Origin of the sequence: Bacillus sp. ISL-55, assembly GCF_018613155.1 — a bacterium.
In the GTDB taxonomy this organism is placed as follows: Bacteria; Bacillota; Bacilli; order Bacillales; family Cytobacillaceae; genus Mesobacillus.
Genome location: NZ_JAGGQU010000006.1, coordinates 39,918 through 97,588 on the forward strand (window position 1 = coordinate 39,918; position 57,671 = coordinate 97,588).

At 43.0% G+C, this 57,671-nt stretch carries 53 protein-coding genes and 1 riboswitch (1 of these 54 only partly in view); of the genes, 14 read left to right on the forward strand and 39 right to left on the reverse strand.

Annotated elements, in window-relative coordinates; translation table 11 throughout:
• Positions 1–168 precede the first annotated feature (168 nt).
• Together J7E32_RS03020 and J7E32_RS03025 are read right to left on the reverse strand one after the other, a co-directional pair.
• Complete coding sequence (locus J7E32_RS03020; protein WP_483297595.1) at positions 169–417, reverse strand: DUF3892 domain-containing protein; 249 nt, start codon at positions 415–417, stop codon at positions 169–171.
• 338 nt (positions 418–755) lie between these two features.
• Complete coding sequence (locus J7E32_RS03025) at positions 756–1,655, reverse strand: superoxide dismutase (RefSeq protein ID WP_286182630.1); 900 nt, start codon at positions 1,653–1,655, stop codon at positions 756–758.
• A 331-nt stretch (positions 1,656–1,986) separates the two neighbouring features.
• On the opposite strand from J7E32_RS03025, the gene J7E32_RS03030 reads away from it, so the two are divergent.
• Positions 1,987–3,036 carry a M42 family metallopeptidase gene (locus tag J7E32_RS03030; RefSeq protein ID WP_214903370.1) on the forward strand — a complete coding sequence of 350 codons (1,050 nt, stop codon included), beginning with the start codon at positions 1,987–1,989 and terminating at the stop codon, positions 3,034–3,036.
• A gap of 184 nt (positions 3,037–3,220) precedes the next feature.
• Here J7E32_RS03030 and J7E32_RS03035 read toward each other — a convergent pair whose 3' ends face one another.
• From J7E32_RS03035 to J7E32_RS03120, 18 genes are all read right to left on the reverse strand, one after another.
• Positions 3,221–4,435 carry an acyl-CoA dehydrogenase family protein gene (locus tag J7E32_RS03035; RefSeq protein WP_214903785.1) on the reverse strand — a complete coding sequence of 405 codons (1,215 nt, stop codon included), beginning with the start codon at positions 4,433–4,435 and terminating at the stop codon, positions 3,221–3,223.
• An 88-nt stretch (positions 4,436–4,523) separates the two neighbouring features.
• Positions 4,524–5,738, reverse strand: a complete 1,215-nt coding sequence (locus tag J7E32_RS03040; RefSeq protein WP_214903373.1) for an iron-containing alcohol dehydrogenase — start codon at positions 5,736–5,738, stop codon at positions 4,524–4,526.
• A 224-nt stretch (positions 5,739–5,962) separates the two neighbouring features.
• Positions 5,963–7,492 carry an aldehyde dehydrogenase family protein gene (locus tag J7E32_RS03045; RefSeq protein WP_214903376.1) on the reverse strand — a complete coding sequence of 510 codons (1,530 nt, stop codon included), beginning with the start codon at positions 7,490–7,492 and terminating at the stop codon, positions 5,963–5,965.
• A 248-nt stretch (positions 7,493–7,740) separates the two neighbouring features.
• On the reverse strand, positions 7,741–8,634 hold the full coding sequence (locus tag J7E32_RS03050; RefSeq protein WP_214903379.1) for a R2-like ligand-binding oxidase: 894 nt from the start codon (positions 8,632–8,634) through the stop codon (positions 7,741–7,743).
• 25 nt (positions 8,635–8,659) lie between these two features.
• The gene (locus tag J7E32_RS03055) at positions 8,660–10,177 is read right to left on the reverse strand and encodes a class I adenylate-forming enzyme family protein (protein WP_214903380.1); all 1,518 of its coding nucleotides are present in this window, start codon (positions 10,175–10,177) and stop codon (positions 8,660–8,662) included.
• A gap of 42 nt (positions 10,178–10,219) precedes the next feature.
• The gene (locus J7E32_RS03060) at positions 10,220–11,164 is read right to left on the reverse strand and encodes an MBL fold metallo-hydrolase (RefSeq protein WP_214903382.1); all 945 of its coding nucleotides are present in this window, start codon (positions 11,162–11,164) and stop codon (positions 10,220–10,222) included.
• Between the two features lie 64 nt (positions 11,165–11,228).
• Positions 11,229–12,227 (reverse strand): phosphotriesterase family protein, encoded by a 999-nt coding sequence (locus J7E32_RS03065; protein ID WP_214903384.1) that lies wholly within the window; start codon positions 12,225–12,227, stop codon positions 11,229–11,231.
• A 14-nt stretch (positions 12,228–12,241) separates the two neighbouring features.
• Entirely contained in the window at positions 12,242–13,216 is a 975-nt protein-coding gene (locus J7E32_RS03070) for a quinone oxidoreductase family protein (protein WP_214903386.1), read from the reverse strand.
• 11 nt (positions 13,217–13,227) lie between these two features.
• Positions 13,228–14,019 carry an enoyl-CoA hydratase/isomerase family protein gene (locus J7E32_RS03075; protein ID WP_214903387.1) on the reverse strand — a complete coding sequence of 264 codons (792 nt, stop codon included), beginning with the start codon at positions 14,017–14,019 and terminating at the stop codon, positions 13,228–13,230.
• Between the two features lie 38 nt (positions 14,020–14,057).
• Positions 14,058–14,837, reverse strand: coding sequence for an SDR family NAD(P)-dependent oxidoreductase (locus J7E32_RS03080; RefSeq protein ID WP_214903389.1), 780 nt, complete (start codon positions 14,835–14,837; stop codon positions 14,058–14,060).
• A gap of 39 nt (positions 14,838–14,876) precedes the next feature.
• Positions 14,877–15,278 (reverse strand): acyl-CoA thioesterase, encoded by a 402-nt coding sequence (locus J7E32_RS03085; protein WP_214903391.1) that lies wholly within the window; start codon positions 15,276–15,278, stop codon positions 14,877–14,879.
• A 112-nt stretch (positions 15,279–15,390) separates the two neighbouring features.
• A complete protein-coding gene (locus tag J7E32_RS03090; protein WP_214903394.1) occupies positions 15,391–15,954 on the reverse strand; it encodes a TetR-type transcription factor C-terminal domain-containing protein in 564 nt (187 codons plus the stop codon).
• Positions 15,955–16,033: 79 nt separating this feature from the next.
• Entirely contained in the window at positions 16,034–17,647 is a 1,614-nt protein-coding gene (locus tag J7E32_RS03095; protein ID WP_214903397.1) for a long-chain-fatty-acid--CoA ligase, read from the reverse strand.
• 40 nt (positions 17,648–17,687) lie between these two features.
• Positions 17,688–18,440 (reverse strand): SDR family NAD(P)-dependent oxidoreductase, encoded by a 753-nt coding sequence (locus J7E32_RS03100; protein WP_214903399.1) that lies wholly within the window; start codon positions 18,438–18,440, stop codon positions 17,688–17,690.
• Between the two features lie 451 nt (positions 18,441–18,891).
• Entirely contained in the window at positions 18,892–19,671 is a 780-nt protein-coding gene (locus J7E32_RS03105; protein ID WP_214903402.1) for a class I SAM-dependent methyltransferase, read from the reverse strand.
• A 207-nt stretch (positions 19,672–19,878) separates the two neighbouring features.
• Positions 19,879–20,940, reverse strand: coding sequence for a DUF3900 domain-containing protein (locus J7E32_RS03110; protein WP_214903404.1), 1,062 nt, complete (start codon positions 20,938–20,940; stop codon positions 19,879–19,881).
• Between the two features lie 124 nt (positions 20,941–21,064).
• Complete coding sequence (locus tag J7E32_RS03115) at positions 21,065–24,202, reverse strand: AAA family ATPase (protein ID WP_214903407.1); 3,138 nt, start codon at positions 24,200–24,202, stop codon at positions 21,065–21,067.
• Positions 24,199–25,344, reverse strand: coding sequence for an exonuclease SbcCD subunit D (locus J7E32_RS03120; RefSeq protein WP_214903410.1), 1,146 nt, complete (start codon positions 25,342–25,344; stop codon positions 24,199–24,201). The genes J7E32_RS03115 and J7E32_RS03120 overlap by 4 nt, the downstream gene beginning before the upstream one ends.
• 290 nt (positions 25,345–25,634) lie before the next feature.
• On the opposite strand from J7E32_RS03120, the gene J7E32_RS03125 reads away from it, so the two are divergent.
• Positions 25,635–26,477: an STAS domain-containing protein gene (locus J7E32_RS03125; protein ID WP_214903413.1), complete on the forward strand. Its 843-nt coding sequence runs from the start codon at positions 25,635–25,637 to the stop codon at positions 26,475–26,477.
• A gap of 35 nt (positions 26,478–26,512) precedes the next feature.
• On the opposite strand, the gene J7E32_RS03130 is transcribed toward J7E32_RS03125, so the two are convergent.
• From J7E32_RS03130 to J7E32_RS03140, 3 genes are all read right to left on the reverse strand, one after another.
• Entirely contained in the window at positions 26,513–27,469 is a 957-nt protein-coding gene (locus J7E32_RS03130; protein ID WP_214903416.1) for a glycine-rich domain-containing protein, read from the reverse strand.
• A gap of 131 nt (positions 27,470–27,600) precedes the next feature.
• Positions 27,601–27,801 (reverse strand): cold-shock protein, encoded by a 201-nt coding sequence (locus J7E32_RS03135; RefSeq protein WP_214903419.1) that lies wholly within the window; start codon positions 27,799–27,801, stop codon positions 27,601–27,603.
• Positions 27,802–28,091: 290 nt separating this feature from the next.
• The gene (locus tag J7E32_RS03140; RefSeq protein ID WP_214903422.1) at positions 28,092–29,342 is read right to left on the reverse strand and encodes an ATP-binding protein; all 1,251 of its coding nucleotides are present in this window, start codon (positions 29,340–29,342) and stop codon (positions 28,092–28,094) included.
• 126 nt (positions 29,343–29,468) lie between these two features.
• Between J7E32_RS03140 and J7E32_RS03145 the strand changes: the two genes are divergently transcribed.
• Together J7E32_RS03145 and J7E32_RS03150 are read left to right on the forward strand one after the other, a co-directional pair.
• Entirely contained in the window at positions 29,469–29,639 is a 171-nt protein-coding gene (locus J7E32_RS03145; protein WP_214903425.1) for a hypothetical protein, read from the forward strand.
• Positions 29,629–30,408, forward strand: coding sequence for a hypothetical protein (locus tag J7E32_RS03150; protein ID WP_214903428.1), 780 nt, complete (start codon positions 29,629–29,631; stop codon positions 30,406–30,408). Before J7E32_RS03145 ends, J7E32_RS03150 begins: the two co-directional genes overlap by 11 nt.
• A 131-nt stretch (positions 30,409–30,539) precedes the next feature.
• On the opposite strand, the gene J7E32_RS03155 is transcribed toward J7E32_RS03150, so the two are convergent.
• From J7E32_RS03155 to J7E32_RS03170, 4 genes are all read right to left on the reverse strand, one after another.
• A complete protein-coding gene (locus J7E32_RS03155; RefSeq protein WP_214903431.1) occupies positions 30,540–31,217 on the reverse strand; it encodes a hypothetical protein in 678 nt (225 codons plus the stop codon).
• 111 nt (positions 31,218–31,328) lie between these two features.
• A complete protein-coding gene (locus tag J7E32_RS03160; protein ID WP_214903433.1) occupies positions 31,329–32,288 on the reverse strand; it encodes an ArsA family ATPase in 960 nt (319 codons plus the stop codon).
• Between the two features lie 11 nt (positions 32,289–32,299).
• Positions 32,300–32,563, reverse strand: coding sequence for a cory-CC-star protein (locus J7E32_RS03165; protein ID WP_214903436.1), 264 nt, complete (start codon positions 32,561–32,563; stop codon positions 32,300–32,302).
• 249 nt (positions 32,564–32,812) lie between these two features.
• Positions 32,813–34,555 (reverse strand): carbon starvation CstA family protein, encoded by a 1,743-nt coding sequence (locus tag J7E32_RS03170; RefSeq protein ID WP_214903439.1) that lies wholly within the window; start codon positions 34,553–34,555, stop codon positions 32,813–32,815.
• 233 nt (positions 34,556–34,788) lie between these two features.
• Between J7E32_RS03170 and J7E32_RS03175 the strand changes: the two genes are divergently transcribed.
• The 6 genes from J7E32_RS03175 to J7E32_RS03200 all read left to right on the forward strand — a co-directional run bounded on the left by J7E32_RS03175 (position 34,789) and on the right by J7E32_RS03200 (position 46,169).
• A complete protein-coding gene (locus tag J7E32_RS03175; RefSeq protein WP_214903455.1) occupies positions 34,789–36,420 on the forward strand; it encodes a M4 family metallopeptidase in 1,632 nt (543 codons plus the stop codon).
• A 1,025-nt stretch (positions 36,421–37,445) separates the two neighbouring features.
• Positions 37,446–37,562, forward strand: a riboswitch (SAM riboswitch).
• Positions 37,563–37,737: 175 nt separating this feature from the next.
• Positions 37,738–38,853 carry a methionine biosynthesis PLP-dependent protein gene (locus tag J7E32_RS03180; RefSeq protein WP_214903458.1) on the forward strand — a complete coding sequence of 372 codons (1,116 nt, stop codon included), beginning with the start codon at positions 37,738–37,740 and terminating at the stop codon, positions 38,851–38,853.
• The gene (gene metC, locus J7E32_RS03185; protein ID WP_214903461.1) at positions 38,850–40,031 is read left to right on the forward strand and encodes a cystathionine beta-lyase; all 1,182 of its coding nucleotides are present in this window, start codon (positions 38,850–38,852) and stop codon (positions 40,029–40,031) included. Before J7E32_RS03180 ends, metC begins: the two co-directional genes overlap by 4 nt.
• The gene (locus J7E32_RS03190; protein ID WP_214903464.1) at positions 40,031–41,893 is read left to right on the forward strand and encodes a bifunctional homocysteine S-methyltransferase/methylenetetrahydrofolate reductase; all 1,863 of its coding nucleotides are present in this window, start codon (positions 40,031–40,033) and stop codon (positions 41,891–41,893) included. Before metC ends, J7E32_RS03190 begins: the two co-directional genes overlap by 1 nt.
• On the forward strand, positions 41,874–45,326 hold the full coding sequence (metH, locus tag J7E32_RS03195; RefSeq protein ID WP_214903466.1) for a methionine synthase: 3,453 nt from the start codon (positions 41,874–41,876) through the stop codon (positions 45,324–45,326). Before J7E32_RS03190 ends, metH begins: the two co-directional genes overlap by 20 nt.
• A 624-nt stretch (positions 45,327–45,950) precedes the next feature.
• Positions 45,951–46,169, forward strand: coding sequence for a hypothetical protein (locus tag J7E32_RS03200; RefSeq protein ID WP_214903469.1), 219 nt, complete (start codon positions 45,951–45,953; stop codon positions 46,167–46,169).
• A 20-nt stretch (positions 46,170–46,189) separates the two neighbouring features.
• On the opposite strand, the gene J7E32_RS03205 is transcribed toward J7E32_RS03200, so the two are convergent.
• The 3 genes from J7E32_RS03205 to J7E32_RS03215 all read right to left on the reverse strand — a co-directional run bounded on the left by J7E32_RS03205 (position 46,190) and on the right by J7E32_RS03215 (position 47,858).
• The gene (locus J7E32_RS03205) at positions 46,190–46,540 is read right to left on the reverse strand and encodes a hypothetical protein (RefSeq protein WP_214903472.1); all 351 of its coding nucleotides are present in this window, start codon (positions 46,538–46,540) and stop codon (positions 46,190–46,192) included.
• 35 nt (positions 46,541–46,575) lie between these two features.
• The gene (locus J7E32_RS03210; RefSeq protein WP_214903475.1) at positions 46,576–46,731 is read right to left on the reverse strand and encodes a hypothetical protein; all 156 of its coding nucleotides are present in this window, start codon (positions 46,729–46,731) and stop codon (positions 46,576–46,578) included.
• A 110-nt stretch (positions 46,732–46,841) separates the two neighbouring features.
• Positions 46,842–47,858 carry a VanW family protein gene (locus tag J7E32_RS03215; RefSeq protein WP_214903478.1) on the reverse strand — a complete coding sequence of 339 codons (1,017 nt, stop codon included), beginning with the start codon at positions 47,856–47,858 and terminating at the stop codon, positions 46,842–46,844.
• Between the two features lie 173 nt (positions 47,859–48,031).
• Here J7E32_RS03215 and J7E32_RS03220 point away from each other — a divergent pair, with 173 nt between their 5' ends.
• Positions 48,032–48,463 (forward strand): DUF4395 domain-containing protein, encoded by a 432-nt coding sequence (locus tag J7E32_RS03220; protein WP_214903481.1) that lies wholly within the window; start codon positions 48,032–48,034, stop codon positions 48,461–48,463.
• A 13-nt stretch (positions 48,464–48,476) separates the two neighbouring features.
• Here J7E32_RS03220 and J7E32_RS03225 read toward each other — a convergent pair whose 3' ends face one another.
• Entirely contained in the window at positions 48,477–49,013 is a 537-nt protein-coding gene (locus tag J7E32_RS03225; protein ID WP_286182634.1) for a DUF1572 family protein, read from the reverse strand.
• A gap of 152 nt (positions 49,014–49,165) precedes the next feature.
• A complete protein-coding gene (locus J7E32_RS03230; RefSeq protein WP_214903485.1) occupies positions 49,166–50,533 on the reverse strand; it encodes an MATE family efflux transporter in 1,368 nt (455 codons plus the stop codon).
• 172 nt (positions 50,534–50,705) lie between these two features.
• Between J7E32_RS03230 and J7E32_RS03235 the strand changes: the two genes are divergently transcribed.
• Positions 50,706–51,542 carry a GDSL-type esterase/lipase family protein gene (locus J7E32_RS03235; RefSeq protein ID WP_214903487.1) on the forward strand — a complete coding sequence of 279 codons (837 nt, stop codon included), beginning with the start codon at positions 50,706–50,708 and terminating at the stop codon, positions 51,540–51,542.
• 25 nt (positions 51,543–51,567) lie between these two features.
• Here the strand turns inward: J7E32_RS03235 and J7E32_RS03240 are convergent, their stop codons facing one another.
• The 4 genes from J7E32_RS03240 to J7E32_RS03255 all read right to left on the reverse strand — a co-directional run bounded on the left by J7E32_RS03240 (position 51,568) and on the right by J7E32_RS03255 (position 54,062).
• Positions 51,568–51,717: a hypothetical protein gene (locus J7E32_RS03240; protein ID WP_214903823.1), complete on the reverse strand. Its 150-nt coding sequence runs from the start codon at positions 51,715–51,717 to the stop codon at positions 51,568–51,570.
• 120 nt (positions 51,718–51,837) lie between these two features.
• Positions 51,838–52,113, reverse strand: a complete 276-nt coding sequence (locus J7E32_RS03245; RefSeq protein ID WP_214903489.1) for a hypothetical protein — start codon at positions 52,111–52,113, stop codon at positions 51,838–51,840.
• Positions 52,114–52,122: 9 nt separating this feature from the next.
• Entirely contained in the window at positions 52,123–52,461 is a 339-nt protein-coding gene (locus J7E32_RS03250; protein ID WP_214903491.1) for a nuclear transport factor 2 family protein, read from the reverse strand.
• A 62-nt stretch (positions 52,462–52,523) separates the two neighbouring features.
• The gene (locus J7E32_RS03255; protein WP_214903493.1) at positions 52,524–54,062 is read right to left on the reverse strand and encodes a DHA2 family efflux MFS transporter permease subunit; all 1,539 of its coding nucleotides are present in this window, start codon (positions 54,060–54,062) and stop codon (positions 52,524–52,526) included.
• 182 nt (positions 54,063–54,244) lie between these two features.
• On the opposite strand from J7E32_RS03255, the gene J7E32_RS03260 reads away from it, so the two are divergent.
• Positions 54,245–55,114, forward strand: coding sequence for a TetR/AcrR family transcriptional regulator (locus tag J7E32_RS03260; protein WP_214903495.1), 870 nt, complete (start codon positions 54,245–54,247; stop codon positions 55,112–55,114).
• Positions 55,115–55,425: 311 nt separating this feature from the next.
• On the opposite strand, the gene J7E32_RS03265 is transcribed toward J7E32_RS03260, so the two are convergent.
• Positions 55,426–56,136, reverse strand: a complete 711-nt coding sequence (locus J7E32_RS03265; protein WP_214903497.1) for a DUF2161 domain-containing phosphodiesterase — start codon at positions 56,134–56,136, stop codon at positions 55,426–55,428.
• A 127-nt stretch (positions 56,137–56,263) separates the two neighbouring features.
• Between J7E32_RS03265 and J7E32_RS03270 the strand changes: the two genes are divergently transcribed.
• Entirely contained in the window at positions 56,264–56,569 is a 306-nt protein-coding gene (locus J7E32_RS03270; RefSeq protein WP_214903499.1) for a hypothetical protein, read from the forward strand.
• 32 nt (positions 56,570–56,601) lie between these two features.
• On the opposite strand, the gene J7E32_RS03275 is transcribed toward J7E32_RS03270, so the two are convergent.
• The gene (locus J7E32_RS03275; RefSeq protein ID WP_214903501.1) at positions 56,602–57,054 is read right to left on the reverse strand and encodes an SRPBCC family protein; all 453 of its coding nucleotides are present in this window, start codon (positions 57,052–57,054) and stop codon (positions 56,602–56,604) included.
• Positions 57,055–57,248: 194 nt separating this feature from the next.
• Positions 57,249–57,671, reverse strand: partial view of an MBL fold metallo-hydrolase gene (locus tag J7E32_RS03280; protein ID WP_214903504.1) — the end only. Its footprint extends 450 nt past the window's final position; only the last 423 of its 873 coding nucleotides appear in the window; its start codon lies beyond the right edge, outside the window; the stop codon is at positions 57,249–57,251.

Here is a 57,671-nt window from a genome sequence, read left to right on the forward strand (position 1 = left end):
CGGAGTTGAAGTTTCGGAGTTTCTAGGAGGCGTCACTAGACAAGCGTCTCGAGGGGCTAGGCGCTGTAGCTGGATTAAGAAAACTACATATGTATTCAATGACTAAATCTTTTTATAAAATATTTATAAAATATCTATAAAATAAAAAAAAGCAGGGATTCCTCCCTGCTAGAAATGTGGTAAATTATCAAGATTGTTTTCTTTGATTCCATCAGGTTCGCTTCTGAGGATATCACGGCCATATTTATGGAATACATCCACATGTGCCAGCTTCCCCGCTTTAGCCTCAGAAAGTGCAGAAATATAATCGAGCTCCCTGCCACTTTCTGTTTTAAATGCGATCAGATCGCCATCATCATTTTTCTTGACGGCAACGATTTCCTCTTTACCCGGTTGTGAGCTTGAGTTGGCTTCCAGTCCTGCCTGTCCCTGGCTTTGTTCTTTGTATTCATTGTAGATCTGTTTAAAGTCTTTGCTTTCCAAAAAAACACCTCCCGAACATATGTTTAGTCTTTGCTATAAGGAGGCTTTTATACAAATACTGTTTTCGTAAATTCTGTTGTTAAAATCCAAAAGCCGATTTTAACGTGATATAAAGTCATTTTGCAGGTCGGTATTAAGTGTGCAAGCTCTTTTCTCATAATATGCTTTAATTTTGTGAAGAAACATAGGTCTTTCAATCCTATTTTGTAGTCACTAACAACAAAGTTTGAGAAAAGAGCCTATACAAAAAAAGGGTGACAATAAGTCACTCCTCAAAAAGGCTGCCATGCCAGTGTTCTGGCTTTATTGTATCGCTGCTCGACTTCTTTCCAGTTAACGACATTCCACCAATTATCAACATATTTTGCCCGTTCGTTTTTATACTGCAGATAATAGGCGTGTTCCCAAACATCCAATACGAGTAACGGGACAACATCCCATTGAGATAAATTCTGATGTTTTTCTGCCTGGAGGATTTCCAGTCTGTGGGAACGTGGAGACCAAACAAGGATTGCCCAGCCAACTGCCTCAACATTTTTTGCTGCTTCCGAGAAATGCTTTTTAAATTGATCGAAGCTGCCGAATGAATCGTTGATTGCTTTTGCAAGCTGCCCTTTTGGCGAGCCGCCGCCATTTGGTTTCATGATGTTCCAGAAAATCGTGTGCAGATAATGGCCAGCACCATTGAAAGCAGCTTCTCTCTCCCAATGTTTAATCAACCCGAAATCCCCAGTCTGCCGTGCCTTCTGCATCTCTTTTTCAGCCTTGTTCAATCCATTTACATAGCTTTGGTGGTGCTTGGAATGATGCAGCCTCATGATTTCTTCAGCGATGACAGGCTCAAGTGCATTGTACGCATATGGCAAAGGTGGCAGTTTATGATCTCCGATTGGGACTGGCTGCAGCCTTTGGCCTTGCTGGCGCTCATTTTCTGTTTCAAAATCACTTACAGACTCCGCGAGCTCGTCATATAAGTTTCTTGCTTGAGCATATAGCTCTTCCTCATCCATGGAAGTCTCAGCTCGAGCTTTCAATGTTAAAAGTTTTTCTTCCCACTGCTTTAATGCGGTTTCTTCTGTTGAGTCTCTATGTTGCCCTTTTACAGAAGCCAATTTTGCTTCCATTTGCCTGCACCATTCCACCAATGAATATCTGAACCAATACCCATTCATTATAATCCCTCCCCAAAACTGCATCCATAATCAAAATATGAATAGACTGGATTGGTGATTACAGTATTTTGGATTAAGGCTTACTTTGATGCAGGAAAAAAGTTTATAATATGAATTATGTAAGGCTCTTTTCGCAACTTTGTTGCTTTCTCAACCGAAAGTAAAAACCGGCACCTGGGTTTTTAAGAGTATAAATACAATCCTTATTCAAAAGTCTCCTCGAAAAGAGCCCCGACATATTTATTAGAGCGATTACTAAACATGTTGGAAAAGTAATAATCAACTTGGACACAGTCATAGTTGAAGATTTATTTAAGAGAGGAGTTTTATAATGGCATACCCGAACACAAATGAAACTGTAAGCTTATTGAAGGAATTGGTCAGCATCCCAAGTCCTTCGGGAAATACGAATGAAGTTATTACATATGTAGAAAATTATTTAAAAGAATTACAGGTTGAAACGAAACGGAACCGCAAAGGCGGATTGATTGCAACTCTTCCTGGCAAGGACCAGCAAAACCACAGAATGCTGACAGCCCACGTTGATACTCTTGGAGCGATCGTAAAAGAAATCAAACCAAGCGGGCGTGTAAAGCTTGATTTGATTGGCGGTTTCAAATATAACTCCATAGAAGGCGAGTATTGTGAGATTGAAACTTCAAGCGGCAAAAAGTTCACTGGAACAATACTAATGCATCAAACCTCCGTCCATGTTTATAAGGATGCCGGGAAAGCAGAACGCAACCAGGACAACATGGAAGTGCGTCTTGACGAAAAAGTACATAGCGTGGAAGATGTGAGGGCACTTGGAATTGAAGTAGGAGATTTTATTTCATTCGATCCACGTGTTCAAACAACGCCTTCAGGATACATTAAATCACGTCACCTTGACGATAAGGCAAGCGTCGCGATTCTGCTTCAGTTGATCAAACAAGTTAAGTCAGAAAACATCGAACTGCCATATACGACACACTTTTTGATTTCCAATAACGAGGAAATCGGCTATGGCGGGAACTCGAACATCACACCTGAAACCGTTGAGTATCTGGCGGTCGATATGGGCGCAATGGGTGATGGCCAGTCAACGGATGAGTATACAGTTTCCATCTGCGTTAAGGACTCGAGCGGCCCATATCATTACGAACTAAGGAAAAGGCTGACTCAGCTGGCAATTGACAATGAAATCGGCTATAAGCTTGATATTTATCCATTCTACGGATCAGACGCATCTGCTGCTATCCGTTCAGGAAATGATATCATCCATGGACTGATCGGACCAGGAATCGACTCATCTCATGCCTTTGAAAGAACGCATAAAGCTTCAATTGAAAACACAGCGAAGCTGTTATATCACTACGTTCAATCTGAAATGATCTTATAAGAGTAAAAAGGTGACAGCTTCAAATGAAGTGGTCACCTTTTTTACATGTGTGCACCCTAATTCAAGAAGTTCAAGTAAAGATAAATCAAAAGAATAATACGGTTCATTGCTGTTTATACCCAAAATGACTTCGGCAGCGATTTACGGGCAAAGCAAAAGTATTTACACAATCACTCCCGTTTTTTTACTTCACGGCCTCTTCGGTAACAGACTCAAACGGCCAGGCTGGAAGCATATTGGACAATGGCTTATCGACTCGATATCCTAAAACATACTCCCCCTGCATGACTGTATGAATTTCTCGAGTTCCTTCATAAATGACAGGTGCTTTAGCGTTCCTTAAATATCGTTCTACCGGATATTCGTTGGAGAAACCATATGCACCGTGGATTTGGACGGCATCGTTTGCTGCTTCATAAGCATAGTCGCATGCCTGCCACTTTGCCAGGGAGGTTTCCCGGGTATTCCTCTTACCCTGGTTTTTAAGACAGCCAGCACGGTAAACGAGCAAACGTGATTGTACCAACCCTGCTTCCATCTTGGCGATCATCTGCTGGACAAGCTGGTGTCTGCCAATCTCCTTGCCAAAGGTGCTTCGTTCATGGCAGTATTTTACACTAGACTCTAGGCTTGCCATGATTGTTCCACATGCACCGGCAGCTACTGTGAAGCGTCCATTATCCAGTGCAGACATCGCAATTTTAAACCCATCTCCCTCTTCCCCCAACAAATTTTCTTTAGGGACCTTTACGTTATCAAAGAAAATTTCACCGGTATTTCCGGCCCTAATACCCAGCTTTCCTTTTATCGCTTTAGAGGAGAAGCCTTCCCAGGTTCTTTCCACAATAAAGGCAGAGATGCCATGGTGTTTTTTACTTTTATCCGTATAAGCAAATACAAGGAAGTGGTCCGCTACATCACATAATGAGATCCATGTTTTTGATCCATTGAGCACATAGTGGTCTCCTGCATCACGCGCCGTTGTCTGCATCGCGGCAACATCAGAACCCGCATTTGGTTCGGTAAGCCCGAATGCTCCAACCTTCTGCCCTTTTGACTGAGGAACCAAATATTTTTGCTTTTGATGCTCATCTCCCCACTGCAGCAAGGTCATGCTGTTCAGACCGGTGTGCACCGATACCGCTGTCCTGAAGGCCGTGTCGCCGCGCTCAAGTTCCTCGCAGACAATCGCCAGGGAATTGTAGTCCATCCCGCTGCCGCCATATTGTTCCGGTATACAGACACCCATGAGTCCCAGGTTAGCAAGCCTTGTTAAAATGCTGGTTTCAAAATGCTGTTTCTCATCCCACTCTTTTATATATGGCATGATTTCCTTGTCTACAAAGCTCCTGACCGTTTTTCTCAAAAGCTCTTGTTCTTCGGTAAAATCAAAATTCATCATCTGTGACCACTCCTTTATAAACTCGAGATGTTGGAACTGTAAAAAGAGGGTGAATCATGGACGGATTCCCCCTCTTAAATCCAATTTATTTCACGCCAATCGGCACGACCTGCTGGCCAACAGCCTGAATCAGTTCTTTTGGCATCGGGAAGGATACGGCTGCAGGGTCCTTGGCAACGGCACCAGCAACTCGCTCCAGGTCTTCTTCGGTTAAATTGTATTCTGTAAAGTCCGATGGTAATCCAGTCTTATGCTGAAGCAATCTTATTTTTTCAACGACTTTTGCCAGTACCTCTTCATTCTCTTCATCAGCATTAAAGTCAACTCGCAATGCCGAGGCTAGCTCTTTTACCTTCGGAAGATACAAACTCGGTACATATTCCATTACCACAGGCAAGAAAACGGCATTTGCCAGTCCGTGTGGAATTCGGAACAAAGCGCCATATGCATGGGCGAAGTTATGGACTGGAATCGCGTTCAAAGCAAAACTGAAAGCAGTGATTCCCATTAGGCTCGCCTGCAGCATTTCCATTCTTGCGTTAAGATTGGAACCATCTGCGACTGCAAGCGGAAGATTTTTTTCAATCAGCCTGATTGCATGCAAAGCATGGGCATCCGTCAGTGCAGTTGCACTTGGTGAAGCAAACGCCTCGATTGCATGGGTTAGTGCATCAAAGCCGGTAAAAGCTGTGATCGCCGGCGGCAGTCCCACTGTCAAATCGGGGTCAAGCACCGCTATGTCCGCACTGAGGAAAGGATTGATGATATTGCCTTTCATCTGGATATCCTCATTGTAGATGACCGCAATCGGCGACACCTCGGATCCTGTTCCTGCAGTTGTCGGAATGGCAATGTGCGGGATCGGGATATGGGTTGCCTTAGGAAATTGCTCGAATAAAAAGCCGCCAGGGATCGCTTCCTTGATGTCGGTTAACCCTTTATGCAACGCATACTTCACTCCCTTGACCGTGTCAAGCACGCTGCCGCCTCCGACAGCAAGCAGCCCGTCAGCCCCCACTTCCCTTGCATACCGGAGAGCTTCATTGACCGACCGGCTTTCGGCATCCTGGGCAATGTCGACATAAATCCCGGCTAGTTCAGGGCCAGTACCCTTGCTGGTCAACTCAAAAATCTGGGCGACCTTATCTACTACGCCGGCTTTTTCCAGACCCCTGTCGCTAAAAAGAACAACTCTTTTAGAGCCTAAGCCATTGAACAAATCAGGTACCATGGCACGAGAATTTGATCCACTGTAGATTGCCGAACGAAGGGAGAACTGTAATAATGTTGTCGTTTGCATCCTTTTCACCTCATATAGTTTTTTTAGGCTCTTTTCTCAAACTTTGTTGCTATTTGACTACAAAATAGAATTTTTATGACCATTTTACTTCGTATAGTTGATTCTTTTGTGAGAAAAGAGCATACAAACTTAATTCCGAAATGCCAAATGAACTAATATTACGTTAAAATCGGCTTTAGGATTTTAACAACAAACTTTACGAAAACTGCTTTTTTTAAAATCCATTATTCAGCTGTATCGGATAAAAGCAGTCCATACCAAATTCGCTTATGGGCTTCCGGTACCATCGAAGTGTGCACATGCTTGACTTGAGTGTAAGCATCGAGTGAATGCTTGCCCATCTCGCGGCCGATTCCGCTCTGCTTGTATCCTCCAAATGGCGCATCATTTCGCAGCATATGCCAGTCATTAATCCAGACAACCCCGGCTTGCAGCTTGCGGGCTACTTCGTACGCTTTATTCACATCCCTGGTCCATACACCGGCAGCTAGACCGTAGATTGAGTCATTCGCCATTTTGATGGCTTCGTCAACATCTGTATAACGAATCACAGACAAGACAGGACCGAAGATTTCTTCACGAGCAATTTTCATGTCATTGGTTACATTTGTGAAAATCGTTGGTTCAACAAAATGGCCATCTTCACAGCCAGCAACCTTAACTTCCTTTCCACCGCAAACAAGGGTGGCTCCTTCTGCTTTTCCCGCTTCGATATATGATAAAATCGTCTCTTTTTGCTTTTTTGAAATGACAGGACCAGCATCCGTAGCAGGATCAAGTGGATTGCCAAGTTTAATCTTCCCAGCCAGCTTCACTAAATTTTCAACAATCACATCGTGCAAATGATCCGGAACAAAAAGTCTCGTACCTGATTCACAAAGCTGCCCTGAGTGCAGGAATACCCCGAACAAGCTTCCTGGCAAGGCAATACTTAAATCAGCATCTTCGAGGATGATGTTAGGTGATTTGCCGCCCAGCTCCAGCGTCGTGTTCTTTACTGTCCCAGCAGCTAGCTGCATCACCTTTCGGCCCACTTCAGTCGAACCTGTAAAAGCAACCTTATCAACTTGTGGGTGGCTTGCCAGCTTTTCCCCAACTTCAGCACCCGGTCCAGTCACGACATTAATGACTCCGGGCGGTACGACTTGTGAAATGATTTCAGCCAGCTTCAATGTCGATAATGGGGTGTAGCTCGCCGGTTTCACCACAATCGTATTTCCCATCGCCAGTGCAGGCGCGATTTTCCATGTCGCAATCACCATCGGCAGGTTCCATGGAGTAATCGCTGCGCAAACTCCGATTGGTTCGCGCCAGATAAAATTATGAGCCGGCCCCGGGAATGGCGGACTTGGCAGCGTTTCAGAGAACTCATATTCTTCAACGAACTTGGCCAAAGTCTGGAACAAATCGACCATTTGCAGAATATCGTTTCCGCCTATTCTCCTCACCGTACCGCCGGAACTGACCGCTTCAAGATAAGCGAGCTCTTCAGCATGGGCAGCAATCTGATAGGAAATGGCGTAAAGCACCTTCGATCTGTCCTTTGGCTTCATATCCTTCCAGTCAGTTTCATCAAATGCCTTACGTGCTGCATCAACGGCCTTGTCAACATCGGCTTCATTTCCTTTTGCCACCCGTGCCACGAGCTCACCAGTTGCTGGGTTAAAGACATCAAACGTTTCCTGGCTGCTCGCTGCCTCCCATTTTCCATTGATGAATAATGGGAACGTTTTTACATCTACATTTACAGTCATTTTGCTTCCTCCCTCACTTCTAAAAAATTGTTGTTTATATCCCTTATTAATGGTAGTTTACAAAGAGTTCTACTTTTCTTAGACTCCATTCTTCAAATCATAGTTATATCTACCTTGCAATTCGGCCTGAATTCATTATTTCGACCACTTTTTCGACTTTTCCGACCACATTTGTGAATTATTCGACCACATTTTCGATTTATTCGACCACATTTGCAATTATTTCGACCAAATCGAATTGGCTGAACTTATAAAACTCCCATCTCAGTTTCTGTGACTCTGTAAATCTCTTCTATTCGCTTGCCCCTTGCACGAGAAAGGATGTCCATTCGGACAGAAAGCTGTTTCATGGTAAAATTCATTGTATCTTCAATCTGGTTTCCGAAAGTACTTACATCCTTGCCTTTGAAGCCTTCCTGGTTCAGGCGGATGGCGAGCGGAGTAAGTTCCTGCATTTTTCCTTCAACAAACTCGTACAAATGTGGATGCTCACAAATTAGTCTTTGCAGCAGGAATGTTCCATAGCCGATATGCCTTGATTCATCTCTTTTCAAATTGCCGATCCCCTTGAGGAGTCCTGGCATCAGGCCGAGTGTTTCAAGATTTTGATAGAATGAATAATAGCCAGTTTCAGCTAGGACTCCCTCAACGAACATATTGTAAACAGTTGCGGCTTCAGCGATAGCTTCAGGCGATTGATCTGAGAGCAGACGGTCCATTGTTGTTGGAAGGATTTCGTAGAAAATCGTTTTATACGTTTCTGTATGGTGTCTTGATAGATCACCTGTTTCACCCAGCGCATTCAAGACTAGCCGGAAGAACTCGGTATGCTTCGCTTCTTCAAATAAGAAGGTGGTTAAAAACATCTCCTCCTCGAGCCTGCCTTCCTTGGCGATGGCCATGATCAGCGGCAGCAAATCGAGCGTAACAGCTTCTTCACCAGCCTGGAACTGTGAAATCAGTCGCAGAATATCATTTTGCTGTTCGGCGTCCAACTGCTTCCAATCTTGTTGGTCCTGGCTAAAATCAATATCAGCAGGGTTCCAGATGCCGAATTTCTTCGCTTTTTGATAGAGACGGAATGGGAATGAGTCTGTCTGCAATCCTCGCTTGCTGGTTGTTAATATTGTTCTTTGCTCCACTTGCACTCCTCCTCGAAAAAATGGCTTAATTTTTGATGATAGCAGCAGCTGTTTCTCTTAGACGGGTCTTCAGGATCTTGCCGACTCCGTTCCGCGGCAAAGTTTCCATAAAAACAACTCGCTTCGGTGTTTTGCTTTTGGCCAGATTATCCTGGCAGTAATGGATCAGTTCCTCTTCTGTTGGTGACGCGCCATCTTTTTTAACGATACATGCAACGATTTCCTCACCCATTGCTTCATCAGGTACCCCAACAACAGCGGCTTCTGAGACAGACTCATGGGCGTTCAGCAGCTCTTCGATATCACGGGGATATACATTAAAACCGCCTCTAATGACCAAATCCTTTTTCCTGTCGACGATGTAGAGATAGCCTTCGTTGTCAACTCTGGCCATATCACCGGTGTAAAGCCAGCCATCCTTGATGACCTTTTTTGTTTCTTCTCTGTTCTGGTAATAGCCAGGAGTGACATTATCACCAGAAACGATCAGTTCCCCAACTTCTCCAGTGGGGACTTCCCTGCCCTGATGATCAACAATTTTTATGTTGACTCCTGGAAGCGGTATTCCGACTGAACCTGGTTTTATTTCAATTTTTTTATTATGTGCTGTCACGATTGGAGCTGCTTCTGATAAGCCATAACCCTCAAAAACTTCTGCGCCGAACTTTTGGCGGAATCCGTTAAGTAACGCAATTGGCAATGGTGCCGATCCGGAGCCAATCCACTCTAGAGAGGATGTTTCATAATTGTCTGCATGAGGGCTGCCTACCATTGCGTGAATCATCGCAGGCACTGCTGAGAAAGCTTTGACCTTGTATGTCTCGATGGCTTTGAAAATTTCTTCTGGATCAAACCTGGAGAAAACAACAACTGAACTTCCCGTTATATAGCATGTATTCGATATGGTAAGCCCGTATACATGGGCTAACGGCAGGACGCCAATTGTAACGCCTCGCTCGGTTTCATTATGGGCAGCGGAGTTAGCAGCATTGGTGTAGAGGTTTTTGTGGGTCAATAGAACGCCTTTCGGATTTCCAGTCGTTCCTGAGGTGTATAAAATCACTGCGGTTTCGTTTTCATCAGAATCAACCTCAGTGACAGCTGACTCCGTAGACATGAGATCATAAAGGTTCAATACGTCTTCACTGCCAGGAAGATCTGTAACGACCAGCATTGGTTTGACTTCAAGGCCTTCAATCGCTTTTTTCATATTATCTGCTGTATAGGATGAGGAAATGACAACTTTGGCTTCACAGTTTTTGATAATGTATTGGATTTCTTTTGGATGCAGGGTGAACATGATTGGAACAATGACAGCACCGCTCCTGGTAATGCCTTGATAGGAGAAGATCACTTCAGGGTTATTTGGCATACAAACGATCACTCTGTCTCCTTTTCCGATTCCAAGCTTATGGAGACCATTCGCGATCTGGTCAGCGTAATTCCTGGTTTCTATATTTGTATACTGCTGACCGTTATAATAGATAAATGGGTATTCCCCGTATTTACTGATATTATTTTCAAGCAGCTCTTTTAGCTTCATGTAATCCTCTCCTGTTAAAAGTTTAAGAAGCTTTGGCAACTATCAGATCAGCTTGTAATATGTGATTGAGTTCCGTTCCTCTTTCATCACCTCATTTCGGGCCTCCATCAAATCAAGATGGCCCTGTATTTGTGAGAGCCCAAGGAAAACGATTCCACCCTTCAAGTGCGGGTAGACCTCCTGGCAAATCTCGTAAACATTTTTATCACGTTCTTTTAGAACCTGCCGTATTTGCTGGCAGCGAGCATCCTGCTGAGCTAATCTTTTATCAATGAGCTCAATGTACTGTGTGAATGGTTTACCGTGTCCTGAATAACATTTTCCAAGCTGTCTGTCTCTTGAGCGGAACAGGGATTCCCTGTATTGGATCAAGGGAGCCGGACGATGATTCTTTCCTGGTACTGGAGGCTCTATAAAGGCGTTGACGGCCAGCTCGGGAATGATATGGTCACCGACAAATGTTATTTCCTGCTCCTCATCGATCAGAAGGATATCCGTCTGGCTATGCCCTGGAACATGCAATACACTGTAGGGTCTTCCTCCTATGTATACATCATCACCTTCGCTGACATAATGGACATCTTGCCATATTTCTTCCTTGTATTTTCTCGCATGCTGATGAGCGGAAGGGTCAGCACCACATTGCTTTAAAAAATCTTTGAAAAAATGGTCAATCCTATTAAACTCTGTTTCTCCTCCGGTAACTACTGGCTTGGCAAGCTCATGTACATACACTGGAAGGCTGGCTTCTTGTTGGATCAGGCTGACTCCACCACAATGGTCCGTATGCATATGGGTCACAATGATATGATCAAAATCTCTAAAACTGAGCTTATTTTCATGTAGAAGAGATTTAAGCTGGTAAAAGGACTTCTCACCTGGATTTCCGGTATCTATAAGTGTGGCTGTTTCACCTAGAACGGCATATACGACCACGATCCCTTCAGAAAAAGGCGAATCGAGTGTAAGAGGTATTATTTTTTGCATAGATCATCGCCCCTTTCTACTAGAATCAGGAGCTGAACGTGCTTCAGCTCCAAAATAATTATTTCTACGATACTACCTTTGCAGGAGTGCCATTGAAAAGGCCCACTGCATTCCCGCCGAGCATTTTATCAATTTGTGTTTCAGACACTCCGTTTTCCCTTAGCTGCGGAAGGATGTTGGTGAAAATATGGCCCGGCTGCCAGTTCTCCATGATTTTGGCTGCCTGATCTGGCATAACAGGCGGTCGTCCCAGCCAGATATTCACCGTGTCATGTGCCAGTAGTATTTGATCTTCGTACCCTTCATTCAGTAAAGTAAGAAGAGTCTGTACCCGTTCATGGTCGAAAGGAGCTCCAACCATCCCCTGGATGCCGAACCGGTCCAAGCCGATCCGGACGCCCTGGTTCAGAACTTGCTTATGATATTCAGGATCGGTATTCCCGCACATATGGCCGATGATGATTTTTCCAGGATCTGCTCCATGTTCAATCAGTAAACTTACTTGTTCCGGACCCATCGTTCCTTCCTGGGTGTGGGTGAGGATTACTGCACCCGTTTCCTGTTGTACGCGTGCGCCCGCACGGAAAAACATCTTTTCATACTCTGTGATTTCATCCTTGCTTGAAGCGAGCTTAATCACCCCAGGCTTTATTCCAGAACCTGCGATCCCTTCAGTGAGCTCTTTCTTGAACATTTGATAGATTTCCTCTTCTGCTGTGCCCAAAGCCTGCCTGAACTTAAAATATGGGGTTGCCCCTTCGCCCTCGTAATAATAACCGGTAGCACAAATAATTTGGAGACCAGTCGCTTCAGACACTTTCTTTAAAAATGCAGGGTTTCTTCCACACTCATTTGGCGTAGGATCCACGACTGTCTTCACACCAAAGCTCTGCATGTACCTGGCAATGTTGATTGCCTCTTCCAGAGCCGATTCCACATTAAAAGCACCCAAAGTAACATCGCCCTGGAAACCAGGATATCCAAAGATAAAGTGCTCATGAATCAGCGTCTTTCCCAATTGCTCCGCTTTAATAGGACCAGTTACCGTATTGATTGTTGCCATACAGAACACCCCTTTTATGGTTTAAGAATCAGCTTTCCCTTCGTCTGCCGTGACTGCAAAAGGCGATGGACTTCTGCTGCCTGCTCTAGCGAGAATACGCCTCCAATGGTCAGTTTCATTTGTCCTTTCGATAAATAACCAAGCATCTCAGCCATACTAGTTTGAATCAGCGCCGGCTTTCTCAAGATTTGTGGCAGAAAAAAACCGATGACAGACTGGTTCCTGGCCATTAAGGATGATGGATAAAAGCGGCTCTGCTCTCCGCTGGCAACTCCATAGATTACTAGCCGCCCAAACGTGGCAAGGCATTTCAACGTTTTATTGAAAATTTCGCCTCCTGCCATTTCCAGCGCGACATCGACCCCTTTACCGCCAGTCGCTTCCAGGACCTTTTCCTCCCATCCTTGTTCCGTATAATTAATAAGTACATCAGCTCCCATATCAGCTGCCAATGCGAGTTTATCATCTGTGCTAGCAGTTGCTATCACTTTGCTTGCGCCTGATAGCTTGGCGAGTTGGACAGCCAGTGTACCGACTCCTCCTGCTGCAGCATGGACCAGCACGGTTTCACCTGCTTCAAGGCGCCCCATCGTTTTCAGGATGTGATAAGCACTCAGACCCTGAAGCGGGAGTGCGACCGCCTGCTCAAATTCCATCTTGTCCTGTAAAGGTATCAGCCCGCGGCTGTCAGCCAGGGCAAACTCAGCGTAACCTCCAGATTCAATCAAAGTAACAACGCGATCGCCTGCCTGAACATTTGTTGCGAATTCCCCTGTTTCAACTACTATGCCCGCAATCTCTGCTCCAGGGATAAACGGAAGTTTTGTTGGAACCACATATTGACCTTCTCTTCTTGCTGTGTCTGCATAATTGACTCCAACCGCATGGATTTCAATTAATACTTGATGACCTTTAGGAACTGGGCGTTCTAGTTCTACCATTTGGAGAACCTCAGGACCTCCATATTCTTTCAGTTGAATTGCTTTCATGGTTTTCCTCCTTAGTTGCCTGTAAAGTTTGGCTTTCTTTTTTCCTTGAAGGCTGCAATTCCTTCTTGATGGTCTTCAGTTGATACCATCATTGTCTGTGTGATTCGTTCCTGCTCCAGTATTTCTTCCAGGGTTGCTGTCAAAGAATGGTCAACCAGCTTCTTGATCATCCCATACGTTCTGGTCGGGCCTTTTGCCAGCTGACCGGCGAGCTTCAGAGTTTCTTCCTGTAACTTTTCCACAGGCACAAGATAATTGATGACTCCCAGCTGGTATAAACGCTCCGCCGGTATGGGTTCTGCAGTAAACAAGAATTGTTTTGCCAGATGCGGGCCAACTAGTCTTGGGACAAAATAGGAACCCCCGCCGTCAGAGACGAGGCCAACCTGCGAAAAGCTTAGCGCGAATTTACTGTCATCGGCTGCGATAATTAAGTCACAAGCTAAGGCTAGGTTAAAACCTGCACCAGCAGCAAATCCATGAACCGCCGCAATGATTGGCTTCTCTGCAGCTTTCATCGCAAGAATACACTCATTCAGCCTGCCGATGTGATCATAGACGCCTGCCGCATTTGCCTGGCCCATCGTTTTCACATCACCGCCCGCACTGAACGATCGGCCGGCACCTGATAAAACAATTACCTTTACCTCACTGTCGTTCTGTGCCTCTCTCAATGTCTCCGTCAGAGTTAGAATCATCTCCGGGCTAAAGGCATTCAAGCTTTCGGGTCTGTTTAAGGATAAGGACAGCACTGCCCCATTTTTATTGAAGATCAAATGGTCACTCGTCTTAACATTCGTCAAAGATATCACCCTTTCTAAGATTTTAATAGAATACTAAACTACTTAATCAACCAGCCGCCATCAACGAGAATGTCAGAACCCGTCATGTAGGAAGCTTCACGTGAAGCGACAAAAGCAATTACATTCGCAATTTCATCAGGATTGCCTGCTCGCCCTAGAGCTGTATTTCTCCTGATGGCTTTTACAAATTGTTCATTCTTCATTCCCTGCTCAGTCAGGGGAGTTTCCACGAAACCAGGTGATACTGAATTGACCCTGATTCCGTAAGGAGACAATTCCAATGCCATTGCTTTTGTAAAATTGATGACACCAGCTTTAGCAGCACTATAATGGGGGATATGGGCCCCTGCCTGGTGTCCGGATAAACTGGCTACATTCACGATTGAACGGTTTTGAGACAGATCTCCTTCCTTCTCTGCACTATTTGCCATGAGCTTTCCAAGCGTTTTCGAGACAAGGAATACACTTTTTAAATTCGTATTTTGTACAAAGTCCCAATCGCTTGCTGAGGTGTCCATGATTTTTGAGTGGACCGAACCGCCGGCATTATTGACAAGGACATGTAATTGTCCATATTGCTCTTCAATGTAATCTGCTAACTCTCTAATATCTTCTTCATCTGTCACATCAGCAGAAAAGATTTCTGCTCTAGGAAGCTTATGGTATTCATTAATCTCCTTCGCTGCACTCTCCAGTTTGGATTTCGTCCTTCCGACCATTATTACTTTTGCTCCTTCACTCGCAAACCGGCCGGCCGCCGCTTTCCCAATTCCGCTCCCGGCTCCTGTAACAAGAACCACTGAATCTGCAAATCTCAATTTTGGCACCTCCTAAATATAAACGGAATATTCAGTTTTTTAAGCGTGTAATAAATAGCTTTTCAGACCTTCTTTAAGCAATTCTGGCAAGGACTCACTCTTTTGATTTGTAAAATCATAATACACAATGATTGCGTTTCCCTTAGCAATCAGCTGCTGCGTTTGCGAGCAAATAATATCATGCTCAAGCTGGAAGCTTTTTGAGCCAATTCTTGATACATAAGTTTTTACTATTAATAACTGATCAAAATAACCCTGGCTGACGAAATCACATTTAGTGGAAGCTAAAATGAACCTCCAGTCAGTCAATTCCATGCTGTAGCCTAAAGACTCGAAGAAACGGATCCTTGCCTCCTCCAGATAAACAAAATAACTGGTATTGTTAATATGTCCGAGCGCGTCCGTCTCGCCGAATCGAGCTTGAACCTGAATTTCCTGCATTATAACTCTCCTTTACTCTCGACTGTATAATCATTCTTCGTACTAACCGGTTGGTATGTAATTGATATAGAAAGAGGCTTGGCTCTCTCAAGCCCCTCCCTACATTTATTCTTCAATTGACTTCAATTCCCTTTAGAATCATTTCGACAAAAATCTCGGCCACTTCCCGGTCTGATATCTTTCCCTCAGGATTGAACCACTGGTAACTCCAGTTGGCAGCACCCAAGATCCCAAAGGTAACAATAACAGGATTCAAATCCTTCCGGAATTCGCCGCTATCGATTCCTTCACGAATCAGTCTTTCAACGTTCATCCTGAATTGATCCCGCTTTGCGACAATCTGGGCAAGCCTGTCATCACTTAAGTGACGCATCTCCCTGAAAAAGATTTTGGCCGATGCCCCCTGTGATTTAATGCTGCTAATCAGCATATATACGATATCGAACAATTTTTGCTTGCTAGTTGACTGTTCTGAGAGAATTTCTACTTGACGTCCTAATAACTCGTCAATATATCTCAGGTGTATATCCATCAGTAATTCTTCTTTGCTGGAAAAGTAATAATAAAACGAACCTTTGGTCACCCCGAGTGAGTCAACAATATCCTGGATGGATGTCTCACTGAAGCCTTTTTTCTCGAATAATTTTATGCTGTGTGCTGTAATTTTTTCTTTCACTTTGCTGTCCTCGCAATCCTACTAGTCTGCACAGAAATTATACCATAATTTACCCCCTGTCCCTTTGAGTAAAAATTATTTATATACTTTTCACTTCTTCTCTTAGTGCCCTGCGTAAAATTTTGCCCACGCTCGTCTTCGGCAGCTGTTCACGGAATTCGACGACGTTTGGAACCTTGTATGCCGCCATATTTTGCCGGCAGAATTCCTTGATTTGTGCTTCATCCGCTTCCTTGCCTGCTTTTAGCACGATCACTGCTTTGACTGCCTCACCTCTATATTCATCCGGGATGCCAATCACCACGGCCTCCTGGACAGCTGGGTGTTCATACAATACTTCCTCGATATCACGCGGATAAATATTATAGCCGCTCGCAATGATCATGTCCTTTTTCCTGTCGACTATAAAGAGATATCCATCGTCATCTACCTTAGCGATATCTCCCGTAAAGAGCCATCCATCCCTCAATGTGTTTGCTGTCTCCTCTGGCATATTCCAGTAGCCCTTCATAACCTGCGGCCCTTTGATGATTACTTCACCCAGTTCTCCAGCTGGTACTTCTTCTGTTCCTGTTGCCAGGTCGACAACTTTGTATTCTGTTGATGGCATGCCGATGCCGACACTGCCAGGCTTTCGCTCCGCAAAACTTGGATTGCAATGTGTAGTTGGCGATGCTTCCGAAAGACCATAGCCTTCAAGGATTTTTGAACCAGTTTTTCTCTCAAATTCTTTTAGCAGCTCGACTGGCATAGGCGCACTGCCGCTGTTGCAAATTTCTATGCTGCCGATTCCATATTCCTCTGCTTTCGGGTGGTTCGTGATCGCGACGTACATCGTTGGCACACCTGGAAACATGGTCGGCTGCTCATTTTTTATCGTATTCAGTACCTCTTCCAGATCAAAGCGCGGCAACAAAATAATCTCTGCCCCTGTATAGATTGATAGATTCATACAGGCTGTCATCCCAAACACATGGAACAGGGGAATCACCGTCAACGAGCGCTCTAGTCCAGGTTTGATGTCATTCTTAAAAAATTCATATGATTGCAGGACATTGGCAAGCAAATTCTGATGGGTCAGCATCGCTCCCTTGGACCTTCCTGTCGTTCCGCCGGTATACTGCAGCACAGCGACATCCTCTGCGGGGTCAACATCCACTACAGATGTCCGGCCGCTGCTTTCTGATAAAAACACTTCAAATTTTGTATCTGGTGCAAAAGCATGCTCAGAAGGCTGGAGACTGACAACGATGATATTTCTTAGTTTGGTAGAAGCCTGAACACTCTTAACCTTGGCATAGAGCGCATCAAACACGACAATCGTTTCCGCTCCTGAGTCATTGAGGATATATTCAAGTTCACGTTCAACGGACATTGGGTTAACCTGGGTGACTATACCTCCTGCTGTCAATACACCAAAATAAGAAATCACATATTGAGGACAGTTAGGAAGCATGATGGCAACCCTGTCTCCGGCCTCGACTCCTCTGTTTTGAAGTGCTGAGGCGAAATGTGTCACAGTGTGGGACAACTGTTCATAGGTAACTTTCCTGCCATAGAAGGATAAAGCATTATTATGAGGGTACTTCTCTGCTGATTCTCGAAGCATTTGCGGCAAAGATTTTTCAGGAATAGAGATAGTGGAAGCAATGGAGTCAGGATACTTGGAAAGCCAGACTTTTTTTTCGCTCATTTAATTTCCCCCATTCAAAATATAACTTAATAGTATATGGCTAAAATGTCAGTCCACCGCCGTCGACTGACAAAGTGGCACCAGTAATAAAGGAAGCTTCATCGGAGGCTAAGAACAGAACTGCATTTGCGACCTCCTCAGGTGTTCCGATTCGTCCTAAGGCATTGGCCCTCGAAATAATTGGCCATTTCCGCTCATCATTTTTCCACCCGTCGATAATTTGCGTGTCGATAACACCCGGGGCAATTGCATTTACACGGATACGATCTCTGCCGTATTCCAACGCGGCATTTTTGGTCAGCAGGATGACGCCAGCCTTGGATGCGTTGTAAGCTGCAAGATATTTTTGACCCTTGATCCCAAGCAAACTTGAGGTGTTAATAATCGCTCCGCCGCCAGCCTTTTTTAGCTCCGGAACAGCATACTTAATGCCTAGGAAAACGCCTTTAAGGTTTATATCAATGACCCTGTCCCAATCCTCTTCCTCAAGATCAACACTTTTAACATCCGGATTCCCTATGCCTGCGTTATTAAAGAGAATATCAAGCTTCCCATATGCTTCAATGGTTGTTGAAATAAGTTCTTTCACCTGTTTGGAATCGCTTACATTTGTCTTGATAAAAAAGGCATTCCCTCCTTGCTGTTCAATTAGCTGTGCTGTTTCTCTTCCACCTTGATAATTGACGTCCGCGATTACTAGCTGAGCTCCTTCAGCCGCAAAGCGCAGTGCGGCGGCACGGCCAATCCCGCTGGCACCGCCAGTAATGATTGCCGTCTTGTTTGCTAATCTCATTTTATTCCCCCTCAGGTTATCTACTAACCGGTCGGTATGTATCACTTACTTTATTATAACGTTTATAATGAAATATTCAACTATTAGTCTAAATATTCTAAAAATAACAAGAAAAGCGTAAGCACCTTGGTCAGCCCCGACAAGCGCTGCCCGCCAAAGAACACCACGTCCTGTGGCTGGCGGGTCTAGCACATCGTGTGCCTCGGAGGGACGACCTGTGAAGTCGTTCTTTGACTTCATTGGGCGGATCGAAATCGAAAAGTATAGCCGACTGTCCAGAAACGCAAAAACTGGAGACTCCGACAAAGAAGNNAGTTTCGGAGTTTCTAGGAGGAGACACTAGCCAAGCGACTCGAGGGGCTAGGCGCTGAAGCTAGACACTAATTTGCGAGCAAAATGTTCATACTTATAAAGTAGAAAAAGCCCTAAGGTTACTTAGGGCTTAAGCAGTTTAAAGTTTTATTTTAACTGCTTTTGTTGCTACAAAACATTTAATATACTCATCAAGTGGTCTTCTGCCGCCAAAATCATCTTCATACAATCCAGCAATGACCAGACCTGCATCAATTTGACCCTGGATCTGTTCCTCTAATGTATGGCCGAATTCTATCGTTTGATCTGATTTGAAAAATTCTTCCTTTTCTTCATCTGTCAGGTTGTCAAGAGACGAGGTTGGAATCTTATTTTTCACCACCAGGTTCCCTTTCATATCCTCTTCATCATCGAAAATAAATAAGAGAGGATTCGTAAAGCCGGATATTAGCGTCCCTTTGTCTTTCAATACTCGTGATGCTTCGTTCCAGACTTGTGAAATGTCTTCGACGAATAAATTTGCCACTGGATGAATGATCAAGTCAAATTGCTCATCATTGAAGGCTGAAAGGTCTGTCATGCTGCATTGTAATGTACTTAAATTGAGTCCGTCTCTTTTCGCTACAAACTCATCCTGTTCCAACTGTTTTTTTGAAATATCAACAACAGTAACATCAGCTCCTGCTGCAGCCAGAACAGGACCCTGCTGTCCGCCGCCGGAAGCAAGGCAAAGAACGTTCAATCCTGCCATTGATTGTGGAAACCAGCTTCTTGGGACCGGTTTTCCAGTCGTAACTGTTATTTCCCATTCTCCCGCTTTGCTTTTTTCAATTATTTCTCTTGAAATCGCCTTAGTATAAACTGATTCACTTTCAACCTTCTTGTCCCATGCAAGACTATTTTGTTTAACAGCATCCATTGTATTCACCCTAACTATCTTAATCGATTAGTTTTAAATAGCAGCACATATAAAAATGGTAATCTACCATAATTATATATTTAATCATTCCTTCCTTCCAATAGTAACCAGAAAATGAAGTTGATGACAAGAAGAAAAAAGCACTGGCAATTATGCCAATGCTTTTCTGTGTATGAGTATAGAATATGCCTTGCTGTGTATGGGGAATCAGCCCTTTTGCCTGATTCTTTCAACTACAGTACCAATTTCATCGGGTTTTGCAAATTCTACTGGAGAAAAGCCTTTTTCGAAGGTGATGGTGTCGGCTTCAATCATGATCACATACTTTCCATTAATCTTTGCCAGATGGATGCTGTCACCGTAATCAGCCAGCAGTCCTTTTACCGAAATGTGGTCAAGTTTCATTTTAAGCTCCAGTTCAGGTGTATGTTCGATAAGCTGTGCAGCTGCTTCAATGACCTGTTCGGGCTCGAAGCGTTCCTGGAGCTCGCGTTTTTCGCTGGCCGCCCAAATCTCCATTGCATTTTCCAGCTGCTCCCGTTCTTCACTTTCAGGCTCGAAGGTTTCTTCCATATGACCGCGGACCATCTCTATGACCTGAGTCTTAACGATTTCCGGCATCGACTGGCCATACTCTACATATTTAAGGAAGTCTTCGAAATAACGTGCATGTGAGGACTGGTTGATTTTTAGTTCATTATCCTGGATCATACCCTCTTCTGGCATATAGGGATACTGTATTGATTTCATGTTTTTCGTCGTTATCGCCATTTCCACCTGCCGGATCAATGTCGATTCATCGGAAATAGAGGCAACCTTTGGTTCGAAATCGCATTTCAGGATGAACACGAATGCATCATCAAAAAACTTGCGCAGCTTGGCTCTTGCTACAATGAAAGCTCCGCCTCTTACTGCGCTTGTATCTACGTAAGCAATGGCGAATTTTTCACTCTCTTGCTGGAAGTCTTCCTTTGACTCTGCAAAACGGACACGATGGAAGAGGTTGAAGTTTGGGTTGGAGGTTAAATCATGGCCCTCTTCAACGATGAAGTAGCCGAGCTTGGTGGGAACTTCATCTGTTTTTGGATGGCGATCCACCTTGCGCTTGACGATTTTGGCGAACTCGCCATCAAGAAAATCCTTTAAATGACTTGATTCATATTCTTGCTCATTCAATGTCTGGAAATGCTTATATCTTTTATCTGCCTGCTCACCTTTGCCTTCTACCTGTACAACATAAAATGATAAATATTGAACTTCAAATTCCATTCTAAAACTCCCTGCTGACCAATGTCATTTCTTCCTTATTTAGCCCATAAACCATTCATGATATAAAGGCTGCTGAATAATCGAGAAAATACAGCACCTATTTCAAGATGCTGTATTTCTCAGTTTAATTCATTAAATGAAATTCTGTTTTGCTTCCTGTTTGGGTGGAGATGACCTCGAGCCTTGCGTCAATCCGTTCCTTTAGCTCTGGTACATGGGAGATGATTCCGACGAGTCGGCCGCTGCTCTGGATATCGATTAATGCTTCAATGGCCTGTTCCAGGGACTCTGGATCAAGGGTTCCGAAGCCTTCATCGATGAACATTGTCTCTAATGAAACTCCACCTGCGTAATTCTGGACAACATCAGCCAACCCCAGGGCAAGTGATAACGCCGCCTTGAAGCTTTCTCCTCCAGACAATGTCTTTACATGCCGCTCCTGTCCGGTATATGCATCCAGAACCAAAAGCTCCAATCCACTCTGTACATTGCCTTTTGAACGATCAGTCTTTCGTAATAATCGGTATCGTCCGCTCGTCATCTTGTTGAGTCTTACATTAGCCTCTGCAAGAATATCATCTAGGAAAGCTGCCAGGACAAAGCGCTCGAATGTAATCCTGTATGTGTTCTGGCCTTTTGAAATCTCGAATAAATGGCCGACTAGCTTGTATTTTTCCTCAAGCACCTTCATCTGCTCATTCAAAGAGTCTACCTGTTCCATAATAGATTGATTATCGCGTTTTTTAAGATTTAAATCCTGGTATGCTTCGTCTGTTTCTTTGATTATTTTATTTAATTGTGCGAATTCTGATTGAAGTGCTTCCAAATCTGGCTTCTTGACATCTTTTAGCATCTCAGACTGCTCTGCGAAACGATCCGTTACTGACCTGACTTCTTCTCGATAATTCAAGATGTCTGCATCAAGCTGTTGAATAGCCTGTTCTGGTATTTTCGCCTGGTGATAGGCCTGATAGTTTTCAAAGCCCTGGGATGTCATATTGTTTTTGAATGTTTCGCGCTCGGCTGTCAATTGCGTAGCTATTTCCTTCAATCTCTTTTCAGCCTCTTCACTCCGTGCTTTTTCGGTTCCCAGAAGTTCTTTCGCTTCCTGATAATTTTTGCGGGCCTGCTCCAGTTCCTCATCAAGCTGCTTCTGTAAGAGTCGTGCTGATTTCATTTTCAATTCGAATACTTGCAGTGAGCGCAGTTGTTCAGGTATTTTCCCTGTTATTCTCTCTAGGGTGGTTTTCTTTTCTGTATACTGGATCATCAGGCTTTGATAGCTTTCGTCGATAGCTTTCAGCTGCTTATTCAGCCTTTCTCTGTCGTCTTCAAACCTTTTGATTTCAGTTTTGATTTTTTCCAGGGCTTTTATTTTTACCGAATACTGTTTCTGCTCATTTTGGAGCTTTTCAATATCACTTTCAGTCAGAAGTACGGCATCAGCTAACTGGTCAACATCTAAGTCAGGGCGGAATTTGACGACCTCAGCCATCATTTCTTCTCCTGTTTCAATCATAGACCTTAATGTCGTATCTGTTTCAATATAAGACTTTTCAGCAGCGCTCTTCTCTTTTTCAACACCAGTGATCTGCTCCCGGGCAGCTTTTAGATCTTCTTCGGTCGGGATAAAACCTTCTGTTGCTTTCGCGGGTTCAGGATGATCCTCTGATCCGCAAACAGGGCAAGCGCCACCTTCATGCAGAGATGCAGCCAAAACAGCAGCCTGTGAATGCAGCCATTTTTGCTCAAGAGCTTCTACTGCGGCTTTGGCATCATTCAGTCTGGAAACAGCTTGGTTAAACTGACCTTTGCGGGTTTCAAAACTCGAACGAACCTGTTTGACTTTCTGATTGTGGTTGCCAAGCTTTTTCAGCTTGTCCAATTCAAGCAGCAGCTTTTCCAATTTCCGGTCATTCTCCAGATAAGTAATCTGCGCCTTTTCGGCATCTTCCTTTTCTGTAAGCAAGACTTTAAGTCGCTCCTCTGTTGACTTAAGCTTGGCTTCATTGTTCTCCCGGTTCTGTACCGATGATTCCAGTGCTTGCTTTAGCTCTGCAAACTGTGCAGCTATGCTGGCGAATGCATGTACATCTTCCTTCATATTTTCAAGGCTGTTAACCTGTTCAGCAGCTGCTTTTCGCTCAGGTTCCCGATCAATTTGTTTCTGGTGTTCTTTTTCGGCTGCTGTGAGTCTCGCTGTTAATTGTTCAATTCGCTTCGTGATCACACTTACCTGATTTGTTATACTGTCCAGGTCGGCCTTAAGTCGGTGGCAAAGCTGTTCCTGTGCATTCAGAAGGGCTGCTTTTTTTGCAAGCACTGTTTGTTTTTCTTTTTCTTCAAAAAGGTCCTTTTGAGCTTCAAGCTTTTCCTTTGTCATCTTCAAGGTTTCTAGTGATTGGATTTGTTTTAAGGTTGCTTCCGCTTCGAACAAACGCTGCTGCATTTTATCGCGGTCCAGCTGAAGCTTTTCACGGTCTTTATTCAACTTTTCAAGTTTTGTTTCCATTGCGCCAATTTCTTCTTTCAAAAGCGGGAGGATCAGGACATCGTTTGTACTGCCAGCTTCTACATATTCCATCAATTCTTCATTTTCGACAGCTTTAATGCTGCGAAGGGCTGAATTTCTTTTCTCAACCTGGTCCTCAACCGATTTTTTCAGGACAGTTGCTTCTTCTCTAAGTTTTTCTTCTACTCTTTTATAGATTTCCGTATGGAAAAGTCTTTGCAGTATGACTTCTTTTTCTTTACTGTCCGACGTTAGAAGCTTACGGAATTCCCCCTGGGGGATCATCAGAATCTGCCGGAATTGATTGCTGTCGATGATCATGATCTCCTTGACCTTTTCATCCACTTCGCGAACATTTGAAGCAAGCAGCTGCAGTTCTCCGTTTTCGTCAATTAAATATAATTCTGCTTTTGCACCGACAGTAGTCGTTCCTTCACCAGACTTCTTTTTCTTTTCCTGCTGCGGAGATCTGGTAATCTGGTATGTCTTTTGACGCAAAGAAAATTCAAGCGTAACTTCAGTCAATAACTCATCATCCGCAAACTGGCTTCGCAAGTCGGAACCATTCCGGTCCTCACCGCTTGCCTTGCCGTAAATCGCATAACTGATGCCATCAAAAATGGTTGTCTTTCCGGAACCAGTTTTGCCAGAAATGACAAACATCGTCCGGTTTTCAAGCTGCCTAAAGTCAATTGTTTCCGCACCGGCATATGGCCCAAAGGCCTGCATCGTCAGTTTCAGAGGTTTCATTTTTGTCCCTCCTCCTTGAATACTTTGCCAATCACATCTGTCATGACACCGCGTTTATCTTCAGTAAATTCGCTTGTCGTCATTTCCTTGTAAAACTGTTCGAAAAGATCTAGCTCGGACTTTTTTTCTTCCCTGATCGAGTTGAAGTGCTGCTTATGCTTTTGATCAATGGATTCAATTTTACGATCAAGATGAAGAACATTCGGGAAGACCTGGCGCAGCTTGCCCATTGGGTCGATTATGGCTCCATCGTCAAGCAAAGTTACTTTTAAATAATCATTAATATTTTCTTTTTCATAAAAGGAAGGATCGAGAAGTTGTTCCAGATGGCCTTCCAATTCACGCATATCCTGCTTCGGTTTCAGGGTCCTGTAACGCATATCAAAACTGCCGTTTTCGTTCATTTCTACGATTGTAATCGATTTGCGCTGTTTAGCCTCTGAAAAAGAGTATTTTAATAGGGAGCCTGAGTATTTTATTTTGTCATGTTTGATTGCGTCTGGGCTGTGGAGATGGCCGAGTGCAGTGAATGCAAATGGGTCAAACAGGTCCTGGGTGACACAGCCAGATCCACCGACCGATAATGAACGCTCTGAATCGCTTGAGTCACCACCGAGAACGAAAGCATGTCCAACAAAAACATTTGCTTCGTCAGGATTCAGATTTTCTTCAATTTTGCCGATCACGGCCTTCATCGCGTCCTGATGGGAGTGGATTGAAGAATCGTCAAGCATATGGCGGACGACACCAGGTTCTGCATAAGGAATAAGGTAAAAATTGACCCCGCTTATATTCACTGGCCTAAAGTCGTTCGTCATTTTTCCGGTAAGGTAAAAATGATTATGGCGGTACCATGAGCTGCCAAATGATAGACGTTCTGCACTGTCGTGGTTGCCTGCAATCGCTACAACAGGCGTGTTCAGTTCCACGTTGATTTTGAATAGTATTTCGTCAAGAAGCTCTACTGCATCAGTTGGCGGTACGGACCTGTCGTATAGATCCCCTGCAATTACAACAGCATCAGGCTGTTCTTCCGCGACAAGCTCAATAAATTGATTCAATACCTCTCTCTGGTCTTCGGTCATGTACATTCCGTGGACAAGCTTTCCGAGATGCCAGTCACCTGTATGAATAAATTTCATGCAAATCCCCCTGTTTCTATAAGAAGTTATCTATTTAAATAATTTTTTAAAAGCCAATTTGACAATGCTACTATTATATCAAACTCAAAAATTTAATGGTCACTCAAAAAAAGGAAAGATTTATAGAACATTTGTTCTTATCCTATCAAACATTCTCTTTAAAATCTACCTGGATTTTCCACAAGTTTAGTCTGTTGAGATAACTATTAGTGATTATATTTGAAATTTGACTTTTCTGTTCATGTTTTTCACAATAGAGATAACGACTAATCAAAAAAGCAGGGATTAAAATGGATACAAAAACAGAGGCGTTATACAAGTTTCTTGTCGACAATGCCACTAATTTTACCGATGAGTGGCTAAAACGCCAGCGGGTTATTAAGGGATCAGATTACTCTGCTGACGCTCCGTCAGAAGTAATGGACAGGGTAAAGGACCAAAATTCAAATTATGTTCGTCTTGTGGCTAAATCGCTTTTCCAGACTGAGGAAGAGATGAAGGAAACGATTTCGTCCTGGACGAGGCAGACTGCAGCAGACCGGATAAAATCTAAAACTGACCTGACAGAAGTTGCTTGGAATTCAGGCGTTTTCCGCCGGGTATATTGGGAATACGTTCAAAAATTCGTAAAACAGGCGGAAATGGAGATCACACTGGACGACGTTTTTACATGGGAAGCGAAAATCAATTATACTCTTGATTATGTCTTTGAAAGTTTTATAGTTGTTTTTATGGAAATCCTTATGAATCGATTAGCCTCTCAAGCAACTCTCATTAAAGAATTGAGCGCACCAGTCATTAGTTTGACAAAGGAAGTCGGTCTTTTGCCATTGATTGGTGAAATCGATACAACGAGAGCAAAAGGCTTAATGGAATCAACTCTCACACAAAGCATCGATGCCAGAATCAATACTTTGATAGTGGATCTTTCTGGAGTGGTGATGGTTGATACGATGGTTGCACATCAAATCTTCAAGCTTATGGATGCTTTAAAGCTGCTTGGCGTTCAATCCATCGTAACAGGAATCCGGCCAGAGGTTGCACAGACAGCAGTCCAGCTGGGAATTGATTTTTCAGACATTATGACAGAAGGCAATTTGCAAAATGTAATCAAAAAATTCATCCAAAGTTAAAAACCTGCTAGCTACTTGTTAGCAGGTTTTCATTATTATGATGAGCAACCTCCGCCACAGCTAGAGCAACTGCTGCTGGAACAGCTGTGGCCGCCTCCATCATTATGTGAATCATTTATGTCGCCTGAGCCGCAAAAAACGGCACTGCAGCCCGATGTTCCATGATTCTGGTGTGAATAAGCATATGCTTGAGCATAATCCCAGTATTCATCAAAGTAATAGTAAGAGTAAAACACCATTACCAGGCTCAGTCCTGATAGGTCACCAAAAAGTCCTGGCCTTTCAAAAGCCCCTTTTCTATCGACATTGTACATTTCTTGCGCTTTTTTTAGTTGTGATCTCAGCTGTTTGATTAAATAATTCACAAGTTCCTGATTATCATCAGTAACCTTGAAAAATTGCTGTTTCAGCTCATCGTCACTAAGTGAACCGATTTTTTGGAGTAGCTGCTGATCAAGTGGATAATGGAAAAAGTCTCCCCATGTCTGCCATGTGTATTCTGTTATTTCAAAAAGCTGAGCAAACACCCAATCAAAGAACGCCCGTTGCTGTGGTGCTGGTTCCGGTTCCAAGTTTGGCGTATGATGAAGCATTTTGCCAAGATATTTATCAGTAAAAGCTTCATATTGCTTAGTGAACATCAGCATCTCATGCCAAATCTCATCGACCTTGCTGCTGAACATTGGCGTGCTTTTCATAAACGAATTAAGGAAAAAATATCGTTTTAATTCAAATAGACGCCATTCAAATTCATCATCGGAAATCTCGGGATGTTCGCTTAAAAAACGAAGTTTCACTTGATTTATAAACTCATAAGAAAGAGATTTTTCTAATTTATTCAAGATAGCAAAAGCCGGCACATCATCCAGTAAGCCAAGGTGGTCCGGGATGTTCTCCTTCAATAAAACTTTCTTTTTGCTTCCATTGCCGGAAAAATAAGCAATGGCAAAGAGTATCCCTGCTCCAGCCGCGATTGTTAAGAAGACACCCATTTTTATACACCTCACCTTGTGAAATAGTTGTTAACGATATTACGTTTTCCATACTGGAAAGGTTTCGAAATAATTTTTTTGGTACATAAAAAGCCCAGCCAGATGGCTGAGCTATAAGATCAAATTAAGAATTATAGTTTAGTAACGTTAGCAGCTTGTGGTCCACGAGCACCTTCAACAACCTCGAAAGATACTTCCTGGCCTTCTTCTAATGTTTTGAAACCTTCTGTTTGAATAGCAGAGTAATGTACGAAAATATCATTGCCGTCTTCAGCTTCGATGAATCCAAAACCCTTTTCCGCATTGAACCATTTAACTTTACCGTTTTTCATGTGAAAAATCCTCCTAGATCGGCCGAACAAGCCATGATTAAATTTAGCAAATCACAACGACTAGTTCCTCATACATGACCTATTCAAACGTCTTCAAACATTAGAATAAGCAAATTGCAAAGTGCCTAATACGTGTGCAATCAGCTAATTTCAATATAGCAATGATGGATTTTATTGTCAACAAAAGACAAACCTGACAATCTGTTAAAAGTGGTTTTTTTTCTGGCAGAGTTTCTACTGAGAAATGTTGAAAAAAACCAATACCACACCCAATCTTTGTAAGGATCTAGTTACTCTTCATCTATTAAATTGCTGAAACGGATATGGAAGGTTGTCCCTATGCCAACCTGGCTTTTAACTTCAACTTTACCTCTCATTGCACGGATGATGCTGAAAGTCACCATCATGCCAAGCCCAGTTCCCTGCTGCCCTTTTGTCGTATAGTATGGTTCTCCCAGGCGGGCAATCTGCTCTTCAGTCATCCCGAGACCTGTATCTCTCACGAGGATATGGATCACAGTCCCTGTGCTGAAGGTTTGAACGATTAGTTCCCCGCCGTTTGGCATAGCCTCCAAACCGTTCTTGATTAGGTTGATGAATGCTTGCTTGAATTTCGAACAATCCCCTGATATGACTAATTCAGGACTATATTTTTTCATTATTTTCACACCATTAAGGTTAGCCAATGGATTTAGTACATTAAGAACCTGATTCAATTCCTTATCGACTTCAATTTGCTCTTCCTTTTCAAATGCAGGTCTTGCAAAAGTTAGATAGTCATTAATGACCTCTTCAGCACGATTTAATTCCTGGACCGCAATATCGATGAATTCCTTTTTCTTTTCATCAGGATAATCATTCTCTCCGAGCAGTTGCAGGAATCCTTTTACAGTTGTAAGCGGATTACGGATCTCATGAGAAATAGCCGCACTTAAATGGCTGACGGCTTCAATTTTATCGGCTTTCGCTAGTCTTTGTCGGATAATGAAAGTTTGACGAATTGTCTCAATTGAATAGCTGACCAGACCTGAAGTTAGTGCGGGAATCAAAATGAAACTGATCCAGGCTTCCGGGTGTCTGATTGGTTCGCTGACTACAGTGACCATTTGCATTAACAAAAAGGAAGTGATTACGGTCAATAAAACAGAGATACCGACCCTGCTGTTCAAGGTTAGCCTGTTGAACCAGGGATGAATCCATTTAAGAAGGATGGCAAGGGCTGCAAAGACCCCCACTGAGACCCAGAAGCCATCGTTTATGCCTAAAAAACCTCTCATAAGGATCGTGACACCTGCAAGCAGAAAACTATATCCAGTATAGAGACTTCCAAGAATCATCGGCACCTGTCGAAGGTCAAAGCGAATGCCATCCTGGACTTGTACCGAAAAAATATAACATGTAAAAATCGATATAATGAAATAGAATAATTGATATCTTTCTCGGCTCTCTTCCTTTACTTGTCTTTCGATGATTAGCTGTGTAAAAAACAAAAGGACAAGAAGAAGTGAGAGATTCATTAATAAATGCTTTGTAATTTCCACTGCAACACCACCATTCGTACTCCCTAAGATAGTATAATAATCCAGTGCGCAGCGCAAATTTTATCCAATTTCACCTTTCTATTCCATGCCTTTTGTTTTATATTGAAAAAAAGTGAGGTGTTTTTTATGTTGACGTTGTTATCCATTGTTTTACTGTTGTTCATACTCATTGATGTAGTACGACTGCATAAGAAAATCGATAAGTTGAGTGGTCATCTAAACCCAGTGTTACCACCGCCAACGGATGAGGAAATTGAAAAGATGCTAACTTCAAAGAATACTAACCATGACAAGTAAATGGCTTCCGTATGGACTCGTCCTATTAGCTATATTGCTGATTCTCACCATAGATGGATTCCGAACCCTTATGCCAGAACAAGAAAAAGAACCGTCATTTAGCATTCCAGTAGCAGTAATAACCGTTGGAGGCCAGGAAGTATTATATAAATCAGGTACATTTGCCTGGGTAGAAAAAGGCACCGGACCTGTCGTCGACCAGGATGAGCCACCAATCCTGTTCCATGATTTGCTGCCTGTCAGCGTGAAGCCGTTCAGCGAAATGAAGATCACTTTTCCCGAAGAAGCCGGAATTGACAATATTTCCATCTACCGCTCACAGGGAGATGGAGATTTGGAGATGGGGAACCTTCCATTTGAAACATTTTTTGATAATACCTATACTTTTAACAATGTGGCTGGCCAAAGTACAGTAATCATACAGGCCTCCAGCGGAGATCAAGTCTATCATTATGCTTTTCCATTAATCATTGAAGAAGTGGTTGCTTATCAGGCACAACTCGCCGAAGAACCAGGCTACTTGGCTGTACTAGAACTGTATAAACCAGAAGCGCTGCAGGAAAATTGGGCTCTTGAACAGGTAAATAACAAATATGTACATAAGGCACATTCTTTGAAGGTTAACAACCTTGAGGAAGCACGTCGGCAATTTCCTGATTTGAAAAGCGATTCGCTGCCGTATTACGCCATTTTCAATCATGAAAGATTACTTTACGAAGCATATAATCGAGAAGATTTCTACAAAATGCTGAAAATCGCGGCACCATAAGAACAGCTGGGTTCTAGCTGCAACAGAAAACGCCACCCATAAAGGATGACGGATCGTTTTTCCGGTTTTTCATCGATTTATTTCCCTCTAGCAAAAAGCGCTTCTTTCCAAGGAAGGTGCTTGTAATCGAGTTAATTTAACTTTTTTTCAATTTGTTCTCGGGTCATTCCTATTTTTCCTGGCAATACGAATAGGTATTGAATCAAATCCTTCAATAAGTCCATTGTTAGTTCTGTCATTTCATCATCCATCTCGGATTCCAGCTCAAGCATTTTATGAAGTCCGCCTTCAGATGCCATCAATGGACCTAATGATGTGACTGGTTTTACTAAATTGATATGGTCCGGAAGTATTTCGAATTGCTGGTCAAGAGTAAGGCCCTTAGCTTTATCGCCTAAAAAGTTTTTAAGTACATTCTCTAAGACCCGCTTGGCCAGTACTGCAGTCGCAGCATTCTCTTTTGAAAGATGGACACTGACAGCAGATTGATAAGCCCTGACCAATTCTTCAGGTATTCTGGGTATGTGTTGAATCTGGCTTGACGGATCTGTCGAGCTCTGGGGATCATATATGTACACATCAGGCTGTGTCTCTTTTTCTTTTGTAATGATGATAAACGGAACACTTTGTTTGCATGAGGGGCAAGCACTTTCTGTCATCAATCCATGTTTGCTGCTCTGATAAGTCGATTTTAGGACAAACTCAACTTTGTCTTTGCAATCTGGACAAATATTTCGAATACTCTTAGGGACCTTTAAATGTCCAAACTGACTGTAAGCTGTAATCGAGCCGGGAAAGATTCGCCTCATTCTTTTGCCCCTTTCTATATTACAAATTCCAATTAGCTTTAGTTTCCATACTGTTTCAAAACTTATCCATGTTTTTATATAACCCTAATATATAAAATGAAAACACCACTTCTAACGATGGTTTAAATTATAATCGATTTGTTTTCCTAAAAGGCCTGATATAAGTTCCAATGTGGCCAGCGAGGAAATATCGTGCTCAAGGAGCGGCAGGAAAATTTGTCTCTGATTCTTGAATTTGTCTTTAATTTCATCAAGATACACTCTCTCGTTCGTTCTTCTTTGCTCCATGAACCTTCCATCTGCTTCGTCTGGAATGACCTTATTGACTACGATTGAGTTAACATGAATTCCATGCTCGTGCAAAGTATCAATTGCCTTGGCGGTTTCGAGGATTGGTAGCCTTTCAGCATTAAGAACGAACACATACTGTGTTTGGGTATCATCCAGCAGGATTTCCCTTACACGCTTGAAGCGGTTTTTTCGTTCATTCAGCTTGTCATATAAAGGGTCTTCAACGATTTCACCATCATTCATCCACTGTGCGTAATTCTCATTCACCTTTTTACGCCGTTCCAACAGCCCGTCCATCCAGACGCCCATCAATTCCGGAAGTGTCAGAAGCCGGATTGTATGCCCAGTAGGTGCTGTGTCAAAAACAATGCCGTCATAGTTTGCGATTTCCTCAAGAATCAATGAGGTGATTTTGTCAAACAGCGCGGCTTCTTCTGCCCCAGGCGAAGATGCTGCCATATCGATCTGCCTGTTGACCTCTTCCAGCATCGTCGCTTTGACCAGGCCTTTCAAGTTTCCCTTAACTCCATTAATATAGTTCCTTGACTCCTGCTCCGAATCAATTTCCAGTACGTCCAGATTCTCCGTTGCTTTTTCGATCTTTCCACCGCTGAAATTACGATGAAATAAATCGCCTGTATTATGGGCAGGATCTGTTGAAACCAGCAATATCTTCTTTCCTTTTTGCGCAAGAAAAAGCGCCATTGCCGCGGATGTTGTACTTTTGCCAACACCGCCTTTTCCGCCGATAAAATAGATCTTCTTTTCCAGCATATCCATAGTACTTCCTCCTAGCAGCAGCGTATTCCTTCAAGCGGTGACTTTTCCATCCCGGCCCTAAGATGCCAATCATGAAAACGCTCGATAATGGCAGGGTATAGTTCAAGTGTGTAGTAAAATGCCGGGTTGGGCAGACCGAGCATTTCTGAAAAGCACAACAACATAAACAGGTCCTCTTCATCTCTTAATTCACGAGCAATTTCCGTCCTGTGCGGCTGTCTGAGAATCTCATCATAGACAGCTATTGCACGCTTTAATTGTTCGTAGAAACCCATCGCGAATTCCTCTCTTTCTAAGGTTCTTTTCTCAAACTTTGTTCCTTTGAATACAAAATAGGATTTCAAGACCTATTTTTTTCGTAAAGTTGACTCTTTTTATGAGAAAAGAGCATGCAAACTTAGTACCCACCTGCTAAAGGGCTTTTTATTACGTTAAAATCGGCTTTAAAATTTTAACAACAATCCATACGAAAACAGCGCTTTCTAAAAATGACAATAGAGACCGGTCGCCCGGCCTCCACTTCATTACATTTCCTTACTTAATGGCGGTGGATTATTCCTGCTGAAGGCTGCGATTGCTTCGATGATGATCCAGAATACAAAGATAAGGATCAGACCTCCGATACCAAAGAGCAGCATATTCAGCTCACCGCTTCCATAACCAGACCACTGGAAAACAACCTGCTGAATCATTGCCCAAAGTGTCATGAAGAATACGAACACCATCGGGATGAAGGTTACAAGGTAATTCCTTCCCTGGCGCTTCAGCCAGATGGATATTAGCAGCAGGCTGACTCCGGCCAAAAGCTGGTTGCTTGTTCCGAACAATGGCCACAACAGGTATCCGCCAGAACCGAATCCGTTAGGCCCCTTTGGCAATAATACCAGCGCCGCACTGGAAACAACTGCAACAGTTGTAGCCACATGAGTCTTCGTCAGTGCCTGAACATTGTACTCGCTTCCGATTTCAGCGATGATATAGCGCATCAATCTTACTGACGTGTCCAATGTAGTAGCCGCAAAGCTGACGACGATGATAGAAACAATCGTCCTTGCAATGTCTGCTGGAATCCAGATGCCGGTCGCAAGCTGGGCAGCACCATTGATGAAGTTGCCCAGCCCACCTGCGCTTGCAGCGGCAAAGCTTGAATAAGCTGCAGTAAAATCAGCTTTTGTCGCAAATACTGTGACAACCGCGATAATGGCAATCAAGGCAAGGATCCCTTCACCTACTGCACCAGCATAACCAACAAAACGGGCGTCGGTTTCTTTTTCCAGCTGCTTAGAAGAGGTTCCAGAAGAAACAAGTCCATGGAATCCGGAAATTGCCCCGCAGGCAATCGTAATGAACAATAACGGGAACCAGGAAACATCAGCAGCACCTGCATTCATTGCTGGAGCAGTAACCTTTGGCTGCAGGAAAATGAGCCCTGCATATAAAATGAACAAACCTACAACCAATTGGTGTGAATTGATGTAATCTCGGGGCTGCAGGAGCTTCCAGACCGGCAGTGTTGATGCAATGTAAACATAAACCATCAGAACGACAATCCAGACTAAGAAAGCCATGGATACACCACTTAGACCAAACATGACGGTACTATCCGCCCCGCCAAAATATCTCACAAGATCGATTTGCAATGCAGGTACGCGGCTGGCAAGGATAGCTGCGCCATACATGACAGCTAATGCAATCAGGGAAGGTACAAGCATTCCCTTCTTCTTTTTATAAACTGCGTAACCAATCCAAATTGCAAGTGGTATTTGGAGGAATACCGATAGAACACTAGCAGGGAATTTTACAAACAAGTTCGCAATTACCCATGCAAAAACGGCGTTGACCATCAGAACAAGTATTAAAATAATAAATAAGAACATAATTTTTGCCCGTTTGCCAATAAGCTTATTTGTGATGGTCCCAACTGACTGTCCCTTATTCCTGACTGAAAGGACGAGAGTTCCGAAATCATGGACGCCCGCAGCGAAGACGGTCCCCAATGTGACCCAGAGGAATGCAGGAAGCCATCCCCAATAGACAGCGATCGCTGGTCCAACAATTGGTGCTGCCCCTGCCACAGACGTAAAATGGTGACCCCATAGGATCATTTTCTTCGTTGGTACAAAGTCTACTCCATCCGAATACTGGTGCGCCGGTGTGACATAGTTAGGGTCAAGACGGTAAATCTTTTCTGCTACCCATTTAGAATAAAAGCGGTATCCGATCGCAAACACAATCATTCCAATCACGGCTAACCATAAAGAATTCATTTTTATTAACCTCCCTTTTTTATTAGTTGGTACTACAACTTAATAATAAAAATATATTGACAAATTAGTCAATAAATTCTGATTACTTTTTATTTAAAATAGCCTCTGAAATTTTCCCAACATGCCAATTCGACAATTTTAGACTTAGTTATTGCAATGTTCGGACAATTAAAGTATAAATATGATAATCTACTAAATTATTTAGCTAGAATTTGATTTTAGGAGGAGTTTATTTGAAAAAGAAAGTAGTTTCACTTAGTTTAACAGCAAGCTTGGCACTAAGCGGATTGGTTGCTGCGACTGGCTTCGCTGCCCCATCAGCAGATTCACCTTCCAAAAAGTATACAAAAAGCCATGGCGCACCTGAATTTGTCACCGGCAAGCTGACAAATCCTTCCCAGAAGGCAGCAAAGGACATTGTCATTGGTTACCTGAAGGAATCGAAAGGAAAATACAATCTGGGCACTAATGATAGTTTTATTGTTACAACACAGGAATCAGACAAGCTTGGTGGCGACGTTGTCCGCTTGCAGCAGGTCTATAATGGCGTTCCTGTCTGGGGAGCAACCCAGGTGGCAAGAGTCGATGAAGCTGGAGTTCTTCAAGTTTTCAGTGGTACAGTCAGCAAGGGATTAGATGGCAAGCTTGTAAAAGCTGCAAATAAAAAATCACAAAGAGATGCAATTGGCACGGCAGAAGCGGATTTAGGTTACAAGCCTGACTATGAAGTTAGCCCAACTGCGGAATTAGTCATTTACCCTGCCGAAGATCAGGCAGTTTACGCTTACCACGTAACATTGAACTTCCTGAGCCCTGAACCAGGCAATTTCCAGTACTTTGTCAACGCTGTTACAGGTGAAATTATCAATAAGTACAATGCCATTCATACTGCTGGTAAAACCAATCCTTCTATAAATGGTACGGACACTGTTGGTTCTGGTTTAGGAGTTTTGGGTGACACGAAGACATTGAACACTCTTCTTTCAAATGGCTCATATTATTTGCAGGATAATACTCGCGGAAATGGTGTCTTCACTTATGACGCGAAAAACAGGCAGAGAACTCCAGGTTCGCTTTGGGTAGATGCTGACAATAACCTGAATGCAGCGTATGACGGTGCAGCTGTAGATGCACACTACTATGCAGGACTCACTTATGATTACTATAAAAATACTTTTGGCCGCAATTCATACGACGATCGTGGTGCTGCTTTGAAGTCCACTGTCCACTACGGAAGAAACTATAACAATGCTTTCTGGAATGGCCAGCAAATGGTGTACGGTGATGGAGATGGAACTACATTCATCCCGTTATCAGGCGGTCTTGATGTTGTAGCGCATGAATTGACTCACGCAGTGACGGATTTCAGCTCCGACCTTGTTTACCAGTACGAATCAGGTGCATTGAACGAAGCAATTTCCGATATCTTCGGCACACTTGCTGAATTCCATGATAATAATGATCCTGATTTTGAAATCGGCGAAGACATCTACACACCAAATAAAGCTGGTGATGCCCTGCGTTCAATGAGCGACCCAACAAAATACGGCGATCCGGATCACTACTCTGTGCGTTATACTGGCACTTCCGATAATGGCGGAGTCCATATCAACAGCGGAATCATCAATAAAGCAGCATACCTTCTGAGCGAAGGCGGTTCACATTATGGAGTATCGGTGCCAGGCGTAGGAACGGATAAGATGGGCGCTATCTTCTACCGTGCAAACACAGTTTACTTCACTTCTTCAACGAACTTCAGCCAGGCAAGAGCAGGATTGGTACAAGCTGCATCAGACCTGTATGGCTCAGCTTCTGCAGAAGTGAATGCTGTCAATAAAGCATTTGATGCAATAGGAGTATATTAATAGCTTTATATTTAGCAAGACTGGCTCATTTATTCATGTGAGCCAGTTTTTTATTATGAGGCAATGGAATCTTGACAGGTTTGACTCCGAATCATGAAAAGCTGTCACGAAAGCGGCGGAATCTTGACAGGTTTGGCTCCGGAACCAGAAAAGCTGTCACAATAACGGTGGAATCTTGACAGCTTTGGCCTCGGATCCAGAAAAGCTGTCACAAAAACGGCGGAATCTTGACAGGTTTACGCCAGGAACCAGAAAAGCTGTCACAATAATAGCAGAATCTTGACAGGTTTAGCCTCGGAACCAGAAAAGCTGTCACAAAAACGGTGGAATCTTGACAGGTTTAGCCTCGGAACCAGAAAAGCTGTCACAAAAACGGTGGAATCTTGACAGGTTTGGCCTCGGAACCAGAAAAGCTGTCACAAAAACGGAGGAATCTTGACAGCTTTCCGCCTGGAACCAGAAAAGCTGTCACAAAAACGGCGGAATCTTGACAGCTTTGACCTCGGAACCAGAAAAGCTGTCACAAAAACGGCAAAATCTTGACAGGTTTACGCCAGGAACCAGAAAAGCTGTCACAATAATAGCGGAATCTTGACAGGTTTGGCCTCGGATCCAGAAAAGCTGTCATAATAATAGCGAAATCTTGACAGGTTTGGCTCCGGAACCAGAAAAGCTGTCACAAAAACAGCGGAATCTTGACAGGTTTACGCCAGGAACCAGAAAAGCTGTCATAATAATAGCGAAATCTTGACAGGTTTGGCTCCGGAACTAGAAAAGCTGTCACAAAAACGGCAGAATCTTGACAGGTTTGTGCCCGCAAACAGAAAAGCTGTCACAAAAACTGCAGAATCTTGACAGCTTTGACCTCGGAATCAGAAAAGCTGTCACAAAAAAATAACTCAACCCTGACTAACTCTAGATCAAGCAGTCTTTCACCTATTCACTTCACCGCGCTAATAAAATGATTGACATTCTTTCATAACAGCTGTAATATTTAGAGAAATTTAATAATTCAATAATATGAAATCTTATCCAGAGAAGCTGAGGGTCTGGCCCTGTGAAGCTTCAGCAACCTTCAACTATTTTGTTGTTGAAAAGGTGCTAATTCCAGCAAGTTTGTAAAAAAACTTGGCAGATAAGAAGAATGGCTATCATCTGTAAAAGTCTTCTTCTTAAGAAGGCTTTTTTGTTTTATTAGGGACTCCCCGCACCGTCTTTCTGGAGCTTTGCGGTAATTGTCTTTTTAAAAGTCGATGATTTCGTCTTTACTCATAAAACAAAATTGCCGTCTAACTACAATCATGAGGAGTGAGTAATTTGGCAGAAATCGATACAAAGCTAGCACAGCTTGGCAACAGGAGTGAAACATCCACAGGGGCAGTCAATCCTCCCATCTATTTAACGACGGCCTACCGCCATGAAGGGATTGGCCAATCAAGCGGCTATGATTATGTCCGCACGGGCAACCCTACTCGCGAAATTCTTGAAAAGGCAATCGCAGACCTAGAGGAAGGTGACCGCGGTTTTGCCTGTAGCTCCGGTATGGCAGCAATCTGGACGGTTCTTTCGCTATTCGAGCACGGAGATGAATGGATTGTTTCGAAGGATTTATACGGAGGAACTTACCGGCTTCTGGAGCAGGGTTTCAAAAAGTGGGGATTAAACAGTACATATGCTGACATGGCTGATCTAAATGAAATCAAATCGACCATCACGCAAAAGACGAAGGCACTCTTTGTGGAAACCCCGACGAATCCGCTTATGGAGCAAGCTGATATTGAAGCAATCGCAAAAATCGCAAAGGAAAATGGTATTCTGCTGATTGTTGATAATACCTTCTACACTCCCCTGCTGCAAAAACCATTGACTTTAGGCGCTGATATCGTGATTCACAGTGCAACGAAGTACCTTGGAGGTCACAATGATGTCCTAGCAGGGCTGATTGTTGCCAGAGGGCAACAGTTATGTGATTCTCTCTTCCTTCATCATAATGGCGGAGGTGCGGTGTTAAGTCCATTCGATTCCTGGCTTCTCATCCGCGGGATGAAGACGCTGGCATTGAGGATGGAACGCCACGAGCAAAATGCCAGGGAACTTGTGAGTTATTTACAGAGGCACAATGCGGTGAGGGATGTACTTTATCCAGGAAGAGGCGGGATGATCTCTTTCAGGGTCCACTCCCCTGCCATGGTCAATCCATTTTTAAAAAGTCTTTCTACTATCACTTTTGCCGAAAGCCTTGGTGGTGTTGAGAGTTTCATTACTTACCCTGCAACCCAGACACATGCTGATATTCCAGCGGAAATTCGCGAACAAACTGGTGTTTGTGACCGACTGTTGCGATTCTCTGTGGGAATCGAGAATGTTGGGGATTTAAAAAAGGATTTAGAAGAAGCCTTCAAAAAGGCACTCCAGGAGGCAGAAGCTATATGAGTAATGAATACACATTCGAAACACAGCTTCTCCATAACAAGCATAAATTCGATCCAGCAACCGGTGGTGTCAGCGTGCCGATCCAGCACGCGTCAACATTTCATCAATCCTCGGCAGACAAGTTCGGAAAATATGATTATAGCCGGAGCCTTAACCCTACAAGAGAGGCACTTGAGGAAATAATCGCCGATCTCGAGGGCGGTACACGAGGTTTTGCTTTTTCTTCCGGGATGGCTGCGATCTCAACTGCATTTTTGCTTCTTTCACAGGGAGATCACGTGGTTGTCACCGAGGATGTTTATGGCGGCACTTACCGGATGGTCACACAGGTGTTGAACCGTTTTGGCATTGATCACACTTTTGTGGACATGACCGACCTTGAAGCGGTAGAAAACGCGATTAGACCAAATACTGCATTGCTATATGCAGAAACACCTTCCAATCCCCTGTTAAAGGTGACAGATATACAAGCTGTCAGTGAAATTGCGAGGAAACATGGTGCTTATACATTTGTCGACAACACTTTTATGACACCATACTTGCAGCGCCCGCTTGAACTTGGAGCTGATATTGTTCTTCACAGCGCTACAAAGTTTCTGTCCGGCCACAGTGATACAGTTGCAGGTTTGGCAGTAGTCAAGGATGAAGAACTCGCAAACAGGCTTTATTCCCTGCAGAACTCTTTCGGAGCTGTCCTTGGGGTCCAGGATGCGTGGCTTGTGATGAGAGGCATTAAGACCTTGTCTGTCAGAATGAACCAATCTCAGGAAAGCGCAAAGAAAATCGCTGGCTTTTTAAAAGATCAACCTTTCATTAAGAATGTCTATTACCCTGGCCTTGCTAATCATCCGCAGTCAGAACTTCAGATCCAGCAGGCCTATGGTCCCGGGGCTGTATTATCCTTTGAGCTTAAACATTCCGAGTTTTTAACTAGATTCATAGAACAAGTGAAACTGCCGGTTTTTGCAGTAAGCCTTGGTGCCGTTGAATCCATCCTCTCCTACCCGGCAAAAATGTCACATGCAGCAATGCCGCAGGATGAACGGGAGAGGCGCGGTATCTCTGATGGTCTCCTTCGATTATCAGTCGGGCTTGAGAGCGCTGATGATTTGATCGCGGACTTTGAGCAAGCCTTGGATTCCATAGGAACACTAATAGCACAAAAGGAGGAAGTCTAATGAGTTTCCTGAAACGCCTGGAGAATGAAATTTTAATCGCCGATGGAGCGATTGGTACTCTCCTCCACTCTTATGGAGCCGGTACTTGTTTTGAAGAGTTGAACATTTCACATCCTGATGACATTATACGGATCCATAAAGCCTATATAAACGCGGGTGCTGACCTTATCCAGACGAACACCTATGCAGCGAATTATATAAAACTTGAAAGATATGGACTTGAGGATCAGGTGAAAGAGATTAATAGTGCAGCAGTAAGACTTGCCCGACAAGCTGCAGGCACGGATGCCTATATCCTCGGGACGATTGGCGGGAACCGTGGAATCAGGCCTTCTGCCATCCCGATTGAAGAAATCAAAAGGAGCTTCAGGGAGCAGCTCTACTGTCTCCTCCTTGAGGGTGTGGACGGACTTTTGCTAGAGACATTTTATGATATGGAAGAAATCGAGACGGTGCTCGAGATTGCCCGAAAGGAGACCGACCTGCCAATCATCGCCCAGGTATCGCTTCAGGAAATAGGGATCATGCAGGATCAGACCCCGCTTCAGGAGGTTTTTAATAGACTCGAAGACCTCGGCGCCGATATTGTCGGTCTTAATTGCAGACTTGGTCCGCATCATATGATTTCCAGTCTTGAACAGGTAGAGTTGCCTTCAAAGGCATTTCTGTCAGTCTATCCAAATGCTGGCTTGCCTGCCTACACAGATGGGAAGTTCCACTACGAAGGCAATCCTGAATATTTCGGCAAATCTGCCCACAGTTTCCGTGACCAGGGAGTCAGGCTGATTGGAGGCTGTTGCGGAACGACTCCTGAACATATTAAAGCATTTGCTGATGAGCTAAAGGGATTGCCGCCAGTGTTAGACAAGAAAATCCCTGCGAAGAAGCCCAAAATTGTTGTCACTCCCGCTGACGTAAAAAGGCCATTAGCCCCCCTGCAACAATTGGTGAAAGAACGGCCGTCAGTGATTGTAGAGCTTGACTCACCGCGAAAGCTGGATACGACTAGGTTTTTTGAAGGAGCAAAAGCACTTAAGGAAACAGGTATTGATGCCCTGACCCTCGCAGATAATTCACTTGCTTCACCAAGAATATCTAATGGTGCAATCGGACATCTCGTAAAGGAAAAAATCGGTTTGCGCCCCCTTGTGCATCTTACTTGCCGTGACCGGAATATCATTGGACTACAGTCTCATTTGATGGGTTTGCATACACTTGGTCTGCATGATGTGTTAGCCGTGACAGGCGACCCCGCCCGAGTAGGTGATTTTCCTGGTGCATCATCTGTTTTTGATGTCTCTTCCTTCGAATTAATCGAGATGATCAAGCAGTTTAATGAAGGTCTTTCCTATTCCGGAAAAGATCTTGGCCAAAAAGGTGCTTTCTCTATAGGCGCAGCTTTCAATCCTAATGTCCGTTCTATTGAAAAAGCAGTAGCTAGGATGGAAAAGAAAATTCGTGCTGGTGCTGATTATTTCATCACTCAGCCTGTTTATTCTGAAAAAATGCTTGTTGAGGTTCATGAAGCAACAAAGCATATAGATGCCCCTATTTATATTGGATTGATGCCGCTCACGAGCAGCAGAAACGCAGAATTCCTTCATAATGAAGTTCCTGGCATCAAGATTTCACAGGAAATCCTCGACATTATGGCGAAATTCAATAATGAACCGCTGCAATCCAAAAAGGAAGGCATAGCGATTACAAAAGGTTTGATTGAGGCTGCAGCAGAACTGTTTAACGGTATCTATTTGATCACTCCTTTTATGAACTATGAAATGAGTGTTGAATTGTCGAGCTACGCTAATGAATACAGCAGCCGTCTTATGAGGAGGAAACAAAATGTCAACCTTGTTAACTGAGCAGATGAGAAAAAAAATCCTGATCATGGACGGAGCGATGGGAACGATGCTCCAGCAGGCAGACCTGACACCGGAAGACTTTGGCGGTGAAGAATATGAAGGCTGTAACGAAATCCTGAATTTAACTGTGCCTGAAGTGATTGAAAAGATCCATCGGGAATACTTCGAAGCAGGTGCGGACATCGTTGAGACCAATACCTTTGGTGCCACTAGCCTGGTGCTCGATGAATACGGACTGGGACATAGAGCGTACGAAATCAACAAGGAAGCAGCCCTGATTGCCAGAAAAGCGGCAGACGCGTCATCTTCTCCCTCACAGCCCCGTTTTGTAGCTGGTTCAATGGGACCGACAACCAAAACACTAAGCGTGACCGGAGGAGCAACCTTTGATGAAATGTCTGCTTCCTACGAAGAACAGGCTCTTGGCCTGATTGATGGCAACGTTGATTTGCTGTTGCTTGAAACAAGCCAGGATTTACTGAATGTAAAATCAGCTTATACGGGAATCCAGCGTGCATTTCAGAAGAGTGGCAAAGAACTCCCTCTGATGATCTCTGCCACGATTGAACCAATGGGCACGACACTCGCAGGTCAATCAATTGAAGCATTTTATATTTCTGTTCAGCATATGAATCCGATTGCGATTGGACTGAATTGCGCAACCGGGCCTGAATTCATGCAGGAGCACCTGCGTTCATTGTCCTCCCTTTCCAGTTCTGCAGTCAGCTGTTATCCTAACGCTGGCCTGCCTGATGAGGAAGGTCAATATCATGAAACGCCTGACACGCTCGCTCAGAAGCTTTCTGATTTTGCCCGAGAAGGCTGGCTGAATATTGTCGGAGGCTGCTGCGGAACGACACCTGCACATATAAAGGCGATTTCGGAAAAAATGCAGGAGCGACCGCCGAGGCAGACAGAAGAAAACAACCTGCATATGGTTTCTGGGATAGAGCCCTTCATCTATGACGATCCAACCCTAAGGCCGATCATGGTTGGTGAACGGACGAACGTAATCGGTTCCCGAAAATTCAAACGCCTGATTTCGGAAGGAAAAATAGAAGAAGCAGCTGAGATTGCAAGGGCCCAGGTTAAAAATGGAGCCCATGTCATTGATATCTGCCTTGCTGACCCGGACAGAGATGAGCTTCAAGACATGGAAGAATTTATTAAAGAAGTTGTTAAAAAAGTTAAGGCTCCGCTCGTAATCGATTCTACTGATGATGAAGTAATTGAAAAAGCACTGAGTTATTCCCAGGGTAAGGCGATTATCAATTCCATCAATCTGGAAGATGGCGAAGAACGATTCCAGTCTGTGGCTCGTCTGATCCACAAATATGGTGCAGCTGTCGTTGTGGGAACGATCGAAGAAGAGGGTATGGGTGTTTCCGCTGAGAGGAAATTGGAAATTGCTAAACGATCGTACGACTTGCTTGTCAATAAATATAAAGTGCCGGCACAGGACTTGATTTTTGACCCGCTCGTCTTCCCTGTCGGCACCGGGGATGAACAATATATTGGTTCAGCTAAAGCAACTGTGGATGGAATCAGGATGATCAAGGAAACTTTCCCGGAAACGCAAACAATCCTCGGAATTAGCAATGTTTCCTTCGGCCTGCCACCTGTTGGCCGCGAAGTATTGAATTCGGTATTTCTTTATCACTGCACCCAGGCAGGTCTCGACTACGCCATTGTGAATACGGAAAAGCTCGAACGATTTGCTTCAATCAGTCCTGAGGAAGTTAAAATGGCTGAAGAGCTGTTGTTCAATACAACAGATGAGACACTCGCGGAATTCACTGATTTTTACCGTGATAAAAAGAAGGAAACCAAAAGCACCCTGCCTGATATGACACTAGAAGAAAGACTATCCTACTATGTAGTTGAGGGTACGAAAGAAGGCCTTCAGCCAGACCTAGATATTGCCCTGGACCTCTACCCTGCCCCACTGGATATCATCAATGGTCCGTTGATGGATGGGATGAAGGAAGTTGGCAGACTGTTCAATGACAATCAGTTGATTGTGGCTGAGGTCCTACAGAGTGCTGAAGTCATGAAGGCTGCTGTCTCTCATTTAGAGCCTCATATGGAGAAAAATGATACAACCGCTGCAAAGGGAAAGGTGCTTCTCGCAACTGTAAAAGGCGATGTTCACGACATTGGCAAAAACCTGGTTGATATTATCCTGAGCAATAATGGATATAATGTGGTCGATCTGGGAATCAAGGTGACTCCAACTGCCCTCATTGAGGCGGTTAAAAAGGAAAAACCGGACATTATCGGTCTATCTGGCCTGCTTGTTAAATCTGCACAGCAGATGGTGCTTACTGCCCATGATATGAAGCAAGCCGGAATTGACACTCCCATTCTTGTGGGCGGTGCCGCTTTATCGAGAAAATTCACAGATACCAAGATCGCCAAGGAGTATGACGGACTAGTATTGTATGCGAAAGATGCGATGAACGGATTGTCTATCGCGAATCAACTGCGGGAACCGGAAGGGTATGAACAGTTTTTAACAGAACAAAAAGCAAAACAAGAAGCCGCGTTGAATAAGCCGGATTTCGCGCCAACAGGTCGAAAATCTACTACAACCGTTTTGGAGCGTCCCAAAGTGACGGCAAAGGCACCGGTGTTCATACCTCAGGATACGAAAAGGCATCTCGTTAAATCCTACTCCCTGTCCCATATTGAACCCTATATCAACCTGCAAATGCTATTTGGGCATCATCTTGGATTAAAGGGAAAGGTCGAAAATTTGCTTGCTGAGGGTAATGATAAGGCAGTCAAGCTATATGAAGTTGTCCAAAATCTTTTAAAGGAAGCCAAAGCAAATGATTGGATCAAACCGGCCGCCGTTTATCAATTCTTCCCTGCCCAGTCGGATGGAAATAGGCTTTATATTTTTAATCCAGAACAACCTGATCAAATCCTGGAAACCTTTGACTTTCCACGCCAGGAGGTTGCTCCCGGCCTTTGCCTGGCAGATTACGTTCGGTCCGTGGATGATTCCCAAAAGGACTACGTCGGAATGTTCGCTGTCACAGCAGGTGCAGGAATTCGTCAGGCTGCAGAACAATTGAAAAATGAAGGACGTTTCCTGGAAAGTCATGCCCTCCAGGCACTTGCTCTTGAAAGTGCAGAAGGCTACGCCGAACTGATTCATCGCCAAATCCGCGATCGCTGGGGTTTCCCGGACACTCCGGATATGACCATGAAAGACCGTTTCGCAGCTAAGTATCAAGGTCAGCGCTTCTCATTCGGATATCCGGCATGCCCCGATCTGGAGGATCAGCGTAAGCTCTTCAACTTGATCAAACCGGAAGACATCGGAATCCATTTGACCGACGGATATATGATGGAACCTGAAGCATCAGTAACGGCTCTCGTTTTCTCCCATCCAGAAGCAAGATATTTCAACGTGTTGAAGAATTAGTAAATTGAACATTTCAGGCTTCTGACAGGTTTAGCGTCAACCAAAGAAAAGCTGTCAAAAGAAAGAGCAACTTCTGACAGGTTTGGCTTCAACCGGAGAAAAGCTGTCAAAAGAAGAAGCAACTTCTGACAGGTTTGGCATTAACCGGAGAAAAGCTGTCAAAAGAAGGAGTGACTTCTGACAGGTTTGGCATCAACCGGAGAAAAGCTGTCAAAAGAAAGAGCAACTTCTGACAGCTTTGGCTTCAACCGAAGAAAAGCTGTCAATAGAAAGAGCAGCTTCTGACAGGTTTGGCTTCAGCCAGAGAAAAGCTGTCAAAAGAAGGAGCAACTTCTGACAGGTTTAGCGTCATCCGGAGAAAAGCTGTCAAAAGAAGGAGCAACTTCTGACAGGTTTGGCTTCATCCAGAGAAAAGCTGTCAAAAGAAAGAGCAACTTCTGACAGGTTTGGTGTCAACCGGAGAAAAGCTGTCAAATGAATGATCAAAAGCAAGAGGGACTCCCCCCTCTTGCTTTTTCTTATGGCGTTGCTAATTTCTCTTGTTTATTTTTAAGAATATTAATTGGATAAATCATCATCTATTGGCAAATATTATTTCCATGAAGAAATCATGGAGGTTTTTTAATGGACTATCAAAATAACATGGAGTTTGAAATCCGTAATGGTTTTTTGCCGAATATGTACAATTCTGACAGACTGAAGGTTTTAGAGGTTTCAGATAGCAGCGTTATCATAAAAATGAGCAATGCCGAGAATCGCAGTGTTTTTCCAGTGGATAATTTCGACTATTGGATCAAACGCGGCTTGCTGGTTAATGTAAATGAAAAGAGACGGACATCGTAAAACAAAACAGCGGCATCTTTTCAGCCGCTGTTTTGTTTTGTAATGCTATTCATGAAAATAACCCCTGAGGCAATCATCGCCAGTTTAAACGTTGAATGAGATCCTACCATAAAATCTGGTATCGGATAAGAGATCGGAATGAACCAGAAGAATGAAAAATAGATCAGCGGCAAAGCAATGATAATGATTTTAACCCAGTCGAATCTCCAGCTTCCATACTTTTGATATTCCTTTACAAACATTGGTATTCCCAGATACATGCCAAGAGGAAAATACAATATAACAGCTAGGATGCTCCACGGATAGAGCCTAAAAGTCTCCCTTCCAATATTCTCAAAGCTTAGTTGAAGGTTTCCTATAACAATCAGCAAAAGGATAAAGCCTGCTGTATACACTAAATACTTTATTACTCTGATCTATTCTCCCTCCTTATCGCATTGCTCCAGCTAAGCCTTTTAAATTCTTGATAAAGTTTATATGTTTCTCTAAAATCATCTTTCCGCTTCATTTCTTCCTTCTTTGTATTCCAGATATATTCTAAAGCTAAATAATTCATATCCATATTGTTCGCCTCCCTTGTTCTTAATTCAAGAATAAGGGAATTGAACAATGGAAACATTCGCCATCAGATTGATTCTTTCTACGCCTTTTGGCGGAATTGTTTTAAGACCGTTAAATGCCTTTTTTCATTTGTGCTTCGTATTCCTTCGATGTCCTCACTTCTACGGTCAAAGTACCTTTTCCTACTATTGCTTTCAATAAAAGTGGTACGCCTGTTGTGTTCTCGAACTTAAAATCCTTGCCTCCATAGGAAACCGTTGCGTCCCGTCCTTCAGGAACATAGCCTACAGACAGGGAATGATGATGTTTCTCCACATAACCAACACCAAGAACATCCACAGCATTATATAAAGTTGAAGAAGTCTGGCAAATGCCGCCTCCTATCCCCATGACCAGCTTTTTGTTAACAATTTCCTCAGCAGGCTGATATCCATGAGCTTCATCACTCGGGCCGACAGTTGTATTAAAGGAAAACACATCCCCTACTCCGAGGATGATATTGTTGATTGCTTCCGCTGACAGCTCGATATTCTTTGTTCTACCCGCAACCCCAGCGTTAAAATAGGTGGTGTACTTTCCGACAACAACCTCGCCGAGCCGGGCAGCATCATCTATTTCATATCCACTTGCCGTAACATAAAGCGGAAGCTCTACGTTCCCCCCAATTTCTGACGCTTGGATGATGCTTTCAACCAGCTCAGATTCTTCAAGAATAATCAATGGACTCCCTTTTATCACCTGGCCATCCGGACCAAGTTTATCCGGAATCATCCGTTGATCGTATCCCGGCGTCGCGTCATTTCCGCGAGCCAATTCTCGAGCCCATTGTTCCAATTCGGCTCTAAACTTCTCATTATCGCTTCCATAACCCATTTCTACCGGCGTAAGTGACCTGATCACTTCTTGGGTGTTAGGCTCAATTACATTCACTACTATTGGTTGTGCTTCTTCTTCTTCTTGTTCAGTTGCCTCCTTTTCTTTTTTTCCATCTTCACTTCCTGCCTTGCCCTCCTGTTCAACCCCCTTTTTTTCCGTACCAGCTTTCTCTGCAATTGGTTGTGAACAGCCAGCTAATCCAATGAATGCCGCAAAAAACAAAAAGCAAATGACCTTTAAATTTTTCCCCATGTTTCCCCCATCATTTCTATATATATTTGAAACCAGCATTCTATTATATTCAGGTATACTTTTCCATATTTCCTAAAAAGTTCACTCCAAATAAAATTATTTGCTTTAGTCTTCACATTTTAGGAAAAAAAAGATAAAATACATATAAACCAATAAGAAAGGTCGGATTTAACATGACTACTGAGATTCGCTCAATTCCTCTGCCGCTGGTAAGGACAAATCAGTGGTTCATTGTCATAAGTGTTTTAAGTACCTGGTTAACAGGGATTGAATGGATTTTGACTTTGCCACTGTTAGCAGGAATTTCAGGACTGCTCTTCGGATATAATCCAGTAATGCGAATCGCCAAGCGTTTCTTGCGAAAACAACCGTCAGATTATATTCCGGAAGACTGGCAACAGCAGCAGTTCAATCAAAAAATCGCTGTTATCTGCTTAGCAGGCGGAATCATTTCCTATGCAAGCGGCTTAACAACATTAGGTCATATATTTACTACGATGGTAGCGTTAGCCGCATTTATTGCAATACTTGGATTTTGCATAGGCTGCTTTATCCGATTTCAATTGTCTAAGTATAAGCATAAGAAACATGCAACTAATTCATAATAGAGACCTCTTTTCACGAAGTCTCTTCTTTTTTTGACATCCCCATCATTTTTTCGTTGAATTGCTGGGAGTGACCCTTTGGAATACTGAGTGTTTTCCATTCCTCATTTTTAATCATCTTTGCTAGATAGACAATCTGCCCGGCATGTGTTGCTTGATGGACAATTTGGCGCTGGATGGCCTCCATAGCTGTGTGTGGTTCGTTTCTAATTAAGACTGTTTGTCCCATGTCCTGCTCCGTTAACTGTGAAAGCGTCTGAAAAAGCACTGTCCAGCCATCATTCCAATGAGTTAGCAAATCCTCTCTCGCGGCAAATGTTCCCTCAAATTCTCCATCTCTATTGCGATCTGGTTTTTCACCATCAGATGTCAAAAAGTCACGGAATCTCGATTTAAGATTACCGCTCATATGTTTTGCAATTATCGCAATACTGTTAGATTCTTCGTTTGGAGAAAAATGGAGCTGGTCCGGGTTCAATTGTTCCATCGCTCTCTCTGCCTGAACTTTAATGCTTTTGAAATTTTCATTAGCCAACTTTAAATAACTCATTTTCCGCACCTCCCTAAAGTAATATTCCTCCAAAAAGACTGGATTCCTTCTGTGAATTTCCATAATCAGGATGAAAATTTTAAAGATTCTTTAAATTTTTAACCATTCTAAAAGCATAAAAAATGAGATTCCTAATCAGGAACCTCACTTTTTTATGCCATCTCTGCCAAATTACCGTTAAAACGACGTTTTTGGATAAATATCAGTCTTAGTGATAAGGATATTCCCGCTGCAAGCAATCCGATGGTCAATCCTACCCAATATCCCGAAGCTCCAAGTCCGGTTTTGTGGGCCAGAAGGTAACCGACCGGCAGGCAGATGAGCCAGTATGCAATCAGTGTAATAATAAATGATATATTCACGTCTTTGTACCCCCGCAATGCTGCGAGTGCAGTGGCCTGGATCGCATCGGATATCATGAAAAACAAGGCATATATCAAAAATTGTCCAGTTAAAGCGATCACTGCTGGTTCATTTGAGTAGAATCCTGCCACCTCATAACGGAATAGTACGACTAGCAATCCGGCTCCAACTGCAATAATGGCACCAAGATAAATCCCCATCCAACTGTAGGCTTTGGCATCATTATAACGCCCTGCACCGACTTCAAAGCCGACCAAAACAGTTTGCGCCATCGAGATGCTCATCGGAATCATATATAGGAATGATACAATATTTAAAGCAGACTGGTACGCGGCAATCGTCGTGATATTGAATTTACTGATCAAAATCGTGACGACAGCAAACATGCTTGTTTCAAAAAAGATTGATAAACCCATAGGGACACCGATTTTGAGAATTTCCTTCACTTTCTCACCGGAAAATTCCTTGAAGTATTTCAATCCGACAAAATCCGAGAATGGCTTTTGCTTGATAATGACCACTGCAGTCATGCCCGCAATCACAAAATAAGTAATCGACGTTGCATAACCAGCTCCAGCTCCTCCTAATTCAGGGAAACCCCAATGACCGAAAATCAGGACATAGTTCAAGAAGAAGTTGATTGGTAACGACATCAGGAGGATATACATAACAACTCTTGTTTTACCGAGTGCGTATATGAAGGATCTTAATACATTAAAAATAAACAATGGGATGATTCCAAAACCTAATCCGGCCAGATAGCGGAACGCCGTTTCATGTACACTTTCAGGCAGGTTCATCGCCGTTAAAATTGGATTGAGCAGAAAAACACCCAAAATGATGACTAGTAATGCAATGATCAATGCCAAATAAATACCATGTGTAAGAATCGATGATACTTCTTTTCCCTTCTTTTCACCAAAGCGCTGGGCGGCAATTGGCGAAACAGCCAGGAGTATCCCACTGAGACCGGTGAAGACCGGGCTCCAAATTGATGACCCGATGGCTACCCCAGCAAGGTCTGAAGAATTATATTTTCCTGACATGATGGTATTGAAAAAGACCATTGAAAACATCCCTAATTGTGTAATCAAGATAGGGATCAACATGACAAAAATCTGTTTTATTTTTTCCTTTGTCGAAAAAGTCTGGTACATCTGTGTACTCCTTGAATATATTAATTATATAATTATAACAAAATATCTCTCCAATAACGGAATTTTTTTCGGATCCCTAAATATTATCACTATTTTAAAAATGGAAATACCCCCCTGATTATTTCCTTCAAAATCCTTGATACAATAGATATATATCGAGGAGTGAATCATCATGAAAATCATAAAAATTCTGCTGCTTTCGTCTCTGCTTGCCGTCCTGTCATTTTCAGCATGGATTTACTATCCCCAGTACCAAATCAATAAAATCAAGCAGGAAACTGCACCTTCTGTTGAAAAGACAAATAAGCTTACTTATATAGATTACTACAGAACAATTCCGGACAGCACCATTAACCATCTCGCTCTCGGCGATTCAATCATACGTGGTTACCGTATTCCAGAAGAAGAGAATTTCATCAGTCAATTTTCAACCCAACTCGGTATGGAAACTGGCAAACAAGTTCTTTCACAAAACGAAGGAGTAATCGGGATTACCAGTGAGAGATTGAATCTTCTGGTACAGGATGGTGTGTATGACGAAGCGATCAAGGAGGCCGACCTTATAACAGTAAACGTCGGTGGCAATGACATTCTTAAAGCTGTCAAAAAAAGCGATATCTATAGTGCGCTGAAATCCTTTGAAAGTCTGCAGGAAGGTTTTTCACAAAACCTGGCTGAAATTACTGCCAAAATTGGTGAGTTGAATCCTTCGGCGACAATCGTTCTTCTGGAGCTTTATAACCCGATGCCAGCCGATCATCAATTTTATTCTCTTGCGGATAAACTTCTTCCAAAGTGGAATTTATTGATTTACGAAGCTGCAAAAGGTACATCGTCTTCCATAGTGGTACAAACTACAAATGTCATCAACAGCGATAACTTAGAATTCCTGGCAAGTGATGGAGTGCACCCTAACCCATCTGGCAATACAGCTATATCAAGTCAGATGCTTGAGCAATTCCAACAACAGCATAAAGCGGATGCCGTCCTGGCAAACCGCCAAAATTAAGCTGGGCAATAAGCCTGGCTTTTATTTATTTTTGCTGTTCCTCCTGGTAATGTTCATTTAATAAGGGGTTTTCAGTTGTGGCAAAATTGACGGATTGCAGACTCGTTTCTTCATCCAGTCCGAATAATTTAGCTACTTCATTCCCATAAGCCCCTTCCATCTTATCTTTTCTCACGATATTCACCTCCCTCCATTGTCTTTCTAGCGCTGCTTTTAATTCGAGATGAAATAAATTTGCTATGTTTTAGCCAAATCATTGCGATCCGCTGCAAGTGTTGGCTGTTCTAAACATCCCTCATCCATCATGATTTGCCCCGTCCTCAGCATATAATAAAATTTCTCCGTTTAAACGGGCGGTAAATTTCAGCGATATCCTTTCTTCATGATTTGTCACTTCTTTCAAACCCTTCTGTTTATTTAAGGATAGATTCCCCCTTAGCAACGTAATTATTTTGGTATTACAGCACCGTTTATGGGGAGCTTTTACAGTTTTTTTAACTGATTTTTGATGCAAACTATATCTCCAAAAGAAAAAGCCAGCACCTTGTACAATACAGGTGCTGGCTTTCATTTGCAGTGCTTATAAGAACCAAACCTTCACGATCTTTTCGCCTTCAATTTCATATATGGCAACCGCTTTTTTCGGCTCGGAATTTTCCCTGCCTGTAACGAGCTCATGATCCACAACCTTGTTTCCATGAACCATCCTGCCCAAAAGTTCCGCATGGTTATTTGGATGCTTTTTAAAAAGCTTGCCATATCTGGTCCGCATTTCCTCAATACCTCTGGTTGTTACCTCGTTACTCGGAAATTCCAGGATTACTATATCTTCACTATACACTGACAAAAACTCTTCTAAATTTTGTTTGTTATACGCATCGAGCTGTTTTTGTGCGAGCATTTCTGAGATTCTTTCCATAAAAGCTGCTCCCCTTTTTATATAAATTTATACAAAACCCCCTGGAATACAGGGGGAAGTAATTAGTTATTAACCAACTTATGAGAAGGTTTCTTTGCTGGGACTTTTTTGCCAATTGTATCTTCTGCCTGTGTAGCACGCTTGATAAAGAAAGCGAGCACCAAAGCGATGAAAGAAAGAAAAACTGTTACATAAAAAGCATCATTGATCCCATGAAGCATCGCCTGCATGGCTATCTGTTGTTCCATTTCAGCTTGAACAGCAGGGGTAACAGCTTTACCTGCTGCAGCGGCCTCTTTCAGTGCTGAGGCTGCCAATTCTTTTCCATAAGTTTCTGCTCTCATTGACATCACGGTCACCAGCAATGCTGTTCCTATTGCACCTGAAACCTGCTGCAGTGTATTGTTCATTGCTGTGCCGTGCGGATAATAACGGGCAGGCAATTGGTTCAGGCCGTTCGTGTTAACAGGCATATTAACCATCGACATACCGAACATGCGAACTGTATAAAGGATGATTAACTGAGTATACGTTGTTTCCATTGAAAGCTTGCTGAAATAGTAGCTCGTCACAAGCGTGATGAGCAGGCCAATGACCGCCATTGCACGACCGCCAAATTTATCAAATAATTTTCCAGTAATCGGTGACATAATTGCCATGGCAATTGCGCCTGGCAGCAGCATTAAGCCTGCATCGAGTGGAGAAATCCCGCGTATTGTTTGCACATAGATTGGCAGCAACAGCATTCCAGAGAACATCGCCATTGTCACGATCATAGAAATTACTGAAGACAAAGCAAACATTGGATACTTATAGATCCTGAAATTCAACATCGGATTATCCTGGCGTAATTGACGAAGGATAAAGACGATAAGTGAAACTGCACCAATCGTTAATGTTAGATAAACATGTGGACTTTCCCACCCTTTCGAACCGGCAGAGCTGAAGCCGTATAAAAGCCCGCCAAATCCAACGCTCGATAGAGATAATGAAATAACGTCCAGTCGCATATACACTTTCTCTTTTTTATCTTTTAACAGGAAGAATCCTAGTAACAAGACCGTCGCTGCGATTGGCGTTACAAAATGGAAAAGCATTCTCCAGTCGTAATGCTCAATAAGCCAGCCTGAAAGTGTCGGACCTATTGCCGGTGCAAACATAAGGACCAATCCGAATACACCCATTGCGGTACCACGTTTTTCAATCGGAAAGCTTATAAGCATGACATTCATCAATAGTGGCATCATGATTGCAGTACCGGATGCCTGGATCATCCGCCCTGCTAATAAAAGCGGAAACACATGTGCAGCTCCAGATAAGATCGTGCCCAAAGTGAATAAACCCATCGCCGTCAAAAATAAATTCCGTACCGAATACTTTTGGATCAAATACGCACTAAGAGGAATCATGATACCACTGACAAGCATGAAACCAGTTGTCAGCCACTGTACTGTCGTTGCTTCGACCTTTAAGTCAATCATTATGGAGGGCAAAGCTATATTAAGCAATGTATTATTTAAAAAGGCAATAAAAGCTCCAACAATTAATACCGCCAATATTCCATAGGGCGGTTTGTCAGGTGTTTGCATATTTTGTTCCATTCTAGTTTCCTCCTATATTGTTCACAAATTTGCAAACAATTTAATTGCATAGACACTAGCATATACCATCGGTCCAATTTTTGCAACGTTTTTAAACCACCTTTACAAAGGGATTTGTAATGTCCGAAAATTTAATGTAGTATATTTTTATACAACCGGTACAAAAAGGTTAAGGTGATGAAATGAACGACAGAAAACGCCATGTTATTGAAAAAGCACATCAGCTTTTTATAGAAAAAGGATTCCAGGCCACCTCTATTAAGGATATCCTCGACTACAGCGGAATATCAAAAGGAACATTCTATAATTATTTTTCTTCCAAAAATCAACTGCTCATGGATATTTTTAGAACAACCTTCAAGAAGGTAGAGATTGACCGGGATGGATTGCTGCTTGGCAAGGATCCTGGTGACCCAGAAATCTTTATAAGCCAAATCGAATTACAGATGACTGCAAACCGGGAAAATAAGATCGTTCCGCTTTTTGAAGAAGTGTTTTTCTCAGGTGATAAAGAGCTCAAACAGTTTATCGAAGTAGGGCAAATGAAGATATTGCGCTGGTTTTCCGATCGTCTCGGGAACATAACCAATGATATTTGCCAGCCTTACCTTCTCGATGCGGCCATTATGCTTAATGGTATCCTGCTCCAGAACATCAGGTTCCATCGTAAAGCGAATGGTGAGGCAGCGAGTATACGTCCAGTTGTTCGGTATAGTGTCACTCGAATTTTAAATATGATTGATGAGCTGGCACTCTCTGGAGAACAATTAGTGCCACCTGAAATAATGGATCAATGGCTTCCCGTTTCCAGAACAGAGGAACTTGACTGGAGAATTAAACTTCATTCAGTCATTTCTCGAATGAAGAAGCTTGACTGCAATAACACTGAGTATCTTAAAAAGCTTAATTTCATCGAAGAAGAAATTCTTCGTTCCTCCAGCCCGAGAAAATTCCTGATTGACAGTGTCCTATTATCATTGGCCACGGTCTATAAAAATGAGCTGGATGAATTACAGGGACTTATTGACGAGAATCTGCTCAAAAAGGCATAAAAAAGCGGGGAGAAAACAGTTTATTGTTTCTCCCCGCTTTTTTATTTTGATTTTAGAGGAATTTTATTGGCGGTTTTCACAAGTTTATTGGCGATAATTTAATTTTATTGGCGAAAATAAATTTTTATTGGCCAAAACACCTATTTATTGGCGAAAAGAGAACTTTATTGGCGAACTGGAAATTTCGAGTGTTTTTTTCCAGCTAATAAACTCGTGATAAGGTCAAAAACAGCTTTTTATTTGAGATTGATTTTCAAGCAGACAGTAATTCCATTCTCTCCCGCCACTTACCGTTTAACCTGCACTTAAGGTCAATTTTCCGTTTTCAGACCAGCTAAATAATATTCCACGAGCTCAGGGTACTCTTCAAGCTCTTTCTTTCCTTGCTCTGTGATGACATAAATGCCTCTCTCGACTCTTTCAAACCATTTGTAATAGTTTTTCTGAAGAATCAAGGGCGTCTTTCCTCCTGTACCGAGAGCAACGAGCGCTTTCGGAGACATTTGCCCGAGTTTTTCTAGATAACAAGCGATTTGGATGCAATTTTCTTTGTAGGCAGTCATGATCTTGGTTTTACTGCTGCCGCCGATATTGTAATCAGCGCTTCTTCCTTCTATCTCTTTAATCAACGCTGCTTTCTTCCTCGTATTCTTGCTTGTCATGCGCTTATATGGTTCCGGATGAACCTTAAACTCAACACTTATTCGATTACCAGAAAACGATACTATGATCAGTCCCAATTCCAGCCTTTTTACTAATTGAATGATATCATTCCAGCGTTTCCTTGAAATGCGTTTTGGTTTCGGAATCGCTATATATACGAGATCAGTCAGCCTTTGCCTTCTCGTTGCCTGAAGCAAAAGGTCGATATTGAGATTTAGTTTTAATTCGACGATTATGAGCTCCTCATCCTTGACAGCCGTTAAATCACAATCGTGTACCTCTCCATTAACACGATAGCCATGTTTTATAAAATGCTTACGGATAGGCTCATATAAATCGGCTTCTAAAAGTTTTGTCATGTGTCAAACCCTTCTGTCTTCCCTGCGGTTTTTCCTATCATTATAGCAAACTTTTTAAATGGATTAAGTCATTTAGACAAGCCCGCTACATATAATGTTTACGGATTATGTTGTGGAGGATAAACAAATGAGGGTATTATTGCTGTTTTTATTGACTCTTCTTCTTGGACTAATGGTTTTCCTGAAATTTGAAATGGACGAAGCGCGAAAGGTTTCCAACCAGGTTAAAGCTGAGTATTTTACAGAAGCATTCATCATCAACAAGAACGACGATTCTGGATTTTATGGTGAGAGCGCGGATGGAAAAAGCATTTATTTTAAAAAAGAAAAAGTGCCAGCCTACGTGAAAATCCAAAGTGGCGATTCCGTTCTACTGTATTTTGATAAAAGCGGCCGAATAGATGGCCCTGTGAAAATCGAGAAAATAGACTAGGGAGCCAGCTGATTGCGGGCTCCCTGAACCTTTTATCGAATCGCTTTTCTTTCCTCAAGTTTCTGGGCGATCGCTGTCGTAAGCTCTTGACCGCTTTTCGGGAGTGAAGATTTCATGACTGCATTCATGACTGGTGCAAGGGCGCCTTCTGCCGTCATTTCCAGATAACCAGTCATCTTTGTCCGGTTTTGGCCTAAAGCTTCTGCGTTAAAATATCCTTTACCTGTCAGATTTTCATTTATTCCCTTCAAGTCGAATGTCACCCGTGTTGGTTCCATCCACTCTTTTATGGTGACCTGTAAACTGATCTTCTTCTTCAATACACCAACCGTCTCCTTGAATGCCCAGTTGGACTGCTTTTCGCTTAATTTTTCATGACTGATATATCCGGGCAATAATGGTGCCCAGTTGTCCATGTCTTTTACGAAATCCCAAACCTGTTCGATTGGAACATCAATTATGATATCGTGTCTTCCTTCTGGCATGATTTCTCCTCCTTTGTTGAAAATATCCACTAAGAGTTATATGTTTTACAGAATGATTTATACTTCATTTAATAATCTTCTGCTGCCCTTAAAATGAACAGATAGATGGGCAGTCCTATCGCAGAGATAAGGCCATCTAAAACAGGACAATCACCAATCCATTATGTATTTTCCCGTAAAAATAAAAAACACACCTAGTTTGGTGTGTTTGATGACTTTTCAAATCCATTGACGAAGTATTCGATTGTTTCAAGTTCTTCTTCTGTAAGTTCCCTGTTAACCTTTTTTCTGAAATCCTCTATCATTAATTTTGAATTTCCACGATGTTTTTCAGTCAGATCACCAATAGACCTCAGGAGATTCGCTTGGTCTTGGAATTCTTTTTTAGAAAGTATGCCAGAATGAGAAAGTATATAAGTGTCTGCATCAAATGCTTCAATTTTCCTCAGTAAGTCTCTTGTTCCCTCGACAGTATAGTTGTCTTTTGGCGAAAAGATATCGGGATAAAGGCTGTCAGCCAGGAATAATATTTTTTCCTCTTTGACATATACGACAACCGAATCTTCAGCATGGTCGCCTCCCACATGCTTGATAATGCTGGTAATGCCGCCAAGATC

What these genes read in the sequence shown, in the direction of transcription:
- J7E32_RS03200 (WP_214903469.1), top strand. Translation starts at nt 45,951, where the DNA reads ATGGACTATCAAAATAACATGGAGTTTGAAATCCGTAATGGTTTTTTG.
- J7E32_RS03190 (WP_214903464.1), top strand. Translation starts at nt 40,031, where the DNA reads ATGAGTTTCCTGAAACGCCTGGAGAATGAAATTTTAATCGCCGATGGA.
- J7E32_RS03110 (WP_214903404.1), bottom strand. Translation starts at nt 20,940, where the DNA reads ATGGAATTTGAAGTTCAATATTTATCATTTTATGTTGTACAGGTAGAA.
- J7E32_RS03100 (WP_214903399.1), bottom strand. Translation starts at nt 18,440, where the DNA reads ATGAGATTAGCAAACAAGACGGCAATCATTACTGGCGGTGCCAGCGGG.
- J7E32_RS03060 (WP_214903382.1), bottom strand. Translation starts at nt 11,164, where the DNA reads ATGCAAAAAATAATACCTCTTACACTCGATTCGCCTTTTTCTGAAGGG.
- J7E32_RS03275 (WP_214903501.1), bottom strand. Translation starts at nt 57,054, where the DNA reads ATGCCAGAAGGAAGACACGATATCATAATTGATGTTCCAATCGAACAG.
- J7E32_RS03085 (WP_214903391.1), bottom strand. Translation starts at nt 15,278, where the DNA reads ATGCAGGAAATTCAGGTTCAAGCTCGATTCGGCGAGACGGACGCGCTC.
- J7E32_RS03165 (WP_214903436.1), bottom strand. Translation starts at nt 32,563, where the DNA reads ATGGGTTTCTACGAACAATTAAAGCGTGCAATAGCTGTCTATGATGAG.
- J7E32_RS03255 (WP_214903493.1), bottom strand. Translation starts at nt 54,062, where the DNA reads ATGGAACAAAATATGCAAACACCTGACAAACCGCCCTATGGAATATTG.
- J7E32_RS03230 (WP_214903485.1), bottom strand. Translation starts at nt 50,533, where the DNA reads ATGTACCAGACTTTTTCGACAAAGGAAAAAATAAAACAGATTTTTGTC.
- J7E32_RS03120 (WP_214903410.1), bottom strand. Translation starts at nt 25,344, where the DNA reads ATGAAATTTATTCATACAGGTGACTGGCATCTCGGAAAGCTTGTCCAC.
- J7E32_RS03270 (WP_214903499.1), top strand. Translation starts at nt 56,264, where the DNA reads ATGAGGGTATTATTGCTGTTTTTATTGACTCTTCTTCTTGGACTAATG.
- J7E32_RS03215 (WP_214903478.1), bottom strand. Translation starts at nt 47,858, where the DNA reads ATGGGGAAAAATTTAAAGGTCATTTGCTTTTTGTTTTTTGCGGCATTC.
- J7E32_RS03035 (WP_214903785.1), bottom strand. Translation starts at nt 4,435, where the DNA reads ATGAATTTTGATTTTACCGAAGAACAAGAGCTTTTGAGAAAAACGGTC.
- J7E32_RS03235 (WP_214903487.1), top strand. Translation starts at nt 50,706, where the DNA reads ATGAAAATCATAAAAATTCTGCTGCTTTCGTCTCTGCTTGCCGTCCTG.
- J7E32_RS03155 (WP_214903431.1), bottom strand. Translation starts at nt 31,217, where the DNA reads ATGAGGCGAATCTTTCCCGGCTCGATTACAGCTTACAGTCAGTTTGGA.
- J7E32_RS03245 (WP_214903489.1), bottom strand. Translation starts at nt 52,113, where the DNA reads ATGAAAGCCAGCACCTGTATTGTACAAGGTGCTGGCTTTTTCTTTTGG.
- J7E32_RS03030 (WP_214903370.1), top strand. Translation starts at nt 1,987, where the DNA reads ATGGCATACCCGAACACAAATGAAACTGTAAGCTTATTGAAGGAATTG.
- J7E32_RS03130 (WP_214903416.1), bottom strand. Translation starts at nt 27,469, where the DNA reads ATGGGTGTCTTCTTAACAATCGCGGCTGGAGCAGGGATACTCTTTGCC.
- J7E32_RS03170 (WP_214903439.1), bottom strand. Translation starts at nt 34,555, where the DNA reads ATGAATTCTTTATGGTTAGCCGTGATTGGAATGATTGTGTTTGCGATC.
- J7E32_RS03145 (WP_214903425.1), top strand. Translation starts at nt 29,469, where the DNA reads ATGTTGACGTTGTTATCCATTGTTTTACTGTTGTTCATACTCATTGAT.
- J7E32_RS03070 (WP_214903386.1), bottom strand. Translation starts at nt 13,216, where the DNA reads ATGAAAGCAATTCAACTGAAAGAATATGGAGGTCCTGAGGTTCTCCAA.
- J7E32_RS03025 (WP_286182630.1), bottom strand. Translation starts at nt 1,655, where the DNA reads ATGAATGGGTATTGGTTCAGATATTCATTGGTGGAATGGTGCAGGCAA.
- J7E32_RS03125 (WP_214903413.1), top strand. Translation starts at nt 25,635, where the DNA reads ATGGATACAAAAACAGAGGCGTTATACAAGTTTCTTGTCGACAATGCC.
- J7E32_RS03210 (WP_214903475.1), bottom strand. Translation starts at nt 46,731, where the DNA reads ATGGATATGAATTATTTAGCTTTAGAATATATCTGGAATACAAAGAAG.
- J7E32_RS03105 (WP_214903402.1), bottom strand. Translation starts at nt 19,671, where the DNA reads ATGGATGCTGTTAAACAAAATAGTCTTGCATGGGACAAGAAGGTTGAA.
- J7E32_RS03265 (WP_214903497.1), bottom strand. Translation starts at nt 56,136, where the DNA reads ATGACAAAACTTTTAGAAGCCGATTTATATGAGCCTATCCGTAAGCAT.
- J7E32_RS03095 (WP_214903397.1), bottom strand. Translation starts at nt 17,647, where the DNA reads ATGAGCGAAAAAAAAGTCTGGCTTTCCAAGTATCCTGACTCCATTGCT.
- J7E32_RS03260 (WP_214903495.1), top strand. Translation starts at nt 54,245, where the DNA reads ATGAACGACAGAAAACGCCATGTTATTGAAAAAGCACATCAGCTTTTT.
- J7E32_RS03150 (WP_214903428.1), top strand. Translation starts at nt 29,629, where the DNA reads ATGACAAGTAAATGGCTTCCGTATGGACTCGTCCTATTAGCTATATTG.
- J7E32_RS03040 (WP_214903373.1), bottom strand. Translation starts at nt 5,738, where the DNA reads ATGCAAACGACAACATTATTACAGTTCTCCCTTCGTTCGGCAATCTAC.
- J7E32_RS03055 (WP_214903380.1), bottom strand. Translation starts at nt 10,177, where the DNA reads ATGAAGCTAAAAGAGCTGCTTGAAAATAATATCAGTAAATACGGGGAA.
- J7E32_RS03045 (WP_214903376.1), bottom strand. Translation starts at nt 7,492, where the DNA reads ATGACTGTAAATGTAGATGTAAAAACGTTCCCATTATTCATCAATGGA.
- J7E32_RS03135 (WP_214903419.1), bottom strand. Translation starts at nt 27,801, where the DNA reads ATGAAAAACGGTAAAGTTAAATGGTTCAATGCGGAAAAGGGTTTTGGA.
- metC (WP_214903461.1), top strand. Translation starts at nt 38,850, where the DNA reads ATGAGTAATGAATACACATTCGAAACACAGCTTCTCCATAACAAGCAT.
- J7E32_RS03160 (WP_214903433.1), bottom strand. Translation starts at nt 32,288, where the DNA reads ATGGATATGCTGGAAAAGAAGATCTATTTTATCGGCGGAAAAGGCGGT.
- J7E32_RS03225 (WP_286182634.1), bottom strand. Translation starts at nt 49,013, where the DNA reads ATGAGTTATTTAAAGTTGGCTAATGAAAATTTCAAAAGCATTAAAGTT.
- metH (WP_214903466.1), top strand. Translation starts at nt 41,874, where the DNA reads ATGTCAACCTTGTTAACTGAGCAGATGAGAAAAAAAATCCTGATCATG.
- J7E32_RS03115 (WP_214903407.1), bottom strand. Translation starts at nt 24,202, where the DNA reads ATGAAACCTCTGAAACTGACGATGCAGGCCTTTGGGCCATATGCCGGT.
- J7E32_RS03250 (WP_214903491.1), bottom strand. Translation starts at nt 52,461, where the DNA reads ATGGAAAGAATCTCAGAAATGCTCGCACAAAAACAGCTCGATGCGTAT.
- J7E32_RS03065 (WP_214903384.1), bottom strand. Translation starts at nt 12,227, where the DNA reads ATGGCAACAATCAATACGGTAACTGGTCCTATTAAAGCGGAGCAATTG.
- J7E32_RS03220 (WP_214903481.1), top strand. Translation starts at nt 48,032, where the DNA reads ATGACTACTGAGATTCGCTCAATTCCTCTGCCGCTGGTAAGGACAAAT.